The sequence below is a fragment of the Planctomyces sp. SH-PL62 genome, from assembly GCF_001610895.1.
Taxonomy (GTDB): domain Bacteria; phylum Planctomycetota; class Planctomycetia; order Isosphaerales; family Isosphaeraceae; genus Paludisphaera.
This window is the reverse complement of the sequence record NZ_CP011273.1, coordinates 4,205,685-4,263,355: the sequence shown is the minus strand read 5'-3', so window position 1 is coordinate 4,263,355 and position 57,671 is coordinate 4,205,685. Positions and strand designations below refer to the sequence as shown.

Here is a 57,671-nt window from a genome sequence, read left to right as displayed (position 1 = left end):
CGATGCTTCTCGGTCCGAGGCTAGCTGGCGCGGCGTCGTTCGTCCCGCGCACCTGCCCATCAAGGCGAAACGGGTGATCCACCTCTGCATGGCCGGCGGGCCGTCGCAATTCGAGAGCTTGGACTACAAGCCTCGCCTCAAAGAACTCGACGGTCGACCGTTCCCCGAGTCCTTTACCAGGGGGCAGCAACTCGCGCAGCTCCAGAACAAGACCTTGATCGCACGTGGGCCATTCTGTGGTTTTCAGAAGCACGGGGAGTCCGGTCAGGAGATCTCCGACCTCTTCCCCAACATCGCGTCGATCGCGGATAAGATCGCCATCGTCCGCTCGATGACCACCGAGCAGATCAACCACGATCCGGCTCACGCCTTCATGAACAGCGGTTCCATCATCAAGGGCCGCCCCAGCATGGGATCCTGGTTACTCTACGGCTTGGGCTCCGAGACTGACGAACTACCCGGTTTCGTCGTGCTCACGTCGGCCGGGGCCACGGGTCTCCAGCCGGTCTCGGCGCGTCAGTGGTCGGCCGGATTCCTGCCCAGCAAGTTTCAGGGCATCCAGTTCCAGTCCAAAGGGGACGCGGTCCATTACATAAGCAATCCGCCCGGCGTGGATCTGGAAACACAGCGTGGTACGATCGCCGAGATCAACCGCCTCAATGGGATCCTCGCCGGCGATCGTCTCGATCCTGAGATCCAGACGCGAATCGCCCAGTATGAACTTGCCTCTCGAATGCAGGCGAGCGTCCCCGAGCTGACCGACTTCGCCAGCGAACCGCGCTCCGTGCTCGATTCGTACGGTGTGACCAATCCGGGTGACGGAAGCTTCGCTTCGAACTGCCTGATGGCACGCCGACTCGCCGAGCGCGGGGTGCGGATGATCCAACTCTACCATCGCGCCTGGGACCACCACGGCGACATTCAGCGAGGGATGACCCTCGCGGCCAGGGACGTCGATCAACCCTGCGCCGCGCTGGTTAAAGACCTCGAGCAACGTGGACTTCTCGACGACACCCTGGTGATTTGGGGCGGCGAGTTCGGTCGAACTCCCATGGGGCAGGGGACCGGTCGCGACCACCACATCCTCGGTTTTTCCCTCTGGATGGCCGGAGGCGGAGTCAAGGGTGGGATAACTTACGGTGCGACCGACGAACTCGGTTACAAGGCCGTCGAGAACGTGGTCCATGTCCGCGACCTGCACGCAACGATCCTGGCGCTCTTCGGGATCGACCACGCGCGCCTCTCATACAAGTTCCAGGGACTCGACGTCCGTCTGACGGGGGTCGAACCGGCGCGCGTGGTCAGGGAAATCCTCATTTGAATCAAGCTGAAGGCTGCTCAGGAGACGAGGCGGCTGCCGGCTGAGGCTGCAGCTCGCGAAGGAGAGCCCGGATCGGGATGGCGACCCAATCGGGTCGGCGAGCGAGATCGCGTCCGATGTCGTCCACCGTGCGTTCGAGCAGCAAAATGTTCAGCAAGAGGTCGATGTCGTTGCGGCTCTCGGGAAGCAGGCCGGGCTCGTCGATGGCCTCCAGATAAGCTTCAAGGAAATGCCTCGCCGCCCGAGCGACCCAGCGCCTCGCCCACGGTTCCAGGGCTGATCGATCCTCCTCCCGGACCATGCCCGGGGGCCGGGCCTGCTTCCTGCCGAGATCGAATAGAACGCTGGACGCGGCGTAATCGAACGAACGGATCATCGACGCCACGTCGCGGAGCGGCGACCGTTTCACCCGTCGTTCGCCCGATGAGTCGTCGGCGTCGCCCTCGAAATCGTAGACGACCAGTTCGGCCCCGGTATAGAGAATCTGATCCAGTTCGTAATCGCTGTGGATTCGGATCCGCGAGCCGCCGAAGCTGCGATCCGAGACCTGTCGGAACCGAGCCAGTAGTTGCTCGCGTAGGTCCAGCACCTCGGCCGCCTCGGTCCTCGTCGGCTCGGGCAACTTGGCGAGCACGCTTGTAAGGCGCGTGAAGACCTGGTGGGTTAGATTCCGCGTCGATTGGTAGAGAGACCTTTGATACAGCCGACCGAACGACTCGGGACGAAATTCCGGCGTCGTCTTGTCCGATGCCAACGTCCGATGAAGCAGCGCAGTCTTGACGCCGAGGTGCTGGGCGTGGACCTCGAAGCCCGCCATCAACCCTTCGAGAATCGACTCCTCGTTGGTCGTCGGCTCGGGCGACTCGACGTGGGATTCCGACTCGACGCTCCGTCGGTGGAGGTGCGCGGCGACCCGTTCGTAAAACTGACTGAGATGGTTCAACGTCAGCGCCCACGCCGTTCCCTGGTTGGGAACGAACTGGTTCAAAACGGCCATCGTAACCGGCGCGCCGTGAACGCGCCGATACTCGAGGTAGCCCAGCACGGGCGCCACGATGAGCGACGTCTGGCGGGTCGAGAGGAACGAACGCATCTCGAAGTCCGGGTTGATCTCAGAGTCGATGCACCGGAACGTCTTGAGGGTGAGTCGCTCGTCGAAGATCAAGGTCGTGTTGAACCGCTCGCTGCGGATAAGCTGCGTCGGCACCAGAGGTGCCCCACCGAGTTCCAGGTCGGTCAGTCCCATCAGGGGGACCGCAGCGAGTTCTCCGTCGGCGAGCGGCACCGTCATCCCATTTCGAATCGCTCGGACGATCTCCTCGCCGCATGAAGGGACCGTCAGCGCGTCGCAAAGAACTCCGCCATGAGGCTTGAGGGTTTGCGCCAGGAAGGTTCCCGGCCCGGGGTCGAGCAGGTTCGGGACCTGCTCCTCCGAAATCAACATCAAAGGTAGGATGTTCGTCTCCACGTCACCCGATTCCAACGCGGCCCCGACGACGAGCCACTGGACGTCCCCGGTGCCCATTGGATCCGGCACGGAACGGGTCACGTTGACTTCAGTGATCCTCGACATGCCGACCGGCCTACGGCGCTCCAAAAAATTCGGAAGCAGCCGCCCGATCCTCATCGAGTCCATTCGGGCCAGCTCCGTCCGCCAATCCTGCTTGATGGCCAGGACGGGCAGGTCGGAAATCCGCAGCGGCTCCTTATCGGCCGTATTGACCCCCACCTCCGATGGCTTGAGCAGGAACCAGAAGAAACCATACGCGGAGAGCGTCAGACGATAGGGCCGGTCGTCGACCGGCGGCATGAGGGTGTGGCCTGAAAGCTCTTCCAGGGCGAAACCGTGAAACTCACGTAGGTCGAGGTCGACGTACTGCATGAAGCGGGACAGGTTCGCGACGACCAGAATCGACTCATCTTTATATCGTCGTATGAACGCTAAAATTCGTGAGTTCTCCGGCCTGAGGAACTCGATCGTTCCGCGGCCGAACGTCTGGTGTTGCTTGCGAAGCGCGATCAGTCGCTTGACCCACCACAGGAGCGAACTCGGATTCTCCTGCTGGCTCTCGACGTTCACGGCCTCGTAGTGATACTCCGGATCGATGATGACGGGAAAGTAGAGCTTCTGCGGATTGCAGGTCGAGAACCCGGCGTTTCGATCCGGCGACCACTGCATCGGCGTGCGCACGCCGTTCCGGTCTCCGAGATAGATGTTGTCCCCCATGCCGATCTCGTCGCCGTAGTAGAGAACCGGCGTCCCCGGCAGCGAGAACAAGAGCCCGGTCATCAGTTCGATCCGCCTGCGGTCGTTATGAAGCAAGGGGGCGAGGCGATGGCGAATCCCGAGGTTGATGCGGGCCTCGGGATCGTGCGCGTAGGCGCGGTACATCGAGTCGCGTTCCTCGTCGGTCACCATCTCGAGCGTCAGCTCGTCATGGTTCCGAAGGAACATGCACCACTGGGAATTGTCGGGGATCGTGGGCGTCTGCGCCAGGATGTCGAGGATCGGGTATCGATCTTCTTGATGGAGAGCCATGAACAGCCGGGGCATGACGGGAAAGTGGAACGCCATGTGGCATTCGTCGCCGTCGCCGAAATACGCCACGGCGTCCTCGGGCCACTGATTGGCCTCGGCGAGGAACATTCGGGGCGGCGAGGGGAACTTCTCGTCGAGACGGCGACGCAACGCCTTGAGGAAGAGGTGCGTCTCGGGGAGATTCTCGCAGTTGGTGCCTGGACGCTCGTAGAGATAAGGGATGGCGTCGAGACGGAGGCCGTCGATGCCCATGTTGAACCAGAAATCCAGGAGCGGGAACACAGCCTCCCAGACCGCTGGGTTGTCGTAATTGAGATCAGGCTGGTGGGAGTAGAACCTGTGCCAGTAATAAGCGTTGGCGACCGGATCCCAGCTCCAGTTCGATAGCTCGAAATCCTTGAAGATGATCCGGGCTTCAGAGTAAAGCTCGGGCGTATCGCTCCAAACGTAGAAATCGCGTTCAGGACTCCCAGGAGGAGCATTGCGGGCCCTCTGGAACCAGGGGTGCTGGTCCGACGTATGGTTCAAAACCAGTTCGGTTATGACCTTGAGTCCGAGATCGTGGGCCGTTTCCAGGAACTCGCGAAAGTCCGACAGACGCCCGTACTGCTTGTTCACCGATGTGTAGTCGGCGATATCGTAGCCGTCGTCTCGCAAGGGCGACGGATAAAACGGAAGCAGCCATATCGCAGTGATGCCCAGATCGCGAAGATAAGGCAGCTTGAGGGTGAGCCCTCGGAAGTCACCGATGCCATCACCGTTGCTGTCGTAAAAGGCCCGGACGTGGGCCTCGTAGATGATCGCGTCCTTGTACCAGAGACCGTCGTCTGACACCGCCGTGACTCCCATCTCAAGGGGACGCATCGACGCGCCCGCCGAACTTCCTTGGAACAATCCCGATGCAGGCAAGCAGATTCGATGCCAGCCTTATCCCTGACCTTGCAAACCTGAGAGAGATCTAGCCGATCGTCCCTGAGCCGACTGGCATACGGAACGCCGGATGCGGCCGACTACAAAGTTGCAGCTGGCACGCGGCGATCGAGTCGCTTTAAGCCCAGCCCGCCAGTATCCAATGAAGGCCATGGGCATGAGGCGCGCGAAGGCGTCGGCGAGCGAGATGGTTCCCCATCAGGACCGTGGCCTGAGCCGACCGCTTCAAGCCTGGATCACATCCTTGACGACGTTTCCGGCGACGTCCGTCAGTCGGAAGTAGCGTCCCTGGAATTTATAAGTCAGTCGCTCGTGGTCGATGCCGAGAAGCGCCAAGATCGTGGCCTGGAAGTCGTGGATATGAACGGGGTCGGCGACGACGTTGTAGCCGAAATCATCGGTCTCGCCGAACGTGAGGCCGGGCTTCACCCCCCCCCCGGCGGCCCAGGCGGTGAAGCACCGAGGGTGATGGTCTCGCCCGTAATCGGTTGGCGTCAGTTTACCCTGGCTGTAGTTTGTACGACCGAATTCCCCTCCCCAGAGCACGAGGGTGTCCTCGAGCATCCCACGCTGCTTCAGGTCGTGAATGAGCGCGGCGCAGCCCTGGTCGGTTTCCTTCGTCAGCTGCCGGATGCCGGCGGGCAGGCCGCCGTGGTGATCCCAGCCGGGATGGTAGAGTTGGATGAACCGCACCCCGCGCTCGGCGAGTCGGCGAGCCAGGAGACAGTTGGCGGCGAAGGTCCCCGGCTTGCGGGCGTCGGGTCCGTAAAGATCATAGATATGATCGGGTTCATTTGCCACGCCGGCGGCCTCCGGGACGGAGGTCTGCATCCGGTAGGCCATCTCGTACTGGGTGATCCTCGCGGCGACCGCCGGGTCGAGGCTCGATTCGTACTCCTTCTGGTGCAGTTCGCGGAGGCGATCGAGCATCTTGCGACGACCCGCGGCGCTTGTCCCTGGTGGATTCTCCAGATAGAGGACCGGCTCGGCCCCGGATCGGAACTGGACGCCCTGATGGATCGACGGCAGGAAGCCGTTGCCCCAGAGCCGCGAGTAGAGCGGCTGATCGACGGGCCTCTGGCTGATCAGGACGCAGAACGTCGGCAGATTTTCATTCATCGATCCCAGGCCGTAACTCAGCCAGGCGCCCATCGAGGGCCGGCCGGCGATCTGCGAACCGGTCTGGAAGAAGGTGATCGCCGGGTCGTGGTTGATGGCCTCGGTATGGAGCGACCGGATGAAACAGAGGTCGTCGGCGACCTTCGCGGTGTGCGGCAGCAACTCGCTGATCCACGCGCCCGAGTCGCCGTGACGCGAAAACCCGAACAACGAACCGGCGAGCGGCAAGGCCGCCTGGTTCGAGGACATCCCAGTCAGACGTTGACCTTGCCGAACCGATTCGGGGAGATCGCGCCCGTTCATCTGATTCAAAAGCGGCTTGTAGTCGAACAGGTCGAGTTGCGACGGACCTCCGCTCATGAACAAGTAAATGACCCGTTTCGCCTTGGGAGCGAAATGCGGTCCGTCCAGAGCGCCCCGGGCGGCGTCCGGCGAACCGGAGGACGACGGATCGGCCGCGCCCCCCAGAAGGGTCGCGAGCGCCGCCCCACCCAGTCCAAGGCTCGTCCGCGAGAAGAAATGGCGGCGAGTGCTGATCAAGAGGGGGTCGTCTCGATGTTCACGAATCTCGGCCATGACGCCTCCGCTCCCTTCAACGCTTCGTGACGGTCTCGTCGTAATTGAACAGGGCCTGCGCCACGACGGTCAACGACGCGTATTCGACCGGGTCCAGGGCCGGATCGCGAGGGGCGTCGCCGACGGCCAGCAACTTGTGGGCGTCCGCCCGACCCGAGGAGAATTCTTCGTACTGCTCACGATAGAGGGTTTGCAGAAGCGTCGATTCGTCGGCGTCGGGGCGACGACCGGTTAGCACGCGGAACAGGAAGACAACGCGGTCGTGAGGGGTCGGCCCCGCCTCGTGGAACGCGCGCTCCGCCAGGGCGCGAGCGGCCTCGACGAATTGGGGGTCGTTGAGGAGAACGAGCGCCTGGAGGGGAGTGGCCGTAGGCAGCCGCCTGACGGAGCACACCTCGCGATTGGCTGCGTCCAGGGTCAGCATCGCGGGGGGGGGCGACGTCCGCTTCCAGTACGTGTAGAGACTTCGACGGTGGCTCCCCGGGCCGACGTCTCGCACGTAGACCTGGCTCGACTTCTCTTCCCAGAGCCCGTCAGGCTGGAATGGCTTGACCGGCGGTCCTCCTATGGTCCCGACGAGAAGCCCCCCGACTGCCAGGGCGTTATCTCTCATCATCTCGGCGGAGAGTCGCTCGCGAGGACCGCGAGCCAGCAGGAGGTTCTCCGGATCCCGAGCATAAAGTTCGGCGTTCGCGTCCGAGGATTGCCGGTAAGTGGCCGAGGTGACGATCGACCGCCAGGTCCGTTTGACGTTCCATCCCGAATCGACGAGTTCACACGCCAGCCAATCGAGCAATTCCGGATGGGATGGCAGTTGGCCCTGAGAACCGAAATCCTCGGGCGTCGAGACCAGCCCCCGACCAAAGAGAGACTGCCACCAACGGTTGACCGTGACGCGAGCCATGAGCGGATTCCGCGGGTCGGTCGTCCATCGGGCCAGGCCGAGGCGATTACGAGGCTGGCCGGGGGGGAAGGCGAGGAGGCTCTCGGGGGTTGCGGGCGAGACCTGATCACCGGGGGCGTCATAAGCGCCACGTTTCAACACGAACGTCGGCCTCGGCTCGGCCATCTCCTTCATCACCATGATCTCGTCGATCGGATCGACGACGCGGCTGAGCTCCTTCCGAGCCTCCTCGACGGCGGCCAAGGCCGACTTGTATTGATCGTCGACGTTCGCGAGGTAGTAGGCCAGGAGACTGGACCGGTCCTCATTCGCGAGTGAGGCGAGCTCGGCTTTCAGGAGGTCGTCGAGGGATTTCCCGTCATGGAGCTGCGTGGCCTCGACGGGGGTCAGGGCGCGTCCGAAGACTTGGAGTTCGTCGATTTCACCATCCTTGAAACCTCGGTCGCGGAACCTCTGGCCGAGGACGAGGTCGTCGGCGCCGCCGCCGGTGATCGTCTTGGTGAGGTTGTCGCGAACGACGATCAGGGGGGCGGGCCGGCCGTCGACATGGAGCTTGAGTCCGGACGCGCGGCTCGAACCATCATAGGTTAGCACGACGTGGACCCATTGGTTGATGGGTAAGGGATCGCGCGAGGCGACGCCGATGGCGTTGCCGGGCCAGAAGTGGATGAGCGCCGCCGTGAGCCGGCCTTCCTCGATGAGTAGCTGATAGCCGCGGCTGCCGGCGTCGGTCCAGGCCATCGAACGCCGGAGGACGACAGCCCGATCCTTCAGGTCGGGCGTCTTGATCCAAAGTGCGAGCGAGAACGGCTGGAAGCGGTCGAAGTTCCCCATCGGCAACGTCAGGCTGTTCTCGCCGTCGAATCGGATCGCCCGGCCTACGCGGCCCTCGACGACGCTGGGGTTCTCTGCCGCCGAGCCGGATTTGCTCGGGTCGAATCGATTCACTGTCTTGCCCTCCTCGATCGCGTCGAGGGGGAAATCGCCGAGTAGACCGGCTAGAGGGGCCGAAACGACTTCCGATCGTGCAGGATCCCGAAGCCAGGAATCGAACCCGTCCCGGCGCACCTCGGCCAGACGTTCCAACTCGGACTCCGCTGCTCGAATACGCTTCGAAGCCTCGCTGAGGGCCTTCTCGTGGGCCTCGTCGGTCAACCAGAGCGTCGGAGTGGGGACGGCGGGGGTGAAGTGGGAGTAGAGGCCCGATTCGTCGATGTTGTTGAAGAAGCTGAAGAGCGAATAGAAATCCTTCTGCGTGATCGGGTCATACTTATGCGTATGGCACCGGGCGCATTCCAGGGTCAGTCCCAGGAAAGCCGCCCCGTAGGTGATCGTGCGGTCTGCGACGTACTCGGTCCGCCATTCGGCCTCGATCGAGCCCCCCTCGTTCGTTTGGCGATGGTGGCGATTGAAAGCGGTCGCGAGGATCATATCGCGCGAGGGTTCGGGGAGCAGATCTCCGGCAAGCTGCCAGGTGACGAATTGATCGTAGGGCAAATTCGCGTTGAACGCTCGAACGACCCAGTCTCGCCAGGGCCACATGGCGCGATAGACGTCGGCCTGATAACCGAACGTGTCGGCGTAACGGGCCACGTCCAGCCAATCGACGGCCATTCGCTCGCCGAAACGGGGCGAGGCGAGAAGGCGGTCCACGACTCGGCCGTAGGCGTCGGGCTCCTTGTCATTCAGGTAGACGTCGATCTCGTCGAGCGTCGGCGGCAGGCCCGTCAGGTCGAAACTCAGACGTCGGATCAGCCGTTCGCGCGAGGCTTCGGGGGACGGAGTCAGCCCCTCGGATTCGAGACGGGCCAGCACGAACCGATCGATCGGATTCCGCTCCCACTCCTTGAGTACGATGTCGGGCACAGGAGGGCGTACGGGAGGTACGAACGCCCAATGGTCCTTCCACTCCGCGCCTTGTTCGATCCAGCGGGTGAGGATCTCGACCTCGTGCGGGGAGAGATCACGTCCCAGGGCTCGCGGGGGCATCCTTTCCCCCTCATCCTCGCTGGTGATCCTAGCGACGAGTTCGCTCTCGTCCGGGTCCCCGGGGACGATCGCGAAAAGCCCGGTCTTGCTCTCGCCGAAGGCTCCATCCTTGGAGTCGAGACGCAGTCCGGCCTTGCGATTCTTCGGATCCGGGCCGTGACAGTGGAAGCATTTGTCCGACAGGATCGCCCGAACCTGACGCTCGAAGTCGACCTTCTCGCTCGTGGGCGCGGGGGGGGCGGCGACCAGAGAGGCCCGGTCGGTGAGGCCCAGCAAGAAGCTCATCGCGAGTCCGAGTCCCACCCACGTACGTCGTCGCATCGTGCATGCCTCGAATGCGGTGTCCGTCTCTGACGGGGTCCGGCAGGGACGGGTCCTGAAAAGAGCTCCTGTTCAATGTAGCAGCCGCTTCGACGCCACGTAAGGCTGCACAGCCCTCATGAATGACAACGGCCCGCCTCCGCCGAAGGGCGGAAGCGGGCCGGGGGGTTGTTCACGAGTTAGAATCAGCGCAGGCCGTGTCAGTACGAATCGGAGCTAACCGTCTCGCCCTGAGCGCGGGACCCGATCGCCCAGAGGACAGGCCAGCTGACGCTGTTCTTGAGGAAGCGGACCGAGCCGTCGCCGAAGCAGACGTTGGCACCGCCGGGGTGGAAGCTGGAGAGGCCGTTGATGCCGGCCGAGTCGAAGTCGCCGTTGGAGTCGTAGAACTGGCAGTACGGATACTGCGAGTTGGGCGGCACGAGGAGGTTTCCGAGGGCGTGGCCGTAGTTGCCGACATGCCACATACGCCCGTTCCAGCTCCGCTGGCCATTGGTGCCGTAACCACCGGCGGAGCGAGAGATCCAGGCCTGCGAGCACGCTTGGAGGGCGTTCGTCAGGTAGCCGCCGCCGGCCGGCATGTTGGCGGTCGGGGCGTCCATGTTACGATTCGGGACGCCCGGCCAGCCGACGGAGTTCCACTGGACGCCGACGATGTCCTGGATCGAATTCTGCTGGTCGTTGAAGTCGCCGATGCGAAACTCGCCGAAAGCAACCGTGTTCGACGTGCCGTCGGTGATGTCGCGGATGCCAAAGGCCTGGCCACCGACGTTGAACACGCCGTTGGGGCTGTTGATCGGCCACCCGATCCACATGATCGTGGAGCCGGCGCTCGCGAAATAGCTGTTGCCGGGGAAGAAGCCCATGACCACGCCGTTGGCATCCCAGCGATTCTGGGTGATGCGGGGCGGGGGGGTGGACGAAGGGCAGAGGAACGAGGCGATGTTGGTCATCATCCCCGTCGAGTTGGCGACCTCGCGATTGCCGTCTCCGCGAGCGGTGGTCATGAAGTTCAGGGCGTTGTAGACCGACCGCTGCTCGATGTAAGGGAGCAGCATCGAGTGGGCGCTCCACGCCCCCCAGTCATAGCAGCCGTCGTGGGTGACGGGGTCGCAACGGCCGCCGGCGCTGATGGGCGCCGAGTTGCCGCCCAGCGGAAACGAGCCGGAGGTCGACTCGTAGTTGTGCAGCGCCAGGCCGAGCTGCTTCAGGTTGTTGACGCACTGCGAACGGCGGGCCGCCTCGCGGGCCGACTGGACGGCCGGCAAGAGCAGTGCGATGAGAACGGCGATGATGGCGATGACGACCAGCAACTCGATCAGCGTAAAGCCGACGCGCGACGAGCGACGGCCTGAAGACACATGATGCATCAAGCACCCCTCACACGAATGAGATTACGAATGAACAACCGAACGAACACTGCAAGGCGGATTGGTAGCTCGCAAGCAGTCTGTCAGGCGAACTAAACTAAGCTCTTGAGCCGGGACGCTCTCAAGAGGAGCGTCTAGACGAGACGAATCGTCCTGATCCCCCCGCAAGCAGAGGGAACAGGACGACGCGTGGATCGAAATTCAATTCTTCTGGGTCGTGTCCTTGGCGCTGCTGGAGCCCATATCATTCTTGATCGTCGAGGAGCCACGGGCCGGCGCCGTGTCTTTCGCCGGCTCGGCCGCGGCCGGTGCGGGCGGCGGCGGCGGGGCGACCGGCTCCTCTTTCTGGCATCCAACGAAGCAGGCAAACGCCAGACCCATCGCGCACAATAGCGAAGCACGAAGAGAAGTCATGACTCGGGTTCATCCTTTGACTGAAGCGGACTGGTGCAAAACACCGACGTCCTGATCGGCCCACCTGATCGTCTTCCAGATGGGGCGATTCGAGACGCACGGATCCCGGATCGGCACGAAAGTCAGGGTTGATTCCCGGATTTTCAAACAAGAAGGCGCCAAACCTTGCGTCGCCCCAGCCTCATACGTCGCAGATCTGCATGTTTAGGAGAGAGGGGAGACGTCGCGAATTCTCCGAGATCGAACATTATGAAATACCCTTCGCACATCTCCTCGTCAAGGAGATAAGGCGCATTATCTAGACAAGCTGACTCTTCCGAAGAACACCACTCTCACTTCCTCACGCGAGCATCTGTTTCATACAACCAGCCCTCGGCGACCTTAAGTTCTTTTAATTCATCCAATTGTAAACTCGAATGAGGCATTCGCCCGTTATGTCGTCATCGCGATTCGAGCGGTCCCTGCTCCTGGCTTGGCCCTAATCGAGGTAATGTGAGAATCTTTAACTTCGACCACATGCTCCATACGAGAACGCAGCTCCGGCGGTCAGCAGCCCATGTCAGAGCTTTCAGGAATCACTCGATCAGCCCGAATGTGGAAAGGCCAAACGCCTAACCCTGTCGGCAGTCGATTCTCCACCGCCAGACGGAGGAAGATGTTAGCAAACTCGGGAAGACCCACGCAATCACGCATGCGGCACCGTACGCCTATCAGGCTTTCTACCCATGACACCTGAGCCCACCTTGAACGTCGTCACGATCGTCTTCCATGAGCGCACCGGCGACTGGGCCAGGAAGCTCCGGACGAGACTACGTGGACGGGGGGCACGGTTGGTGGAATCGAGGTCCACGACTCAGACTCTCGGTGCCATTTCAGGATCCGCCTGCGCCATCGTGCTCATCGTGGTCGGTCCGGACCCTCTTCCAGCTCTCCGCGACCTGGCCCTGATTACCGAGGGGGGATCATCGACATTGGCGATGCTCGTCGACTCCCAGAACAGGCCCGAGGTGAGACGGCTGGCCCTGGAGTTGGGGGCCGATCAGATGAGCTCCGGGTTCGTCCCCCCGCCGGATGTCGCGGACTGGCTTTCACGGTGGATTGAGCTGGCTGCGGGGAGGATCGCGCGTGAGGGCTGGACTTGGGCACCTGCCGCAGACCCGGCGCGGGCTCCCTCGATCTGGATCGAGGAGTTGGTCTCCGCGTCGTCGCGGGTCGCCCCAGAGGGCACCGCGGGAGAGACGTCGCCCCGCGTCTTCTAGTCGTCGGGCCGTGGTTCGCCTACAATACATGTTCGTCGAATCGCACGCAGGACGCGGAGCGATCGAATATCTGGGGATTCAGCATCGGGGTCGTCGTAATCCGGGGATGACGCGGAATGTTGGGCAAGTCGGAAACCGTGCTGACCGAGAAGGACGTGCTGCTGGCCCTCAAGGGGGTCAAGGATCCCGACCTGGGCCGTGACCTGGTGGACCTGGGGATGATCCGTGACATCCGGATCGGCGACGGGAAAGTCTCGCTGACTGTCAACCTGACGACTCCGGCCTGTCCCCTCAAGGCGAAGATCGAGGCCGACGTCCGCCAGGCGCTCACGAGCCGGCTGCCGGCGGGGCTCGGAATCGAAATCAACATGACCGCCGAGGTTCGCGGGAAGGGGACCACGGAAGCCGGAGACATCCCCGGCGTCAAGAATGTGATCGCGGTCGGATCGGGGAAGGGGGGGGTCGGCAAGTCGACGATGGCGGCGTCGATCGCCCTCGGACTCAAAGCTCATGGAGCTTCGGTCGGGCTGATGGACGCCGACGTCTACGGTCCCTCGATTCCGCATCTCCTCGGGGCCACGGGGAGGCCGATGGCCCGGGGCGAGCAGATCGTCCCGATCGAGGCCGGCGGGCTCAAGCTGATGTCGATGGGCTTCCTCCTCGAACCGGAGCAGGCGGTCGTCATGCGCGGACCGATGCTGCACGGGATCATGCAGCAGTTCCTCCGCAAGGTCGAATGGGGGAAGTTAGACTATCTGGTGATCGATCTTCCTCCCGGTACCGGCGATGTGCCGCTGACACTCTCCCAGACTTTGCCGCTGACCGGCGCGGTCGTCGTCTGCACCCCGCAAGAAGTCGCCCTCCTCGACGCCGTGCGTGCCATCTCCATGTTCCGTCAACTCCGCGTGCCGGTGCTCGGAATGATCGAAAACATGGCGTTCTTCGACGTACTCGCCTACCTTCAGGAACGCGGCGGACCAGAGGCGCGGAAACTCGTCGCCGGGAAGACCTGCTTCGATGAGGCCGGCGACGAACGAGCCTACCTCTTCGGCCAGGGCGGAGCCCGGCGTAAGGCCGAGGCGATGGATGTTCCATTCCTCGGCGAAGTGCCGCTCAACCTCTTCCTCCGCGAAAGCGGTGACGTGGGCCGCATCGAGAACGTGCTACAGGACGGCTCTCCCTCGAAGCCTTACCTGATGGCCCTGGTCGAGCAACTCGCCGCCCAGATCAGCATTCAGAATCTGAAGAATCCCAAGATGCCCAAGCTTGAGATCCTCAACTGAGCCGGTCGCCAAGGACCTGGGATGCTTTGAAACTCGGCAAGCGATTTGCGACCTGGAAAGTATCGCGAAATATCCCGCGGGAAACCGTTAAGGCTTTCCCACTCCTCGAGATCAATGACGGAGCGCCTCCGATGCGAATCAAGACGATGCTGCTGACCGCGACCCTGGCGAGCCTATCGGCCGTTTCGGCGCAGGCCCAGTTTGTGGGGGGAACGGTCGTCACGGGCGGGCCGGGGTACGTGACGTATGGCTCCTCGCCGGTCTTCGCGCCGGGGATCGGCCCAGTCGTCGGCAGTCCTTATACCGTGGTCGCGCCGACTTCGCGGGTGATCGTCGATGGACCGAGGGTCATCTATTCGGCTCCCACGCCCATGATCGTCCCTCGGGCTTACCCGGTCGTCCGGCCGGGTTGGGGACCGAGGTTTTATGGTCCGGTGGGCCCGCGAGGTTGGGGACGAGGCTGGCGAGGGTGGTGACGACGCGCCATCTCCGTCATGAGCGCGATCGAGCCGAGCAATATCGCCCCCAGATCGACCTCCTCGGAATCCATAGTCCATGACTCTCATGCGATTTCCCGTCGTCCTGTCCCTCGTCGCGATCTTCTGGATTCCGAGCGTCGAGGCACAGGACGTCGACCTCGGCGTCATCGATGATCCCTCGCGAGTGGGGATTTCGGCTGATCGATTACCGAGGATTTCCGAGGTCGTCCAGCGGCGCATCGACTACGGCGAGATCGCCGGTGCGGTGACGCTCGTAGCGCGACACGGGCGAGTCGTGCATTTTGAACCTCAAGGGGTCCTGGACGTCGAGTCGAAGGCTCCGATGAGGTGCGACGCCCTGTTTCGCATGGCTTCCACAAGCAAGCCGGTGACGGCCGCGGCGGTGGTCATGCTGATCGAGGAGGGGAAAATCCGCCTCACCGATCCGGCGTCGCGGTTCATTCCAGGGTTCCGGGATCCCAAGGTGGCCGTCGAGCGCGACGGCCGAGTCGAACTGGTCCCGGCCCACCGTGAGATCCAGGTCCTTGATCTTCTGACCCACTCGTCCGGCCTGCTGAGCGGAGGCCCCGGTCAGAAACAGTTTCCCAGCGATTCGACGTTCCCTCGCAAGGGAGATTCGCTGGCCGACTTCGTTCAACGCATCGCGCCGGCTCCGCTCGATTTCGAACCGGGCACCCGATGGGTCTACAGCCCGTTCGGCGGGATCGACACCCTGGCGAGAATCGTCGAAGTGGCTTCGGGCAAGCCCTTCGACGTTTTCCTCCAGGAGCGTCTCTTCGAACCATTGGGGATGAAGGATACATCCTTCTATGCGTCGACCGAGAGCCAGCCGAGGCTCGCCGCGTTCCACGCGCGAAAGGGCGACGAGTTGAAGAAGGGTGGCTATTCCTTTGAATTCGACAGGCCTTATACGTCTGGGGCCGCGGGACTCCTCTCGACGGCCGAGGACTTTTTCCGATTCGGGCAGATGCTCGCGAACGGCGGGGAACTTGATGGCCGTCGCGTCCTGAGTCCACGAGGCGTCGAGATGCTCTCTGCGAATCATGTAGGTGACAAGTTCCAGGGGAGCCTGGGGCGACCTGACGGGATGGGATTCGGGTTCGCCGTCGAGGTCGTCGTCGACCCGATCCAGGCGGCGACGTTCCGCAGCGCGGGGAGTTTCGGATGGGACGGGGCCTTCGGGACCCAGTTCTGGGTCGATCCGAAAGAGGGGATCGTCGCCGTGTTCATGGTTCAGGCGTCAGGCGTCCGGACGATCCAGAACGACTTCGGAACGGCCGTCATGCAGGCCGTCGGGAACCTCGACTCGCCTCGCTGATCAGCGGACGTCCAGGCTCCGCCACAAGTACCAGGACCCGACCGAGCGATAGGGTCGCCAGTGCTCCGTCAGGGCGTGGCAATCCAAGGGCCCGGGAAGCTCGGCGAGACCGTGCCGGTCGCGCAGCGCGACGCGGACGCCAAGGTCTCCAGCCGGGAGGACGTCCGGCCGGTTGAGGGCGAAGATCAGGAACATATGGGCGGTCCAGACGCCGATACCCTTGACCGTGGTCAGGGCGTCGATTATCGCGTCGTCGTTCCATCCCTTGTCGAACTGGTCGACGGGCGTCGCCCCTTCGACGACCGCCGCAGCCAGATTCAGGACGTAGCGAGCCTTGCTCCCGGAGAGGCCGCAGGCTCGCAAGGGGTCCTCTCCCAACTCCAGAAGGCGATGGGGGTCGTAGGGGCGGCCGACCAGTTCGGATATCCGCTCGCTGATCGATGCCGCCGCCTTGGTCGAGATCTGCTGGGAGACGATCGCACCGACGAGGGCGCCGAAGCGATCCTCGCGAGGAGAGAGACTGCAGGGTCCCACACGCCCGATGATTTGTTTGAGGTGCGGGTCGACCTTCTTAAGATGGCGAATCGCCTTCGTCCAGGGGTCGACCGTCGACTTTTGACTCATCGGAGCGGATCCAAGGAACAGAAAGCCGATCGCGCCAAAACTCCGTCCTGCCTCAGCGAGAGGCGATGACCTGGGCGAGAGGACGGACGATGCGCGGGATGACCGAGCGTTCGAGCATCTCCTCGCCGATCTCGCGCTGGCGGCGGAACGACTCCAGGAATGACAACTCGGGACCATTCCCCCAGTACTGGCGGATCGTCAAGTACAGGCTGATCTGATCATCGGCGAACTCGCCCGACCGGACCTGATAGGTGTTCGTGCGGGTCTCGATGGACAGTCGGCACTGGAGCTGGCAGGCCTCGTCGAGCGCCAAGGTCAACGAGGGCTCGAAGTTCACGACCTTCTTCGACCGAGGTGATTCCAGGAGGCCCTCCAAGGCGTTCCCGACGCCCAGAGCCTCGGCGACGACCTCGTCGTGGTTGCCTTCATACGTGAAGTCGAAACCGAACATGACGTCGAGCGCTTCGCAGTCCAGCAGGCTGATCGAGAGGAGCGGCGGGGCAAGATCCAGAACGAGTTCGTGCTGGCGGTAGGCGTCCGCCAGGGACTCCGGATTGGTGCAGCCCGAGGCGAGGCGGCGAGGCTCGATCGCCACCGAGCGATGAGCGTCTTCCTCCTTGTCGCTCTCCAGGATCAGCTCGCCGTTCTCGCGAGACTGGAAATTGCGGAGATCCGGGAAGCCCTTCTTCATCTGCTCAAAAAAGTGGAGGACCGTATCACGGTTACTGGGCAGCTCCATCTCGGTATTCAGATTGACGTTCACGTAGTAATCGTCGGCGTCGCGATTGTAGCGATTCATCCGTCGGGCCTCGTCGTCTTCCTCTTAGAGAACCTTCGTCGACACCGGGCGGCGGAAAGGACCCGTCGCGCGGGAGACAGGCCAGGTCCGGTGTACAGCCATCCCTACGATTCTACCAGATCAGGACCGGCCAGGCTACGAATCGCGGCGTTCATCGGAAATAGGATCCGCCCCAACTCCTTTTTAGGTAATCTCTTGAGTCTTGAAATCCGGCTTCGGGGCCGTTAGACGCGTGCGTGCCCCGTCTCGGGATGTCGAATTCGGACCGGCGGTGTGGCATCGGGATCGCGGGCGGGATCCAGGAAGGCCCGGACGCCGTCCTCCGCGAGCCGTGGGTCGGGGGCGATCACATGGCTGACGCCGTCGCGGCCGGCGGGAAGTCGGGCGACTACCTCGCCGTCTTCGACCGAGACGGGGACGGCCCGCGAGTTCGCGACGACGACCAGCGGTGGGACGTCCGCGCCGGCGGGTTCGGTGCGAACGGCGAGGGTCCAGGGGCGGCCAGGAAACCAGGGCCGCTTCAAGCGATAGGCGACGGTGACTTCAGGGTGGGGTCCCGGCGCGACCGTCTCGGCGGTCGGCTCCGTTCCTGGGGAGAAGACCGTCCCCGCGTCCCCTTCGTCCTGCGCATACACCCGGATGTGCCAGTGGTTCGTTAGGGGAATCTCGAGCTTGTCGCCACCGGTCATCGTCGGAGCCTGCAGGATCCAGGCCCCTGCGAGTTCGTAGGCGTCGCGAGTCACGGAGAAGCGAAGCGCTTCCGCATCGTCAGGCCCCGTCGGCCGATCACCCCGGCGTGCCACGACTCGAACCGAGCGAGCTTCTCCAGGCCATGTCCACCGGAGCTGAATGCGAGCGACGCCCGGCTCTCCCGCAGAAGGGTCGAGACGGATGGCGCGAAGCCACGTAGGATCGGCGAGCCGCGAGAGCCGGACGCCACGACCCATGACGAGGACGCCGTTCCAGGAAATCAACGGCGTGTAGTAAGGAGCGGGCGAGCTCGGAGGGGTGAAATCCTCGGCGCGTCCCGGCCCCATCGCCCCGATCCAATCGCCGGGAATCGCCTCGATCTCAGCCTCGGAAACCTTCTCGCCGGGCCGATTCGGGAGCGGCACGGGCGTACGGCGGAGGCGGATCTTCCCCCGAGCCGGCTCCGTCCACTCGATGAGTACACGGCCCGTGGCCTCGACCGAAAGCCGTGGCGGTCCTGTCGCGGTCAGAGGAGCGCCGGCCGAGGCCGACAGCGTCACCCCAGCGGAAGGAAATCGACGTCCTTCACGCGTACGATAGATCGTAAAAACGGCGTAATAATAGACGCCTCCTTCGATGACGTCGCGATCGACCGCTCCCTGGTGGGAGGCGGGAATGCGGTCCCCGTCCCGAGGGTTCGCGGGGAAGCCGCCTCGTCCCCGGACCACGCGGATCTCGGCCGCACCGGCCGGCGGATCCCAGGCCAGCGCGATCTCGCCGGTGTGTGAGTCGGCCCTGAGATTACCTACATCTGGTAGAAACACGACCGGCCCGGCGGCGACGGCGGCCAGCGACTCGGCCGCCCCTCGCTTGCTCAACACAGCGTAACTGACCGTCGAACCCGGAGCGACGCCCGCGTCCAGGAACTCGGGCGTCGCGGTCTCTCCGATCCGGACGCCGTCTGCCGGATGCTTCGGCAGACCGCCCGGCTTACGGATGACGACGAAGCTCAGCGGGCCGAGCCCATCGGGCTCTGGGGGCGTCCAGGAAAGCTGGACCCGGCTGTCGACGACGAGGGCGTCGAGATTCGAAGGAGCGTCGGGCGGACATCGCCCCACTCCCTCCAGCGCGGCCGGGAGGTCGGCTGCAAGCCCGAGGCTGCGACCGTAGAGCTTTCGCGCCTCGGCCGGTTGCACACGCTCCAGCCGACGCGCCCGCGCCGATAGCGCCTCGGCCTTCTTCAATCGCTCGATGATCCGATTCCGCGCCGTTGCGATCTCCGCCGATCCCGACGCGACGAGACGTCGCCATGAGGCCAGGGCCCTGGCCGCGGCGAACAGTCGTCCCCCGGCCTCGGCCGTCTCGAAAGCCATCCGAAGCTGGTCGATCTCCCGCTCCCGTTCAGAGATCCTCGCCATCCCGTTGCGCGCCCCGACGTGCTGGGGGGCATACTTCTGGACCTCCTCCAGATGTCTCCTCGCCTCGGACAAATCGTGCGTCCGAAAGGCGTGCAGAGCCGCAGCGAAATGCTGGATGAGGGGCTCGCGGAGCGCCCGGCGAAAGCCGCAGGCACATCGTGCGGCATCGACAAGGTTCGACCGGCGGCAGACCGGACAATCCCACTTGAGCGAGGCCCCACAGTGCTTGCAGCGAACCGAGCCGATTCCTCGGGCGGTCGGGCTCAGCTCCGTCACGCCCGCGCAGCTTCGGCAGCGGAGGATCTTGTATACGGGGGCCGTCGGGGTCCGAACGCCAGCGGTCGAGGCCGACGATCGAGACACGGGGAAGTCGACCGCGACGCCGGCCTTGAGGCAAGCGCGGCGGACCAGCTGATGCGCCCGTTCCGGAGGGATCCCTTTCGCTCCCGCCTCATCAATAAGAGCGACGTGCGTCCCGGGATCGATCCGTTCCAGACCTCGGACGACGAAGGATGCCGTTCGCTCGAAGACATCCTCGGCCTCCAGGATCAGGGTCCGGTCGTATCGGGCTCGACCTTTCGCCGTCCCCAGATGGGTCTGGGCGTGTGAGATGATCTCAAGCCAGGCGGTCTTCTCCGCCGTCACCTGCGCTTTCTTCATCCAACGCTGGCGTTCTTCGTCGGCCCGAGAGGCGATCACCGCGAGCGGTGCGTCATGGAAGAGGCCGAGTGCGTCGTACAGGTCGCGGCGTTCGAGATGCTCGAGGGCCATTCGGATCTGACGTCGGGTCGAGGCGTCGAGGACGTCGGCGGGAGGACCTTCGTCCGGCTCGGGCCCCTCGGGGGCCCCCTTCTCCTCGACCAGGAAGGGGATCGGCTTCATGAGGCGGTCGAGCGAGCCGCCGTCGATCCCCAGGCGATCGGCCTCACCCCGGAGAAGATCACGGTCGACATGATGCAGGCCCCCCTTCGCGGCCCGAAGTCGCACCAGTCGATGCAACTCGTCGAGCCTCTCCTCGCGGCGAGCGCTCTCGGCCGCGGCCAGTTCGGCGTCGTAGGCGGCCCGATTCGCGGGGCCGGTCAACAGCGCCGTCCGGAGAGAAGGGATCTCGTCCAGGAAGAGTTGGTTGGCATGCCGCGTCTTGGGGTTGCGAGTCCCCATCGACCAGGCTGGTTGCTTCGCCTTCAGCGCGGCCTCGATCTCGGCGGGAGAGGCTCCCGGATCGACGCCCAGTCGTGCGTAATAATCCGCGATCATGTTTGGAACGATCGTCTCGACTGCGGCCGACGTCGGATCCTCACCGCTCGCGATTCGCCGCCCGGTTATCCGCCGTCCTTCCATTCTCAGGTCACGAAGGGCGGCCGTCCAGTCCCGGCAGGATCGCAGGCCTCAGCCCTTGTTCACGATGTGGGCGCGCTCTACGCTGACCGAGAGTGGATCGCCGCAAGATCCCTGAACCGATCAAACGAGAGCCAGGCGGAGAATCGCAAACCATGACCTCGAAAGTGAAGATCACGACGACCCAGCAGAACGGCCGGATTCACGCCTCCAGCGGCTCGTCCTGGGAGGGTGTCATCGGTTACTCGCGAGCGGTCCGCGTGAGGGATCAAATTCACGTCACAGGCACGGTCGGGGTGGAGGCGGACGGCAAATACTCGCCTTCGCTCGCGGCGCAGGCCCGGCGTGCGTTCGCGATCATCGCCTCGGCGCTGGAGGCGCTCGGCGGCAAGCCCGCGGACGTGGTCCAGACGCGAATCTACCTGACCGACATCTCCAAATGGAAAGAGGTCGGCGAAGTGCACGGTGAATTGTTCGGCGAGATCCGCCCGGCCCTGACCATGGTCCAGGTCGCCGCCCTCATCGACGCCGACGCACAGGTGGAGATCGAAGTCCAGGCCGTGATCCAGACTGAGGATCCCCGCGTCGCTTGATGGCCGAAGGTCGGCCGGGCCCAGGACTCAGCGCGGCCCGGCGGCCGGACCCGGATCCGCCTCGCGCAGCGACTCCGGCACCGGAAGGGCCGAGAGGAAGTAGCAGTACGCGGCGACGCACCGAATCTGGTCGTCGTCGAGGAGGGCCCCCCAGGGGGCCATTCGAGTCCCGCTGACGCCGACCCGGATCACACGAAGGACGTCCTCGGGCTTGTCGCCGTGCTTCCACTTGCCGTCGGTCAGGTCGCCAACCTGCTCGCCGCCGAAACTTGCCGCCATCGGCCCGTTCCCCTTGCCCGCCGCCCCGTGACAGGGGACGCATCGGGACATGAAGACCGAGCGTCCTTCAAGCAGCACCGGGTCGTCGAGCACCGCCTGCGGCGGGGACTCGACGGGCGGCGCGAAGCTGAAGTAGCCGACGGCAGCGGAAGCGATCAACATCGCCAGGCCGATCAAGATCCACTTGCCCGCGGAGAAATCCATCGGGACGGCATCGGGGCGAGGGTTTTCCGGATTTGACAAGGTGAGAGCCAACGACCAAGCCAACGTGTAGGAACGCGATCGATGTCGCACGACAGACGGGATCCACCTTAATCGGTCGCCGCCTCGCGCGGCAACCTGGACCGAACGACCAGCCCCGTACAACCCGACCACTCATTCCTTTTGCTGGGCATTCGCGGTGAGTTCCGGTTTGGGCCGGATCGCCAGGACGACCGCCACCGAGACCAGCGCGATCAGGGCGAACACCCCGAAGATGACCGACAGCGGCATATGCCGGTCGCGGAGCGCCCCGAACCCCCAGTCGGCGAATCCCCCGCAACTGATACTGACGAGGTTCATCACGCCGTAGCCCGTCGCGCGGCGGTCGGGAGGGACGATCTGCGAGAGGATCGGCATGTTGTTGCAGTCGAAGAACCCCCACCCGATCCCATAGAGGATCAGGAAGGCGACCGCCAGTCCCAGGTGCTCCGAGAGCCCCACCCCGAAGAGCGCCGGAAGGAACAGGATCATCCCGACCGCGCTGACGAAGATCCGACCGCGATCGCTCCGCCGCATACCCATGTCAGCCATCCAGCCGCCGAAGACGACGCCGACCAGCGAGGCGATCTGGACCGGCAGCACGGCGTAAACTCCCGCGTTGCCCTGCGTCAGACCGAACCGCTCCTTCAAGATGTCCGGCATCCAGTCTTTCACGACCCAGCCGGCCATCGCGGGGAGCGTGAAATAGATGACCAGGAGCAGAAAGTCGCGATTCCGCGCAAGTTCGCCTAGGGCCGACCCCATGGAAGCCCCCCGATGCTCGCGTTCGCTCTCACGGACCGGGGGATCGCGCAAGACCAGCAGCAGCGGGATCGCGTAGACCACGCCGACCAGGCCGCACGCCTGAAAGGCGAACCGCCACCCCAGGTCCGGGGCGTCGGCGACGTGACCGGCGAACCCTCCCAGGATCAGGCCCGCGTAAATGCCGGTCTGGTGGATGCCCACCGCTCGAGACCTCGTGCTGCCTCGATGGAAGTCGGTGATCAGGGCAAGCGCCGCGGGGATGTAGAACGCCTCGCTGATCCCCATCAAGGCGCGGGTGGCGACCAACCCGTCGTAGGTGGTCACGTAGCCGGTCACCCATGTCACCGCCGACCAGACGAACAGGCTCGACACGATCACGAGCCGACGGCTGTACCGGTCGGCGATGTAACCCCCGATCGGGCTCAACACCGCGTAAACCCACTTGAACGAGCCAAGCATGAACCCCCAGTTCTCGCGACTGGCGATGTCGGGGATGTCGGCCATCATCGACGTCTTCATAGCGGCGAGCATCTGCCGGTCGAGATAGTTCAGCAGGGCCACCGGCGCGAGCATCGCCACCGTCATCCAGGCGATGCGGGGGAGTGAAGGAGACGTATCGGGGAAGTCGGGATCGGATGACGGGGCGGACATGGCTTCACCTGGAGAGGACGGTCGGACTCGGCCGGACGGATCGGCAGCCTCGCAAGGCCGCGCATTATCACGCGGCCTCGCGAGCGATTCCACCCCCCCGCATCATTCATGAGATACGGTTCAGGATTCGTCAGGGGCCGTGAACGAGATGCGCCCGATTCGGTAGCGGCGGAAACCATCCTCGTCCGGCAGAGGCAGGGCGAAGACCGGGGAACCGTCTCTGCGGCCGACGGAGACGAAGACCTCGTACGTCCCGGGTTGGGTCGGGACCGTGAAGACGCCCAGCGGGTCTCGATGCGGCATCGCCACCACTAACTCGGAACGGACCTCGCGAACAGGCGTGGCATCGGCTGGACCGACCTCGAGCGCACGGAAGTCGAACGCGTCGTCGACGTTCACCGAGACGATCCCGCCCTTCTCGTCCTTGAAGGTCAGCGCCACGAACCCGCCGGGATAGCAGGGTGCGACGCCCGCATTCGCCCAGGCCGTCTCGACGACGAACGGAAAGCCGAGGGGCGTCTCACGCGGCCATGACGCCGATCGAAGCTGCAGGCGATAGCCGAGGCGACGGTTGATCTGGTCGATGACCGCCCGATTCTCCTCCAGTTCGATGCGCGGCCACCAGTGGATCGACATGTAGCTCGCATGATAATCCTCGACCGATTTGAGCAGCAGCGAGCCGTCCCCCCAGGCCCCTCGGATCTGTGAACTGCCGTAGTGCTCGTGCTCCAGAATGACGGGGAGCTTGGGCCAGAAGGCCTGGGCCATCTCGGAGTGGTACCAGGAATTCGGAGGCGGCTGGACCATGATGCTGTCGTCGCGAAGGGTCACGCCTCGCGAGAGGGCGTAATCCGTGGCCGGCTGATGCGCGCCAGGCCGTTGCGGGCCGGCGACGTCGTCGCTGATCGCCAGGAGCGTGCGCTTGAAGTGCTTCACATGCAGATCGACGTGCGCCTTGACGACGGCCAGCGTCTGGGCGTCGTCGAGTTGGGCGCCGAATCCGGTGTGGCCCTCACCCCACATCCCGAACGAACCGACGTCGAGAAACGCCACGTCCGGGTTGCCGTCGTATCGCTTCGCCAGGGCGGCGAGGAAGGCGTCGAGCTTCTCCAGGAAGACTGGATCGAGATAGTCCGGCTCCCAGAGCGGACCGTCCTTGGATGGCCCCTCGCCGAAGGTGAAATTCACCCCCTTCGCCCCGGCCTTTTGCACCCAACGCGGCGTTGCGTCCCGCATCCAACTCTCGGTCGAGGTGACCCGGATCGCGATCTTCTTTCCCTTCGCCCCGAACCGCCGGGCGGGGGTATCGAACAACGACCAGTTGAATCGCCCTTCCTCGGGCTCCAGAAACGCCCAGGGGACTCGCAAGTAGATCGTCGAAAGACCCGGGAAATCGTCGAGGGTATCCGAGGCATCGAGCTTCGAACCGTAATTTGCGATGATGTTCGAGTAGAAGTGGAGCGTCCAACCCATATCGGGATTCACCAGGGCGCGGCCGTCGTCGACGGGCGTCACGACGATGCGCTCCGGTTCCTCGTCGAACGCCGAGGTGCGGCAGGGGTCCATCGCGGCGACCAGGAACGCAAGAATCGCGAACGTCGTAAATCGGTTCACGGGAGGCTCCTTGTAGGCGGGACGTGCGGTCGGCCGAATAGACTCGTCGTCATCATCTGGCGGGCGCACGCGAGGGGAGGCCCTCATCATACCACCGCCAGAGCGCGGGTCGACGTGGTCGATTCTGGAGGATGAAGCGTTGATTTGGGACCGCCGGCGATCAAAAAGATATGGTGAAGATCGCCCGGGTCGGCTTGTGCGGGTGGACCTCCTCCGTAGAATCTAGTTGTCTGGCGATTACCAAACCGAACGCCACGCCTCGCCGCCCCCCCCTCACAACCACTCAACCACTCCATGGATGTTACGCCAGCCCGAACGCGGCTGAGGATCTCTCCCACCTTCCTCGCACCGCCGAATCGCGACGCACGGCTCGCGGTCTTCGCCTTCTTCGCCCTCGACGGCATCGGTTTCGGGTCATGGGCGACCTACCTGCCGACCTACAAGGAGCGACTCGGACTGAGCGACGGCCAGCTTGGAATCGCCTTGTTCGCGCTAGTGGTGGGAAGCTTGGCCTCGATGCCGGCGACAGGTCGAGCGTTGGCTTATAGGAGCAGCCGCACGGTCGTCCTGGCCGGCTCGACGGCGTTTTGTTGCACCATCCCTTTGGTGGCCCTGGCGGCGGCGACGCTGGAGAGCATGCCGCTTTTCACACTGGCCGCGCTACTGTTCGGAGCGACGAAGGGGGTGATCGACGTTTCGGCGAACGCCCACGCGATCGCGGTCGAGCGAGAGGGGGGCGTGCCGCTCCTGTCGACCTGCCACGGCGGATGGAGTCTCGGCGTACTGGGCGGTGCGACGCTCGTCGCGATCGGCCTCAAAGCCGGAACACCTCCTCCGATCGTGACGCTTCTCATCGCGGCCGGGTTGCTCGGCCTGGTCGCAACGGCGTCGAGATCGCTGCCGAAGGTCGAACCGCCGGACGTCGCCGCCGGTCCGCCCTCCTCGATGCGCCCCCGAGGGCGGCTAGTCCCGCTCGCGATGCTGGCTTTCCTGGCCCTCTTCTGCGAAGGGGCCATGGGGGACTGGGCGACCATCTTCCTTGTCGACGAGGTCCACGCAACCGGATCAGCGGCGGCCATGGGATTCGCGGCTTATTCGCTGGTGATGATGTGCGGCCGGTTCGCGGGAGACCGGCTGGTCGCCCGTTTCGGCCCGGTCTCTCTCCTCGCCCTGAGCGGGTTGAGCGTGGCGTTCGGCCTGGGATTCACCCTTTTACTACGGAGGTACTCGGCGGCCGTCGCGGGTTTCGCGCTCGTCGGCCTGGGCGTCTCCAACATGGTGCCGCTCCTGTTCCGCTCCGCCGGCCGTGGCCCCGACTCCGGCGCGGCCATCGCCTCGGTCTCGACCGTCGGCTATCTCGGCTTCCTGATCGGCCCGCCGCTCATCGGCGCACTCAGCCAGGCGGCAGGGCTCTCGTTCGCACTCTCCATCGTGGTCGTGTTCGGCCTGACGATCGCCGCGAGTTCGCGGTTCGTCGACCAACGTCCGAGATCGAAATCGTCCGATTCAAACCAACTCTCGAATGAAAGACCGGTTCATGTCCAGCCTGAATCAAACTCCTGAATTCTCCCTCGCCGCCATCGACATCGATGAAACCCTCATTGGTCCTGACAAGAAGATCAGCCCCCAGAACCGAACCGCCATCGCGCGTCTGCAATCGCTCGGCTGCCGCGTCGTGTTGGCCTCGGGGCGTCGGCATGCAAACATGCTTCCTTACTACGCGGAGCTCGGGCTGGATGACTTCGTCGTTTCCTCCCAGGGAGCCCGCGTCCAACACGCGACGACGGGCGACATCGTCCACCGGGCCGAGATCGCCCCGGAGGCTGCGTCGCGGCTCGTCGCTGAAGGACTGAAACGCGGCTTCACCGTGCTTCTCTGGCTCGAGGACCGGGTTTTCGCGCAGGAGCGGACCCAATGGATCGGCGCTTATGAACGGCTCTGCGACGACCCGGTGGCGATCACCGATTTGACCGCCCTCAGCCTTCGAACGGCCGAGAAGGTCGTCTGGATCGACGAGCCAGGCGTCGTCGCAAGCACCGCCAAGGAGATTCGCGGACGTCACGAAGATCAACTCCTGGTGACGATCACCGAGCCTTGGTCGCTGGAGTTCAGCGCCCGCGAAGCGAACAAGCGAGACGGCGTCGCGGCCCTCGCGCGCCGCCTGGGAATCCGCCGCGATGCCGTCCTGGCTTTCGGAGACGGCAACAACGACGTCGAGCTTCTCGCCTGGGCTGGGATGGGCGTGGCCATGCCCCACGGGCGACCGTCCGCACACGCCGCGGCCCGCCTGATCGCCCCCGAGGGAAATCGGGAATCGGCGCTTGCTCGGGGGGTCGAGGAAGTCCTCCGCCGGGCCGAAGAGGCGAAGGTCGCGTGATGGACCCGGCTCCGTCGTGACCGTTAGATTGGAACGGTCACATACGAAGGTCGATCAAAAGGATCGACCGGATCGCGATACGACGGCCTCGGGAGTCGAATCCATGCCTGCTGCTCCTCTCCACATCCTCGCCCTCGTCGCGGCGCTCGGACTGCTCGGCCCGACTTGTGCTCTAGCCGCCGACCCCGGGATCGAGGTCCTCACCCACGTCCGTCTGATCGATGGCGGCGGCGGTCCCCCGATTGAAGACGCGGTGGTGGTCGTCGCCGACGGCCGGATCGTGGCGGCCGGTCCCGGTGGAACCGCGATCCCGGCCGACGCAAAGATCCGCGATTTGCGAGGGAAAACCGTGACGCCCGGGTTCGTCTCGAACCACAGCCACGTCGGCCAGGTCCGAGGCTTGACCAACGGCGCGGCGAACTACAATCGCGAGAACATCGAGGCCGAGCTGCGGCGATACCGAAACTACGGCGTGACGACCGTGACCGCGCTCGGAAATAATGGTCCGCTGTTCGAGGCGATCCGGGCCGAAGCCCACGCGGGGAAGCTCGACGGCGCCGACCTGTTCGGCGTCGATCGGGCGATCGGCGTCCCCGACGGAGCGCCGCCACAGGCGATGACCAAGCTCGGCCCTGATCAGATTTTCCGGCCGAAGAACGCCCAGGAGGCTCGCGCGGCGGTCGACGCGATGGCGGATCGGAAGACCGATCTGGTGAAGATCTGGCTGGACGATTTCGGCGGCGGGGTCCCCGCGAAAATGAGCCCCGAGGTCTATCACGCCGTCATCGAACAGGCCCATTCCCGGGGAATTCGGGTCGCGGCCCACATCCACGATCTGGCCGACGCCAGGACGATCGTCGCCGCCGGGGCCGACATCCTCGCCCACGGCGTCCGCGACCAACCCGTCGATGGCGAACTCGTCGAGGCGCTCAAGGCCCGAGGCGTCTGGTACGTCGCCACGCTCGCTCTCGATGACGCCAGCTTCGCCTGGGCTGATCGGGCCGGCTGGACTCAGACCCCGTTCGCGAGAGACGCCCTCTCGCCCGAACTGACGCATCAGATCGACGATCCGGCCTGGTGCGAGAAGCTCCTCGCGGACCCGAAGCTTGAGGCCTCAAGATCGTCCCTGGCGATGAATCTCCGCAACCTCAAAACGCTCTTCGACGCCGGCGCCCAGATCGGTTTCGGCACCGACAGTGGCGCGACGCCGCTCCGCGTCGGGGGGCTCGCTGAGCACCGCGAGCTCTGGCTCATGGTCGAAGCCGGCCTCACGCCGCTTCAGGCTTTATCCATCGCCACCACCCGCGCGGCCGAAGCCCTCGGCCTTCGCGACCGAGGCCGCATCGCGCCAGGTCTCCGCGCCGACCTCCTCATCTTCGACGCCGATCCCTCGCGAGATATCGAGAATACCCGGACTCTCCGCGAGACCTGGATTCAGGGCCGCGCCTACCCTCGCGAGAACTGACCGCTTGAGTCATCCCCGGATCGATTCGAAGAAGTCGAGCCGATCCAGCCCCGCCTTCAACTCCGCCGCCTGCTCGGGTATCAGCCGCATCGTCGGGAGCCGTGGCGGCCCGACATCGACGCCGAGCAATCCCATGACGGCCTTCGCGGACGCCATGTAACCGAAGCTCGACAGGAGCTTGATCAGCCGGACCGCCCGGAGTTGCTCCAACCGGGCCGTCTTCAGATCGCCCGATTGATAGGCCGCGATCACGCGATGATAAAGCGGAGCGGCGAAATTGTAGCTGCTCCCCACCGCTCCCTCGGCCCCCAGGGCGAGCGCCGCCAGGAGGGCCTCATCCACTCCCCAAAGCACGTCGAATCGGCCGTCGCCGGCGGCAAGACACTCCTGGAATGCCATCAGGTCGATGTTCGTGAATTTGAGGCCCGCCAGCGTCGGCGCCTTCGCGGGGGCGCGTTCGAGGAATTCCGGCATCGAGAGCTGCACGCCGGTCATCGACGGGATGTCGTAGAAATAGAAGGGGAGGGCGGGGGCCGCCCCGGCGATCTCGGCGCAGCAGGCGATAAGGGCGTCGACGTCCCTGGGTTTGAAGTAGCTGGGGGCCAGGGCGGCGATGGCCGTCGCACCCGTCGTCTCGGCGTGCGCGGCCAGCGCCCGGGAGTCGGAGATGCTGTTCGACCCGACGTGCACGACCACCCGGAGGGCCGAGCCGCGTGCGACCGCCCCCCAACGCTCGGCCAGAAGCCTCCGTTCCTCGGTCGTCAACGAACTGCTCTCGCCCGTCGTCCCCCCGATGAAGACCGCGCCGACGCCGTCACGAACCAGATGTTCCGCCTGCGCCTCGACGGCCGGAAGGTTCAGGTTGCCTTGATCATCGAACGGAGTGTGGGTCGCGGCGACGAGGCCGCGCAGCCTGATCGGCATCGTAATCGATCCTCTCGATGTCGTGTCCCCGGCGGACGTCCGCCGAGGGAAGCGTTCGCAAGCCTCATTCTAATCAGATCGCGACCGAGGAGCGTGGGGCGGGTTTGACCGGCGGTGCGAAGGGCCAGTAGGATGAGTCTTCCCGCAGTCCGCCGAGCCCGGGCGAGTCGATCGCCGCCGGCGGCGCGGCCTTGCTGGAGAAGCCGGATGCGGTGGTCGGTCGCCTCGAACCACGATCGCCCGGGGGGATTCCCTCGCGCCTTCGCTCTTTCCTGCCTGCTGGGCTCTCTGGTCGGCTGCTCTGGCCCCGCGGTCGATGAGCCCAAGCCGCCACCGAGCTTCCCGGGCGTCAAGCTGACCATCGGCGCCCTCGGCGATCCGGCGATCCTGACCGGTGTCGCGGCGCAGCGGGGAGAATGGACGGCTTCCCGTAAAGGCGAAATCGTCGTCGCCAGCGACGCGGCTCGTACGGTCGAGGACGCCGGCGACCTTGACGTGCTGATCTTCCCAGGCCAGGATCTCGGCGCCCTGATGGACCGAGAACTGCTGGAAGAAATTCCCAACGCCGTGGTCCTCCCACAGCCCCCCGGCGACGGCCAGACCGACCGCGCGAGCAAGCCGGTCGATCCGGACGGGGACGAGAGCGAGGGCGACTTCCGTTACATGGACATCGCCCCAGTCTACCGGGAGCAGGCGAGCAAGTATGGGACCCAGCGGGTCGCGCTGCCGATCGGCGGCTCGACGCTGGTTCTGGTCACTCGTCGCGACGCGTTCACCGCGGAGACCAACCTCAAGGCCGCCCAGGAGCAAGGGCTGACCCTGGAGGCGCCCGCGACCTGGACCCAACTCGACGGTCTCGCCCGCTTCTTCCAGGGGCGGGACTGGGACGGCGACGGTTCTCCCGATTTCGGCCTGGTCGCCGCTCTTGGGAACGACGCCGAGGGCGTCGCCGACGCGACTTTCCTCGCCCGCGCCGCCAGCCTCGGCCAGCATCGCGACCACTACTCGTTCCTCTTCGACGCCGATGATCTGGCTCCCCGCCTGGAAACGCCGCCGTTCGTGGAGGCCCTGAAGTCCATCGCGAGCTGGAAGGCGTTCGGCCCTCCGGGAGTCGAAACGTTCGACGTTGTCGCCGCACGGGCCGCGTTCCGCGAGGGCAAGACCGCCATGCTGATCGACCGGGCCGAGAAGGCGGGTGAATGGTCGCAGGGCCATCCGATCGCCGTGGCGCCTCTACCGGGGTCCGAGCGCGTCTACGAGCCCTCGCGCAGGGCCTGGGAGGAGGGGGGATCGGTCAATCGGCCCACTTACCTGCCTTACGGCGGCGGCTGGCTCGTCGGCGTGCGTCGCGGGCTGGAACCATCCGAACGAGACGCGGCCTTCAACCTGGCCCTGTACCTCGCGGAAGCCGGGGTCGCCAACCGCATCCTGTCCGAGCGGGCGTTCCCCATGCTCCCCGTCCGCGCGAGCCAGATGGGCCGAGGCCTTCCCGACCCGTCCGCAGCACCCGACGTCGATCCGAGGAGTTGGTCGGGCGCCGTTTCCCGAAGCCTCATGGCAGAGCGTGTGCTGCCGGGGCTTCGCATCCCCGACGCGGCCGGATACCTCGCCGACCTGTCCGAAGGCCGCGCCTCGGCCATGTCCGGGGAGGCCCCCGAGGAGGCCCTTCGCGACATCGCCGCCGCCTGGAAGTCGCGGACGACGACGCTCGGCCCCGCGCGGCAACTCTGGCACTATCGCCGGAGCCTCAATACCCTGGCGACCCTCCCGGAACCTCCCCCGCGCGGCAAGTGAATCGGGCGGACCTCCTCGACGACCAGGCCTTGAGAATCGTCTGCTATGAGCGAACTCGACGCTGATCCGTCCGACGCCTCGCTCGCGACCGCCGACGAGGGTTCGGTGTTCGTCTTCGACGTCCCGGCGTTCGCCCGACGAGGCCTGGAGGTGGAATCATTGATCCACGGTCTCGACGAGCGCTGCCGGCGGCATCGCCGGGCGATCCTGGAGATGGTCCAGATGCGTCTCCGGCAGTGGGCGAAAGGTGCGACCGGTGCCGAAGACTGGCGAGGCGTGTTCCGGGCGTCGATCGAACCTCTTTGGCCTCTCGTCGAAGCCCCGATCCCTCGTTGGGCCGAGTTCCCGGCGTCGCCCCGTCGGCGCCGGGCGATCGCGCGCGACCTCGTCGCGAGCGTCGAGCGGTTCAACGTCCGCTGGACCGACTTCGTCGCGAGGCTCGACCTGCCCCTGATCAACCGAGCGATCCACGATTACAATCGCTTCTACGTGATCGAGAAGGAATGCGTGCTGGGCTCGGCCCGATTGGCCGCGGCGCATTTCCGACCGCTCGACCCGGTGAGCCAGGATACGATCCTGGCCGCCCATCCGCCGCTCCCGGTCCCCGAACCGCTCGTTCCTTGACTGCGGCGGTTCGTCAGACATCGTCCCCACGTCCCCCATACCAGAGCGAGTTTGGCCCATGAGTGATTTCCCGATCGGACGTACGCCCGGGCTCGGCTTTCAAGCGTCGTTCGCCCTCTGGATCGCCGTGGTCGGCTCGACTGCGTCGTCCGCCCAGGACGTCTCCGCGACGAAGGACCGGCCGGACGTTGCACCGGTGGCAGCCGCCCCCGGCGCGGTCTTCGAGGTCGCCTACCCGGAGCAGGTGGCGGACGGTCGGCCGATCACGGCTCGCGTCTATGTGATGCTCGCCGCACCCGGAACCCCCGGCGAGCCTCGGCTCGGCCCCAACTGGTTCCGGCCCCAACCTTTCTTCGCTCGGGACGTTCGCGACTGGAAGCCCGGCGAGTCGATCCGAATCGACGCCCGCGCCCACGGCTTCCCCGACTCCCTCGACAAGCTCGCGCCCGGCGCCTATCGTGCACAGGCCGTCGTGAGGCTGAACCTTGATACGGCCAGAATCGGCTCGGGCGAGGGGAATCTCCACGGCCCGATCGTGGAGTTCACTTCGCCGACGAGCAACGAAGGGCCGATCAAGCTGGTCGTCGATCAGATCGTCGCGCCGCGAGAGTTCAAGGAGACCGACCGGATCAAGTACGCCGAGCTGCCCAGCCCGTTGCTTTCGGCGTTCCTCGGACGGCCGATCAAGCATCGGGCCGCGGTGATCCTTCCGAAGCGGCCCACCGGCGGCAAGTCGCCCGCCGTCTACATCATCACGGGCTTCGGCGGCGACCACCACTCGGCCCCCCGGTACGTCGATTTCCCCGGCATGCACTTCGCCGACGACATGACCCGAATCGTCCTCGACGCCGATTGCGGCACCGGCCACCACGTCTTCGCCGACAGCGCGAACAACGGCCCTCGCGGCCAGGCCTTGATCGAGGAGTTCATCCCCTACCTGGAAGCGACCCACGGCCTGATTCCCGACCCTCGCGCCCGGCTGCTCAACGGCCATTCGTCGGGTGGCTGGAGCAGCCTGTGGCTCCAGACGGCTTACCCGGACTTCTTCGGCGGGACCTGGTCGACGAGCCCCGACCCGGTCGACTTCCACGACTTCCAGAGGATCGACCTGTACGCCGCCGGTGAGAACGTGTTCCGCGACCGACAGGGGGAGCGCCGCCCGATCGCCCGCATGGGGACCAAACCCGTCCTGTTCTATGAAGACTTCTCGCGGATGGAGGATGTGATGGGCTTCGGCGGCCAGCTCGGCTCGTTCGAGGCGGTCTTCAGCTCTAAAGGCGCGGACGGCTCACCTATCAAGCTCTGGGACCGCAAGACCGGCGCGATCGACCCAGCGACGGCCAGGGCGTGGGAGAACTACGACATTCGCCTGGTTCTGGAGCGGAACTGGCCGACCATCGGCCCGAAGCTCGCGGGGAAGATCCACGTGATCACCGGCTCCCTCGACACGTTCTACCTCGAAGGGGCGGTCGAGAAGCTCAAGTCGTCGCTGGAGAAGCTCGGGAGCGACGCGGATGTCGAGATCCTGCCCGACAAGGATCACAGCAACATCCTCGACCGCGCGCTGGCCGATCGAATCGACCGCGGGATGCAGGCGGCCGTCGCCCCCGCGCTCGAGGCGCGTTGAAACCCGTCACACCCGCTCGCCGCTGCATCGTCGGAGCGCGAGCCGTCGCAGGCTGTCGGCCGCGAGGAATCCCAGTAGCGTTCCGAATGTGTTGAGGATCACGTCGTCGACGTCGGTGAATCGTCGTCCCGACTGAAACTGGATCACCTCGATCGCCGTGCTCAGGGCGAGTCCCGCGAGCGCGGCGTGCCGCCAGCGAAACCGCCCACTCCCCAGCGCGACGAACGCCACGCCCAGCGGGGCGAACACGGCGATGTTGCCGACGATGTTGAGCCACAAACCTCGCCCGCCCCGCGGAATGTCCCTGCCGATGCTCTGGAACGGGGTCAGGCTCAGCCGCTCGGCGACCGGCCGATACTGGGGATGCTTGAACGCCAGGGTCACCGCCAGCAGCACGAACAGGTAGGCCACCAGCGCGGCGATGCTCAGCGATCGGATCACGGAGGCGTTCCTTCGGGACGGTGGAGGTGTTTCGATCGTCGATCGAAGTTCGTAGGATGGAGACCATGGTGCCGGACGACCGCGCGGATCGCAATCGGACCTCACGTCCGAAGTCCGCCCGGCGTGGCGAATCGGTGGCCGGAGGGGTCCGACATGCCTGCGCTCGATCGTGAGGAATTCATCGAGCAGGCCTACTTTTTCCGCGCCTTCCGCGAACGGCTAGCCGACGGCGTCCCCTCGCAGGAGATTCTCGATCGCGTCGGCGAGGAGTTGCTCTCGACCACCAAGCTGCCGATGGCGGTCGGCTTCCTCGCCACCGAGAGCAAGGTCTCGGGCCTGATGGCACCGGCCATGCGCCATCTCGGCCATTACTTCACCGAGTTCCAGGCCCACGTCGTCAGCCAGGCCGAGGCCGACTTGAGCCGGTTTCCGATGGAGCAGGCGCTCCTCATCCTGGAACGAGAGGTCGAGTACAAGGCCAAGGGGACGTCGCTCCCAGGCCTGTTCATCTTCCAGTTCGAGTCACTGTCCAGAAACCGGCTGGGCTACACCAGGGGACTCGCCGCGATGGCCGAAGACCCCCTGTACGACGAGGACTGGCGAGACTATATCCGCACCCTCCAGGCCCGGCTCGGCGACGTCGACTTCGCCGACCTGATCTTCGTCCGCTCGTCCTACTTCGTCAACGAACGCCGGAAGCTGAATCCCGACTTCAGCCCCAAGTATCCCCCCCTCTTCGGTGAAAAAGAGGGCAAAATCGCGAGGGCGAACCGCGGCCGCGACCCACTCTACCTCTTCTCAGCCCTCCAGCGCCAGCTCGGTTACCCCGAAGTGCCCCGACCGCGAAGGCCGGACGGCCTGGAAGACCGCCTCATCCAGCTCGAACAGCGGATCGCGCAGCTCGAAAGCCGGTTGAAGTCCGTGGAGAGCGATGGCAATCAGGCGATCGACGTCGGCCAGGTCATGGTCAATCCCGAGGACACGGCCGGCGTCCCCACCGGTTGGGCTGCGAAGCGGCTCGGCTCCTGATCGTCGGAAAGGACGAACCAGAGTGAAAACTACCTGGAAATCGCTGGCGTTTCTCGCCCTGACCAGCCTGGGCCGAGTCGTCGCCGCCCCCCCCGACGAGCCGGCCGCGCGATTCGCCGTCGACCGCGTCGTCCTCGACGCCGACTTCCCGGGCGCCTATCAGGTGGAAGTCGCCGACGTCGATGGAGACGGCCGACCCGACGTGATCGCCCTGGGCGGCGACGTCTGCGCCTGGTACCGCAATCCGTCCTGGGAGAAGCGGGTGATCACGTCTCGGGACGAAGCCCCAGGAGTCATCAGCAGCGCCGCGGCGGACCTCGACGGCGACGGTAAGGCCGAGGTCGCCATCGCCTATGACTTCGAGATGAACCGCCCGAAACGGGGCAAGCTCCTGCTGGCGAAGCCCGGCGTCGGCATCGATGCCCCCTGGAAGCTCCTGCCGATCGACGAGGTCGGCAGCATCCACCGACTACGCTGGGGCGACCTCGACGGTGACGGCAAGCTCGATCTGATCGTGGCCCCGATCTTCGGTCCCGAGGCCGCGCCGCCTGCATACGGCGACCCGGCCAAGCTCTTCGCCTACGTCGCAGTGGACGTCCACGACGCCTCGCGCTGGTCGAAACGACCGCTGACGAACCGGCGGGTCACCCACGCGATCGAGTACCACGCTTCGTTTGCGGACGTCTCTCATCCGGTCGTCCTCGCGGCCGATAACGAGGGCGTCACGCTAATCGGCCCTCCAGGCAAGCCCGCCGCGACGGAACTGGTTCCGGGCGCCCCGGGGGAGTCTCCCCGACGCGGCGCCAGCGAGATCCATCGCGGGCGGATCCGAAATGGTCGCGACTTCCTCGCGACAATCGAACCCTGGCACGGCACCGATGTCGTCGTGTGGCCCCGAAAATCGGCGGATGGTCTTGATTTTGGTCCCCGGACCGTCCTCGACGACACCCTCGCCGACGGCCACGCCCTCTGGGTCGCCGACCTGGACGGCGACGGTCAGGACGAGATCCTCGCCGGACATCGCGGCAAGGACCACGGCGTCCGCCTTTACGACCTCGACGCCGAGACGGACGCCTGGCGCCGCACGATCGTCGACACCGACATCGCAGCTCAGGACCTCCGCGGCGGCGACCTCGACGGCGACGGCCGTCCCGACGTCGTCGCCGTCGGCGGGGCCACGCACAACGTCGTCCTGTATCGCTTTCGTCCTCAGTGAGTGACGATGAGTCTGGTCCTCCGATCGCGGGTGGCCCGACCGCCGGGCGTTCGCTGCGATTCAGGCTGGGGCGGACCTGGATCAAAGTCCTCCACTCTCGCGACCGACACTTCTCGGGGTCGCGAGTTCCTGAAGGATTTCCGGCAGGTCGTCGAGAGAGAACTGGTGCTTGACGGCACCCTCAAGAAACGCGGCCTTGTTCATCCCGTAGACGACGGAGGTAGCCTCGTCCTGGCCCAGGGTCAGGCCGCCGGCTTCAAGGATGGCCCGGCAACCGTCGACTCCGTCACGGCCCATACCGGTCATGATCACGCCGAGGGCCCCTCCCTCATAGACCCTGGCCACCGACTGGAAGAGAACGTCGACCGATGGCCTGTGGCCGCTCACGGAAGGAGCGTCAGGCGAGGAAAGGGACGCGCGAACTCGAGTAGATCGGCCGGTCAGGGTCAGATGGCGGCCTCCGGGGGCGATTAGGACCCGGTTCGGCATGACGAGGTCCCCATCGGCCGCCTCCTTGACTTCCAGCTCCGACGTCCTGTCGAGCCGTTGGGCGAAGACCCCGGTGAACTGCGCGGGCATGTGCTGGACGATCACGATCGGGGGCGACGGCGGCCGGAGGAGCGGGATGATTCGGGCGAGCGCCTGGGGCCCTCCAGTGGAGATCCCGATGGCCACGCAGGCGACATTGTCGGCCGGGGCGGGGAATCGCGGGCGAGGAGGCGATTCGGCGCTCGCCCTCGACGTGAGCTTTCGAGGGCGGAAGACGCGACCGTGGGCGGCGTCGACGATTTTGGTGACGAGAAGGTCGCCCTCCGCCCTCAGTTCGGCCAACTGGTTTCGGGTCGGCTTGGAGTGAAAGTCGACCGCGCCGAGTTCCAGGGCTTTGAGGGTGACGTCGGCCCCCTCCTGCGTCAGGGCGCTCACCATCACCACGGGAACTTCGCGGACGGCCAGGATCGCGGGAAGCGCGTCGAGGCCGGAGACTTCGGGCATCTCGACGTCGAGCGTGACGACGTCGGGCTTGAGCTTCGCCACCTGGGCGACCGCCTCGCGACCGTTACGCGCGACGCCGACGACCTCGATCAGGCCCGACGATCCGAGGACGTCCGTGAGGAGTCGACGCATTAACGCCGAGTCGTCGACGACCAGCGCGCGAACGCGGCGGGCGGCGGGGTCGGGGAGAGGCACTTCAGGCATGACGGATGCGGTCCTCGCTGCCGATCGAATGAAGAGGGCAGGTGCAGATCAAGGCGCGGAACCGGCGAATTTCCGAAGCAGGCCCGTCACCCGGTCGCGGTCGAAGGGCTTCACGACGAAGTCGATCGCCCCGAGTCGGATCGCGTCCAGGACGGACTGCTTCTGGTCGACGGCCGTGATCACCACGACCTTCGCTTCGGGGTCCAGTTCGCGGATCGATCGAAGGGCGTCCAGCCCTCCCATGATCGGCATCACCAGATCCATCGTCACCAGGTCGGGCCGAAGTTCAAGGTATAGAGACACCGCCTCGGCGCCGTCGGCCGCCTCGCCGACGACTTCCCAGCCGGCGTCGCGAGCGACGCCGCCGATCAGCCGTCGCATAAACATTGCGTCATCGACCACCAGGAGCCGCTTCATGAACGATCTCCAGAACTTCGGGAGAGACTCTCCCCCAAGTCTAGCATCAGGAACCTAGATCTCGCGCTCGACGCCCCCCGGCGTCCGGACCTGGACCCGTCCGGTGGCCGGGTCGAAGATGAGATTCCGGCCCCCGTCGCCGCCCAGGTCGCGGGCGAGGATCGGGATTCGCAGGGTGGCGAGGATCGCCTCCACGGCCTCCTGATTCATCCGGCCGATATTCCGGGTCGGCGCGGCTGCCGCCCCCGGCGGACCGACCTGGAACATGCTCGCTCCCCCGGCGAGCTTCGCGACCAGCCTCCCGGCCGCCTTCCCCCGCATCAACTTCTCGAGTTCGGCGATCAGGGCCGGAATCGCCGTGTCCGCATACTTTCCCGGCTGATCGACGACTCCTCGGGAATCGGGAAGGACGATGTGGGCCAACCCGCCCAGCTTCGCCGATCGGTCGTGGAGGACGACCCCCACGCACGAGCCCAGCAGCGTGCGCAGCCGCGACGGCGCCGCGGCGACTCCCCAGCGGCCGATCGCCACCGAGACCATACTGTTTGCGTCCGATTCCTGGGCCACGTGCACCGGCCTCCGATCGGGTCAGGCGGCGTCCCCGCCGGCCAGGGCCGTCGCCAACGCGGCGAGCGAGGGGGCGTCGGGAATGAAGAGCAGGTTCCAATCCAACCGCGCGCCGGCCCCGCCCGTCTCGAAGGTCGTCCTCACGAGCAGGACCTTGTCCAGGTCCAGAGCCTGGTTGATCAGGGCGAACTGGAGCAGGCTCCCGGCGAACTCGTGGAAGAAGACCGGAGGCGTCGGCGCCAGCTCGCCGGCCGTCGTCGTCCCCAGGCTCGACGGCAGGTGAGCGGCCAGGGCGTTGAGGTAGGCGCAGCCGACGATGTTGGCCGTCTCCATCGCCGCCGACCGTTCGACCTCGCCCCATTCCGTCGTCGTGCCGATCGGCTGGCGAAGGAGCAGGTCGACCAGCGCCAGGCCGGCGCGGTCCTCGAAACAGAGGAGGATCGAACCCCCAAGCGGCCCGGTGAGGCCCATCAGGCAGGCGGCGACCAGGCCTTCCGGCGGCCCGAGCGCCTCGGCCGCCGCCGCCAGTTCGACCTGCTCGACCTCGCCGGGCAGGAGCCGGACCGGCTCGCCGATCCATCGAGAGATCGCCTGCGACGCCCCCTCGGCCCCTCGGCCCAGGATCGTCTGGAGCATGCGTTTCTGTACTTCGTTCAGGAGGCTCATGCGCGTCCCCCGGGTCGAGTGGCGGCGTCGACCAGGGCGTCGACGTCCAGGATCAAGGAGACCCGTCCGTCCCCCAGGATACTCGCGCCGGAAAGCCCGGCGACGGGCCGGTAGTTCCGTTCGAGCGATTTGAGGACGACTTCTTGCATGCCGATAAGCTGATCGACGACCAGGCCGATCGTGGTCTCGCCGTTCTGGACGATCACGACGTGGAACGAATGGCCGCCGTCGCCGGGCCGAGGCGCCTCGACCGCCGAGGGATGTCGACCGCCGCCCCAGCGGAACAGGTCGCCGAGCGTCGCCAGCGTCAGGAATCGTCCTCGGATCTCGATCGTCGGCCGCCCCTGGACCGAGGCGATACGGTCCCCTCGAATCTCGACGATTTCGTCGATGTGGTCCAGCGGTAGGGCGTAGACCTCGTCGTAGATCCTGACGAGGAGGCTCGACATGATAGCCAGCGTCAGCGGGAGTCGGATCGTGAAGACGGTCCCCTGACCGGGCGTGGAGCGGACGTCGACGCTTCCATTGAGGTTGCCGATCCGCTCCTTCACGATGTCCATGCCCACGCCGCGACCGGAGATCTCGGAGACGGTCTCGGCGGTGCTGAGGCCCGGATGCCAGATGAACGGGACCAGTTCGCGATCGGTCATCTCAGCGGCCTCGACCCGGCCGACGAGCCCCTTGGAGACGATCTTGCCTCGGATCCGCTCGCAGTCGATCCCCCGGCCGTCGTCGCCGACGGTGATGACCACGCTGTTGCCACGGTGCGAAGCCTGGAGCGAAACCGTCCCCGCGCGAGACTTGCCGGCGACCTCGCGGGCGTCGGGCGGTTCGAGGCCGTGGTCCACCGAGTTGCGGACCATGTGGATGAGCGGGTCGCTCAGCTCGTCGATCATCCTCTTGTCCAGCTCGGTCTTCTCGCCGTCGATTCTTAGCACGACCTCCTTGCCCGAGGCCAGGCACAGGTCGCGGATCACGCGCCGGAATCGCTCGAAAAGCGGGCCGATCGGGACCATCCGGGTCTCCAGGACCCCTTTCTGGAGCCCGTCGGCCACCCGTCCCAGGCTGTGGATGGCGTCGGCCAGGGACTTGAGGCGTTCCCGCCCCTGGCGGAGGCGGTCCAGTTCGCCTCGGATGGCGCGGAAGTCGTCTCGGAGCCGACGGACCTGCCCCGCCCAGCGGTCGACCTCGCCGTCGGCCGCCTTGACGCCCACCCCGCCGAGCGCCCGGTCGAGGCCCCGCATGATCGTGTCCAGCCGCTCCTCCGTCTCGACGGCCAGGCTGCGGGCGTCGGCCCCGCGAAGCGCCTCGTCGAGTCCCTTGGCGACGTCGATGAACCGGGCCTTGTTGATGACCAGCTCGCCGGCCAGATTCATCAAATTGTCGAGCCGATCGCTGTCAACTCGGATCGTCTCGACGATCCTCGCCTTGCGAGCGGGGGGGGCCGGTGCCGGGGCGTCTGGCTGGACGGTCGCGGCCGCGGTCTCCGGTTCGTCCGCGGGTTCCGAGTCGGCGATTTCGGGTGCCGAAACGGGAGCATCCTCCTCTCCAGGTCCCGCCTCGTCGGCCAGCTCGACCAGGACCTGCAGCACGCCGTCCACGTCGGCCAGGGCGCGAAGTTCCTCGAGGTCGCTCACGCCGGCCAGCCAGACGGTGAACGCGGCGAGCGTCTCGAACTCCTCCAGCCGTTCCAACGGCGGATCCGAGGCGGTGATTCGACCCTTCCCCGCGAGCCGTTCGGCGACGAGGCGGGCCTTCATGTCGACGAGTTGCAGATGGGGCTCGAACTCCACGACCACCCGGACGGTCGCCGTCAGATCGGCGTCCGGAGGCTGAGCCGCCGTCGAGGGCGATGCCGGGGCCGGGGGCGGGGCCGCAGCCGGGCGAGGACTCGAGGCGGGTTCGGGAGTCGGGGCAGGAGCCGTCGAAGGGGTCGAGAGGGCGACTTCGACCTCACTCGTGAGGCCGGCGAGGTCGCGATCGCTCCGGTTCTCGCCCCGAAGCTCGCGGTGATAGTCGCGCAGTTCGTCCAGGCATCGGAACGTCAGGTCGAGGACCGGCCGGTCCAGCTCGCGTTTCTTGGTGCGGAGCTGGTCGAAGAGACTTTCCAGGACGTGCGTCAGCCGGTTGACCCCGTCGAAGCCCATGACCACCGAGGCGCCTTTGATGCTGTGGAACATCCGGAAGGCTTCGGCGAGCGCCTTGGCGTCGGCCGGGTCCAGCTCCAGGCGCAGGAGGGCGTCGTTGAGCGCCGCGATATTCTCGTCGGTCTCATCGAGGTAGAAGGGCAGGAGATCGGCCAGGTTGAAATCCGACATCGCTGGGCCTCAGCCCCCCTTCCGATAGAGCCAGGGCTTGACCTTCTCAAGAGAGCCCAGCATCCCTTGAATCCCCTCCGTCGGCCCGATGACTAGGTTTCCCCCCCGGGCCAGGGCCGCGAGGATGACGTCGACCACCTTCCGCTTGCTGGCCGCGTCGAAGTAGATCAAGACGTTCTTGAGGAAAATACAGTCGAAGGGCTCGCCGCCGAGCGGGAAGAGCAGGTTGTGGGATCGAAACGTGACCATCGATCGAATCTCTGGCTTGAGGGTCCAACGTCCCGGGGGGGACTCGTCGAAATAGGTGCGGCGATCGTCCGGGCCGACCCGATGCAGCGCCCGATCGTCGTAGACGCCGGAGCGGGCGGTGGCCAGGACCGAGGCGCTCAGGTCGGTCCCCAGGATCTCGAGGCGCCAGCCGGCCAGTTCCCTGCGACGGGCCGTGAGCTTGAGGGCCATCGAATACGGTTCCTCACCCGTGCTGCACGCGGCCGACCAGAGCCGGAGCGAACGCGGCCGTCGCCTCGCCGACGCCTCCTGGATCGCGCCGCTGAGATACTCGTCGCCGAGCCATTGATAGTGCGATGCATCGCGGAAGAAATACGTCTCGTTCGTCGTCACCACGTCGAGGAACGGCTGCATCTCGGAGGTGCCGGCCGGGGATCGTAGGAAGTCGAAATACTGCGAGTACCCGGCGATCCCGGTAGCCCGAAGTCTCCGCCGAACCCGGTTCGACACCAGCACGCGCTTGTTCTCGCCGATCAGGATCCCGGAAGCCCGGTAGATCAGGTCGCGGAACTTGACGAACTCGGCGTCGGTCAGCTCGACGAGATTCATGGAGGGTGGACACCGTGAAGGTTGAGGCGGCGATGCGGTCATTCGATCGTCAGGCTGGCGCGGGTGCCCTGGAAAATTCGTAGCAGCCCCTCGCGAAGATTCTCATAGCTCTCGTCGTCGATCGACAGCGCGACGTCGAACCCCTCGACGCCCGCCAACTCGTCGATCGGCCTCGAGAGATTCACCGAGAGTCGGTCGCTGCCGAGCCGGCATGCGGCGACGAGGCCGTAATCGCCGTAAAGCTGATCCTTGTACTCGAAGTGGAGGCCGTCCTGTTCCCACTCCTCGAGGGGAAGGCTCGGGTCGGCGTTCCGCGCGAAGATCAGATAGCCGCCCCCCGCGTCGTCCCAGTCGTCGCCCGTGGCGACGCCCGCCGAAACGACCTCGTCGTCGGACTCGCTGAAACTTTGCGTGGCCCGAAAGGAAATTCGCATGGACCCCTCCGGACGCCCGAGGTGGATAGACGCGATAAGATCATTCCTCGGCGGCTCAAACCTTGAACCCGGAGATCACCTGCTTGAGCGAGGCTGCCTGTGCGCCCAGTTCCTCGGCGCTGGCGGAGAGTTCCTCGGAGCTGGAGGCGTTGGTCTCGGTGAGGCTGGAGACGTTCTGAATGGCCGTCTCCACCTCGGCGGACGCCTCGGACTGCTCGCGGGTCGCGCCGGCGATCTTGGCGATGCTGCCGGCCGTCTCCTCGACCCCCTGGACGATCCGCGAGAGCGACTCGCCGGCCTTCTCCGACAGGCTCGCGCCATCGGCCACCCGTCGGGTCGATTCCTTGATGAGAGCGGTGATCTCCTTGGCGGCGGCGCTGGATCGTTCGGCCAGTTTCCGGACTTCGTCGGCCACGACGGCGAATCCCAGCCCGTGCTCGCCGGCGCGGGCGGCCTCGATCGCCGCGTTGAGCGCCAGCAGGTTCGTCTGGCTGGCGATTTCGCTGATGACCTGGATGATGTCGCTGACCTGCTCGCTGGATTTCTTGATCAGGACCATCGCCTCGATCGCTTGCTCGACCGACTCGCCTCCCTGCTTGGCCAGGTGCGACGTCTTGTCGGCCAGGCCGGCGGCCGAGACCGCGTTCTTGTCGATGTCGTTGATGGCCTGCGACAGCTGCTGAACCGAGGCCGACATCTCCTCGACGGTCGCCGCCTGATTCTGGGCCGATTCGCTGAGATAGCTGGCGCTCTCAGCCACCACCCGCGACCCTTCGGCGAACTGGCTCGCCGACTCGACCACCTGGCCGATCACCTCCTTGAGGTCGGCGATCATCCGAGCCAGGGCCCGACCGAGACGGCCCAGGTCGTCGTCGCCCTGGACGTCGATCGTGACGGTGAGGTCGCCTTCCGCCGCCGCTCGCGCGACTTCCATCAGCCGGCCGACCTTCGACTCCAGGTCACGCTTGCTCTGATCGATCTGCGCCTGTCGATCGACCCGCTCCAGGGCGACCGAGACCTGGCGGCCGACGCTCCGAAGCGTCTCCAGGCGGTTCGTCGACGGCTGGACCAGGTCTTTCGTGAAGAAGTCCATCGTCCCGATCACCCGGCCGTCGACCAGGATCGGGAAGCAGACGCCCGACTTGAGGCCGTTCCGCTTGGCCACGGGCGCCCGGGAACAGCCCTGCATCTCTCCAAGGTCGGGGACGAACACGAGGTCGCGGGTCTGCCAGGCCTGGCCGTTGAGCCCTTCCCCCTCGCGAAACCGCGAAACCGAGCTGACCCGGCGGAACTCCTCGTCGACCGAGCCCGAGTCGGCGACCCAGCGCAGTCGGCCGTCGGACGGGTCGACCTCCCAGAACGATCCGTACCACCAGCCGAACGCGTCGCGAACCGTCGACAGAGCCACCTCGGCGGCCTCGGAGACCGTCGCGACACCCCCCAGGGCGGTCAGGAGCCGGACCATCGCCGTCGCGTCGGCCTGAAGTTCCGCCTCCCGATTCGAGCTGCGGACTCGTTCCGTGACGACCTCCCACGTGACCATCGGGAACAAATACCGCCCTCGCTCGTCCTTCATCGGCGTGACCAGCAGCTCGAACAGCTCCGGCCCGACCTCGATGGTCCGCATCCGCGGCAGCTGGCCCCCGTCGGTCAGCAATTTCCGTTGATGCGTGGGGTCTTTATGGAAGACGTCGATCGAAGCCCCGATCATCTGGTCGACTCGCAGCGGCAGATACGCTTCGAGCTTCTCCAGCGTCTTGCGTGCGCACGGGTTCATGTACTGGATCTTCAGGTCGGCGTCGGCGAACATCATGTTGACCGGCGCGTTCTCGACCAGTTGACGCATCCGGGTCAGCTCCGCCTGCTTTCCGAGCTTCGCGATCTTGTCGGAGGCGATCCGGCCGATCGCCCGGAGCACTTCGCGACGCTCGAAGTCGACCGCGGCCTCCCGGCTCGTCAAGAAGTCGATCGTTCCGACGACGCGGCCCTCGACCACGATGGGGATCGCCAGCGCGGTCCGGATCCCGACGCGGGCCGCCATCGTGCAGCGTCCGCAGTCGCGCGCCGCCGACGGGTCCTCCAGGACCGTGACGTCGCGAGCCTGCCAGGCCTGGCCGGCGAGCCCTTCCCCCTCGCGGAATCGGGCCGATCGCGAGTACCGCTCGAACTCCTCCGAGATCCTCCCGGAGTCGAACTCGAAGGCCAGCGTCTTCCCCGTCGAGTCGACCTTCCAGTATGAGGCGTAATCCCAGCCGAGCTGGTCGCGGACGACGTCGAGGACCGCTCGGATCGTCTCGTCGATCGTCTCGGATTCGGCCAGGGCCGTCAGGGTCGCGGTCAAGACGTGGGTGTCGGCCCGAGCCTCGTCCACCCTGGCCGCGTCCCCGGAACGGAGATCGGCGGCTCTGAGCGGGTCGGCCGTCGCCGCCAGGCCGCGGCGCGTCTTCGAAGACGAAGCCCCGGACGACGTCCGCTTCCGGCTCGCCTTGGCCGCCGGGGCGTCCGGCGTCTCGGCGGGCCGCGAATCGGGCGAGGGGAGGGACTCCGCGTGCTGGTCGGTCGATTCGGGCTTCATGGGGTCTGCAACCTCGCCTCACGCGAGACCTGGGGGATCATCCACATCGGACGGACGGAACTCGCCGATCGCGGGCGAATTCACGCCGCCGGCCCAGCGGTCGACGGGACCGCCGGCTCCTCGAACTGAAGAAGGCTCTCGACGTCGAGCATGATCAGGAGTCGTTCCCCGAGCCTCGCCAGGCCCGACACATAGCGGCAGGAGCCGCCGGCCGAGGCCAGGGGAGACGGCTGGATCTGGTCGCGATTGATCCGCATGACCTGGGTCACGGCGTCGACGATGCAGCCGACCGTCTTGCCCTGGACGTTCACGACGATCGTACGCGTCTCCTCGTCGAAATCGCGCGCCGCCTGGCCGAATCGTCTCCGAAGGCTGACCACCGGGATCACCGCGCCCCTCAGGTTGATCAGCCCTTCGATGTGGTCGGGCGCCTGAGGAAGCCGAGTGATCGGCTTCATCAAGATGATCTCCTGGATCCGGGTGATCGCGATGGCGTAATCCTCGTCGCCGAGGCGGAACCCGACGAATTGCAGGATCGGACTCTCGCCTCGCGCAGCCGCCGGCGTCGATGGGGCGTCGTGACTCATGGCGACCTCGGTGCCTCTTCTCGGGATGGCGTATCTAATAGGGATTGTATCACTCGAATCGAATTCGTCCTGTTGCCCGTTTTGAAATCCTTTGACGCCGTCCCGGCCGATCCGGTCGGACCCTCAAGATCGTTGTAGACAGGTGACGTCGGGCCATCGGCATGACCGATCCGCGGAACATCAGAGGCCTTGCGAGGCGTCGCGAGCGATCGCCGCACACTACCACCGGCCCCCGGCGTTCTGTTATCCTACCTATGTTCAACAACCGTACTCGGACCCAGGAAAGATCGTCCGACCGCCGGTGGGTCGAGAGATCGACGCGGCTCAGGCTGGAACGAAGGAGATCCCTCAGGATGCGTTGGGCCCTACTCCTGATCGCCGGCCTCGGCTGGATTCTCACGCCGAGCCAGGCTTCGGCGGACGAGGCGGTCGACTACGTCAAGCAAATCAAGCCGATCCTCTCGGTCCGGTGCTACTCCTGCCACGGAACCCTGAAACAGAAGAGCGAGCTTCGCACGGACTCGGTGAAATCCCTCATCGAGGGAGGCCTCGGCGGGCCGGCGATTGAACCGGGGAAGAGCGACGAGAGCGTGCTGATGGACCTGATCGCCGAGGAAGGGGAGGGGAGGATGCCCCCCCCTGGCGACGGTGAGGCGTTGAGCGGCGAGCAGATCAAGCTGATCAAGACCTGGATCGACCAGGGAGCCGTGGCTCCTCCCGACGACGCCCCCGAGCCCGACCCTCGCGAGCACTGGGCGTTTCGCGCCCCGGTCCGACCGCTCGTCCCATCGACCGAGGCCCCGGGCCGCGCAAACCCCATCGACGCATTCCTCGCTTCAAGCTGGAGTGAGAAGGGTCTGACCCCGGTGGGGCCGGCGCCGAAAAGTCTGCTGCTCCGTCGGGTGTACCTCGACCTGATCGGCCTGCCGCCGACGGCCGAGGAACAGGACGCCTTCCTGAGTGACGAATCGCCCGACGCCTATGAAAAGCTGGTCGATCGCCTGCTCGACGGCAAGGCCCACGCCGAGCGCTGGGGACGGCACTGGATGGACATCTGGCGGTACAGCGATTGGTGGGGGCTCGGCGCCGAGCTGCGCAACAGCCAGAAACACATCTGGCACTGGCGGGACTGGATCCTGGAATCTCTGGAGGCCGACAAGGGCTACGACCAGATGGTCCGCGAGATGATCGCCGCCGACGAGACGACCCCCGAAGACCCGGATCGTCTCCGCGCCACCGGATTCCTCGCCCGCAGCTATTTCAAGTTCAACCGCAACACGTGGCTTGAAGAGGTCGTCGAGCACACCGGGAAAGCCTTCCTGGGCCTGACGTTCGACTGCGCGAAGTGCCACGATCACAAGTTCGACCCGATCAGCCACAACGAGTACTACCAGTTCCGAGCCTTCTTCGAGCCCTACCAGGTCCGGACCGATCAGATTCCCGGCCAGCTGGATTTCGAGAAGGAAGGCATCCCCAGAATCTTCGACTGCAACCTCGACGCGCCGACCTATCGCTTCGAGCGCGGCAACGAAGCCCGGCCCGTGACGAGTCAGCCGATCAAGCCGGGGCTCCCCGCCTTGCTGTCCTGGGCCGACCTGGAGATCAAGCCCGTCTCGCTCCCGCTGGAAGCGTCGCGGCCGGGGCTGCGGCCCTTCGTGCTCGAAGACCATCTGCGGGTCGCGAACGCCAGCCTCGAAGTCGCCCGGACCAACCACGCCAAGGCCCGCGATCACCTGGCCGCGATGGAGGCGGCCGAGGGTCCGGCGACCGCCGGTGGAGTCGGGGCCGCGTCCCCCTCGCGCTTCCGCGACGATTTCTCCACGGCTCGCCCCGACGCGTGGGAGTCGACCGGGGGCCTCTGGGTCCACGAGGGCGGCAAGCTCCGCCAGGACGACCCCGGGCTCGTGCGGTCCGTCCATCGGACGAGGACGACGCACCCCGAGGACTTCCTCGCCTCGCTGCGATTCGTCATCACCGGCGGTGAGCCCTGGCGATCGGTGGGCCTGGCCTTCGACGTCGCCGAGGGGCGTGAGATCCTGGTCTACCTGAGCGCCAACGCCGACGCCCCCAAACTCCAGATCACGGAGCGGCGTAACGGGGTCGACGCCTATCCGGAGGCGGGGAGCCTGGCGCGACCGATCCGGGTCGGTGAGCCCTACGAGTTGACGGTCCGCGTCCAGGGGACCCTGGTGAACGTCGCCGTCAACGGCGAGCACGCCCTGGCCTACCGCCTTTCCGTCGACCGCGCCCCGGGGACGATCGCACTGGTGACCTACGCGGCGAAGGCCGAGTTCACGTCGATGGAGCTGGCCCCCCTCGCTCCCGGAGAGCAGCTAGCCGAAGTCGGCGAACCGGCGTTCCAGGGTGCGACCCCCGTCGAACGCGCCCGGTCTCGGGCGGCCGTCGCGGAGAAGGCCCTGGCGACGGCCCTGGCCTACCCGAAAGCCCTCCAGGCGCGGGCCGCCGCCGATCGCGCCCTCCACCTGTCACCTCCGACAGAGGACGCGAAGTCGCTCGCCGTCGAAGCGGCTCACGCGGAGCGGATGGAAGCTCTGGCCAGGGCCGAGGAAGCCCTCGCCCGCCTCGATCATCAGGTCGACGCGAAGGCGACGAAGGCGGAGGAAGCCCGAAAGAAGCATGAGGAAGCCGCCGCCGCCGTGGCCGCGGCCCGCAAGGCGGTGGACGAGTCGAGCGAGGAGTACACCCCGCTCCGAGGCGCCCGGAAGGCGGTGGAATCGCCGACCGACTCCGATGCGCCGAACGTCCTGACCTTCCCCGCCGCCAGCACCGGCCGTCGCACCGCGCTGGCGAACTGGATGACCGATCGGAAGAATCCGCTGACCGCCCGCGTCGCCGTCAACCACATCTGGGCGCGTCACTTCGGCAAGCCGCTGGTCGCGACCGTCTTCGATTTCGGTCGCAAGGGAGCCCGGCCGACCCACCCCGAGCTGCTCGACCACCTGGCCGTCGAGTTCATGGACGACGGCTGGAGCATGAAACGGCTCCACAGGCGAATCGTCCTCTCTGAAGCCTACCGCCGCAGCTCCTCGGCCGCCGGCGCGGACCCCGCCACCCTGGCCGCCGATCCCGAAAACCGGCTCTACTGGCGAATGAACCCGGTTCGGATGGAGGCCCAGGTCGTCCGAGACAGCCTCTTCCGACTGGCCGGCGAGTTGTCCGACGAATTCGGCGGTCCGTCGATCCCGCACACTGAGGTGATGTCTCCCCGTCGGAGCCTGTACTTCGTCCACTCGCACAACGACCACAACCGCTTTCTCGGGACTTTCGACGACGCCAGCGTCCGGGACTGCTACCGACGAGACGAGAGCATCGTCCCCGTGCAGGCGTTGGCGCTTTGGAACAGCGGACTCTCGCAAAGCCTGGCGACGAAGATCACAGCCCGTCTCGACGCCCGGCTCGGCGAAACGTCCGACGCGAGGTTCGCCGCCGAGGCGTTCCGTTCGATCCTCTGCATTCCGCCCTCCGACGCCGAGCGCTCGGCCTGCGAACAGGCCCTCGCCGATCTGAGAAGGCTGCTGGAGAAGCGAGGCGCGGCCGGCCCCGACCGCCGCGCCCGCGAGATCCTCGTGCAGTCGTTGATCAACCACAACGATTTCATCACCATCCGCTGACCGCGGACGAGGGACCCATGGCCAACTCGAATCATACCGGCGGAAGCCCTTGCCCCGGCGGTCATCGTCGCCGCTTCCTCTCCGACCTGGGGATGGGGTTCACCGGGCTCGCGCTGGGCGCCATGCTCCATCGCGACGGCGTCGCGAGGGCCTCGGACGGGAGCTGGACGCCGCCCGACGGCCGTCCCCACTTCGCGCCCAAGGCCAAGTCGGTCATCTGGCTCTTCATGAACGGCGGCGTCAGCCACATGGAGACCTTCGATCCGAAGCCCGAGCTGAACAAGTACGCCGGGAAGACCATCGCGGAGACGCCTTACCAGGGGACCCAGGACCCCAAGAAGCTCGCGCTGTCCCGCGTCGTGGTCGTGAACGACGCCAACGGTCAGGCGCGCAATCAGCTCTATCCGCTCCAGGTCGGCTTCAAGAAATACGGGCAGAGCGGGATCGAGGTCAGCGACTGGCTGCCCCACATCGGCGGCTGCATCGACGACGTCGCCGTCGTCCGCTCGATGTACACGACCGACAACAACCACGGCGCGCAGACGCAGTTCCACTCGGGCCGGCACATGCTCGACGGCGAATTCCCCAACGTCGGGGCGTGGGCCCACTACGGCCTCGGATCGCTCAACGACAACTTGCCTCAGTACCTGTCGATGGGAGTCCGGGAATACTGGAACAAGAACGACGGCCACTACCTCGGCCCGGCGCACGACGCCATCCCGATCCGGATCGATCCCGCGAACCCGCTCGACTACGGTCGCCCCGACATGGAGATCGGAGACGCCGAGCAGCGCCTCGGCTTCGACCTGGTCGACCGCCTGAATCGGCTCCGTGCCGTCGAGTACCCCGACGACCCGGCCCTCTCGGCCAGGATCAAGGCGTATGAGCTGGCCTACCGGATGCAGGGGGCCCTCCCCGAGGTGATCGACTTCCGGGGCGAGCCCGAGGAGACCCAGCGGCTCTACGGCCTCGATGACCCGCAGACGAAGGACTTCGGCTCGCAGATGCTGGCCTGCCGTCGGCTCGTCGAGCGAGGCGTCCGATTCGTCCAGGTGCAGGACGGCGGCGGCGGGGCGGGGGCCTGGGACGCCCACGGCGGCCTGCGGGCCAATCATTCCAGCAACTGTCGGCGGATCGATAAGCCGATCGCCGGACTCCTGACCGACCTGAAACGCCGCGGGTTGCTCGACGAAACCCTCGTGGTCTTCGGGACCGAATTCGGCAGGACTCCGGGCTCGCAGGGGAGCGACGGCCGCGACCACCACATCTTCGGCTTCTCCGTCTGGATGGCCGGCGGTGGGATCAAGGGGGGCGTGGTCCACGGGGCGACCGACGAGATCGGCTTCCACGCCGAGGAGAACCGCCACTACGTCACCGACGTCCATGCCACGATCCTCCACCTCCTGGGGCTCGACAGTCGTAAATTGGAGATCCCCGGGCGCAAGCGTCTGGAGATCGATCACGGGACGCCGATCCGCGAGATCATGGCCTGATCAGACCGACGAGATGGGGGCCGGCTTGAAGCCAGACGCGAATTTTCACGAAGCGGCGGACGCCGCGAGCCTCGCGACCGACGAGTCTCCCCCCGCGATCGACCGTGACGCCGAAGCGCGCGCGTCGGGGGTTCGTCACGCGGTCCTAATCTGGCTCTGCGTCGCCACGACCATCGCCTACATCGATCGCGGCTGCCTGAGCGTCGCCGAGAAGCTGATCCGCGACGACCTCGGTTTGAGCGAGTCGCAGATGGGCCTGGTGATGAGCGCCTTCTTCCTGGCCTATGCCCTCTTCCAGCTTCCCGCCGCGCGACTGGACCAGGCCTGGGGTTCCCGACGCGCGCTCCCCGCCTTCGCCGCCGTGTGGTCCGTGGCCACCGGGCTCTGCGGCTCCGCGAACGGCGTCGTACTCCTGCTCTCGGCGCGGTTCTCGATGGGGGCGGCGGAAGCGGGCGTCTTCCCCTCCTCGACGGGCGTCCTGAGCCGCTGGTATCCGGTCTCGCGACGCGCCTGGGTCAGCGGCGTGCTGTCCAGCTTCATGGGGGTCGGCGGGGGCCTCGGCGCGGCCCTGACGGGCTTCCTGCTCGTCTACGTCTCCTGGCGTTGGATGTTCATGCTCTACGCCGTTCCGGGCCTGCTCTGGGCGATCGGTTTCGCCTACTGGTTCCGCAACACCCCTCGAGAGCACCCCTCGGTCAACGAGGCCGAACTCACGCTCGTCGCCGAGGGGGCGAAACCGGCGGCTCACCGTCCTCCGGGTCCGATCGCCTGGCGGACGCTCGCGACGAACCGGGCGGTCCTCGGCCTGGCCTCTCAACAATTCTTCCGCGCGGCGGCGGCCATCTTCTACCTGAGCTGGTTTCCGACCTATCTGCGCGAGACCCGGGGCGTCGGGGTCTGGGAGGCGGGGCTGCTCACCAGCCTGCCGCACTGGACGACCATGCTCGGCTGCCTCGCCGGAGGCTGGCTCTCGGATCGCGTCCTGGCGAAGACGGGCAGCCTCCGACTCTCTCGACAGGGGGTTTCCGCCGCGAGCATGTTGATCGCGACCGTCCTGATCGGCCTCGCCTACCCGGTGGCCGACGCGCGAGCCGCCGTGCTCATCCTGAGCATCGGGGCGTTTTTCGCGGCTCTGGCCGGCCCCTGCGCCTACGCCCTGACGATGGACCTGGGTGGGCGCGACACCCCGCAGGTCTTCGGGATCATGAACACGGCCGGGGCCGTCGGGTCGATCCTGTTCCCCATCCTGGTCCCGAAACTCGTCGAGTTCACCGGGTCCTGGGACGCGGTGCTTGCTTTCTTCGCCGCAATCCATATCGTGGCCGGCGCGTGCTGGCTCATCTTCGACGCCGACCGCGACACCCTCTGACATCACGGACCGATCATGCCGCCCTCCCTGGAATCACCGCAGAGCGTCTGCTCGTTCGGCGTGGCCCAAGGCGACGTCACCCCGCCGGTGGGGATCTATCATCGGATGTGGGGGGCAGCCGCCCATGAGCGCTCGACCGGGGTGCACCGGCCGCTCATGGCCGCCGCGGCCGTCATCGCCCCGCCGGGCCGTCCCTCCGAGGGCGTCGTCCTGGTGACGCTCGATCATTGCCTGTTCTGGGATCTCGAATGCCGTCGGCTGCTGGAGGCCGTCGCGGCGAAATCGGGAGTCGATCAGGAACGCCTGCTCGTCGCCTTCTCGCACACGCATGCGGCCGGCCTGATGGACGGCCGCCGCGCCGATCGGCCCGGCGGAGAGTTGATCGCCCCCTATCTGGCCGATCTCGCCGACCGAGTGGCCGCCTTGATCGTCGAGGCCGTCGCCCGCGCGGGACCGGCCACGCTCTGCTATGCGAACGGCCGTTGCGACCTCGCGGCGCATCGCGACCTCTACGACGAGGCGAGCGGTCGATTCGTCTGCGGATACAATCCCGAAGGCCCCGCCGACGACACCGTCGTCGTCGTCCGCGCCACCGACGCCGACGGCCGCACGCTCGCGACGCTGATCAATTACGCCTGCCACCCGACCACCCTGGCGTGGGAGAACACCCTCATCAGCCCCGACTTTCCCGGGGCGATGCGCGAGGTGGTCGAGCAGGCCACCGGCGTCCCCTGCCTGTTCCTCCAGGGGGCTTCGGGAGACCTCGGCCCACGCGAAGGATTCGTCGGCGACCCGGCCGTCGCCGATCGCAACGGCCGCCAGCTCGGCTACGCCGCACTCTCGGCTCTCGAAGGGATGCCGCCGCCTCGGACGCGATTCGAGTTCGCCGGCGCGGTCGAGTCGGGGGCGGTCCTCGGGCCCTGGCGCCACGCACCGCTGGACGCCGATCGCCTCCGCGACCTCGAAGCCTGGGATCTGGAGCGGTGGACCGTCGAACTCCCCTACCGCGCCGACCTCCCGACGGCCGACGCGACCCGGGCGGACCGAGCCCGATGGGCCGACGAGGAACGAGACGCCCTGGGTTGCGGCGATCGGGCCCGCGCGGCCGAGTGTCGGGCGTTCGTCGAGCGAATGGACCGGCAACTCATCCGAATCGGCGAACTCCCCCCCGGCCCCGCCTTCCCGTTCGAGGTCCTGACCTGGAAAACCGGCGGGGCCGTCTGGCTGGCCGTGAAGGGCGAGCATTACCAGCATCTCCAGGTCGAACTTCGACGCCGCGTCCCCGGAGTGCCGATCCTGGTCATGACCCTCGTCAACGGTTGGCAGCCCGGATACCTTCCGACCGCCTCGTCGTACGATCGAGGAATCTACCAGGCCGAAATCGCGGTCGTGGGCGCCGGGTCGTTGGAGACGCTGACCGACGACATCGCCGTCCGCATCTCCGCCTGGTCTCCCGCCTGACGGCCGAGCCTCGCCGACGCCCGAACCTCTCCCCTATTCGCATGCCCAGATCATCGCGTCCCAACCGAGAGCATTCATGGAACTCGCGCAATCCAAGGCCCTGTTCGCCCGCAATCGTCGCCTGATCCCCGGCGGCGTGGTCTCGCTCAACCGCCTGGTCGATCCCGAGATCGCCTTCGTTCGCGGCAGCGGCGCTCGGGTGTGGGACGCCGACGGCAACGAGTATCTGGACTACCACGCCGGGTTCGCCCCCTACCTCCTCGGTCACAGCCATCCCGATGTCCAGGCGGCCGTCGTCCGCTCGATCGATGAGGGCTGGACCCTGATGGGGTCGGGGACCACACCCTGGGAAGGCCGCGCGGCCGAGTTGCTCTGCGAATCGGTCGCCTCGCTGGACCGCGTGCAGCTCACCACCACCGGGTCCGAGGCCACGTATCACGCCCTGAGGCTCTCTCGGGCGTTCACGGGGCGCGATCACCTGGTCGTGATGCAGGGGGGTTACAACGGCTGGCACGACGAGGTCGCCTGCAACGTCATGACCCCGCTCGACAAGCTGGGGCCGCGTTCCGAAGGCGGGGAGAATCCCTTCGTCCCGCTATCCGCGGGGATGCCGTCCAACGTCGCCTCGCGCGTCCACGTCGTCGAATTCAACGACCTGGAGGCCGTCGAAGGCTGCTTTCGGAAGTATGAGGTGGCCTGCCTCGTTACGGAGCCGATCCTCCAGAACATCGGCATCGTGAAGCCCCGCGAGGGCTATCTCCAGGGCCTGCGCGACCTCTGCGACAAATACGGCGTCGTCCTGGTCTTCGACGAGGTGAAGACCGGCTTCCGGCACGCCCTGGGCGGCTATCAGGCGCTGGCCGGGGTCCGGCCGGACCTTTCCACCTTCGGCAAGGCGATCGCCAACGGCTATCCGCTGGGCGCGATCGGCGGCAAGGCCGAGATCATGGACCTGTTCAGCCACCCCGAGGCCGATCGCCGCGTGCTGATCGCGGGGACGTTCAACGGACACCCCGCCCCCGTCGCCGCGGCCATCGCCACGATGGAAATCCTCAAACGCGAAGAGGCTTCACTTTATCCCAGGCTCGAGGCGCTGGGCGCCCGGATGCAGCAAGGGCTCGAAGGCCTGTTCGCCCGCCACGGCGTCACGGCCACCGTCGCTCGCCAGGGGTCGGCCTTCTGCGTCTACTTCATGGACCACGCACCCCGAGACTGGCGCGACCTGGCGTCCAATCACGACATGGAACGCGACCTGCGCTATCGCAAGGCCCTCATCGCTCGGGGCGTCTATCACTTCCCTCTCCCCACCAAGCAGGGGAGCCTCTCCGCCGCGCACTCCGAGGCCGACGTCGACTCCACTTTGGAAGCGACCGAAGCCGTGCTCCGCGAAGGAATCTGAGCCCGCCCCTACGTCTCTCCGGCCCGCCCCGACCTGATTCGATTCGATTCAAAGAGACGGTTCATGAAGATCACGAAGATCGAGACGTTCGTCTGCAACGCGAGGATGCGAAACTGGATCTTCGTCAAGGTCCAGACCGACCAGGACGGCCTCCACGGCTGGGGCGAGGCCACCCTGGAGTGGCACACCCGCGCGGTGGTCGGGGCGATCGAAGACATCTCGCAGCTCCTGATCGGCGAAGACCCGACCCGGGTCGAGCACCTCTGGCAGATGATGTACCGCCAGCATTTCTGGCACGGCAACGGCATCGTCCGCGGGACGGCGATCAGCGGCATCGACCTGGCGCTCTGGGACATCGTCGGCAAGATCCACGGGGTTCCCTGCCACAAGCTCTGGGGGGGCGCCGTCCGCGACCACATCCGGCTCTACTGCCACCTGGGCGGGGGCCGGATGGAGGACTTCTATCAGACCGATCCCGCCGACGCCCGCCGCTTCGGCGACCTGGCCCAGCGCGCCGTTGCGCAGGGCTTCACCGCCTTCAAGTCGATGGCCGTGCCCGAGACCATGCCGCTCGAAGGGCTCCGTCCCTTGAAGTACGCGGAGGCCTGCGTCAAGGCGATGCGCGACGCGGTCGGCGACGACATCGACATCATGGTCGACTGCCACGCCCGCCCCTCGCCGCGGATGGGGCTTCGGTTCGCCAAGGTCCTCGAACCCTACGGCCTCTACTTCTTCGAGGAACCGTGCTGGCCCGAGACGATCGAGGACATCGCGCTCATCCAGCGTTCGGTCTCGACCCCGATCGCGACCGGCGAACGCCTCGTGTCGCAACACGCCTTCCGCGAACTCCTGGAACGTCGGGCCTGCAGCGTCCTCCAGCCCGACATCACCCACTGCGGCGGGCTGTCCGAGGCGCGTCGGATCGCCGCGATGGCCGAGGCCTACCGCGTCGCGCTCGCGCCTCACAACCCACAGGGGCCCGTCAGCACCGCCGCGTCGCTCGAATTCGGCTTCGCCACACCGTCTTACATCATCTGCGAGGCCGTCCTCGACGACGTCCCCTGGCGTTCGGAGGTCGTTCGCGAGGGCTTCACCATCGTGCCCGAGGGACGCATCGTGCTCCCGAACACGCTCCCGGGCCTGGGGATCGAGATCGACGAGGAAGCCATCAAGAAATATCCATTCGAACAGGAAGTCCTGCTCCGGAGCTTCTACCGAGACGGCAGCGTCGGGGACTGGTGAAAACATCGGTCGACGCCCCGGCGACCGCCGCCACGCCTGGCCCCGGCTCGAGGTGTGTGGCGGCGGCTCGGCGGGGGGACGAGGGGGCTGGCGACCCAGAGCGGCTCCATGCCATACTTGAGTCGTCCGACACGTTCCAACTGTCCCCGATCGATCGAGAAGGCCGGCGCGTCGCGCGGCCCGTATGCGAGGCCGAGCATGGAGCCGATCCGCTCCGAGGATCCCGCCGGGGAGCTTTCCGAAGACGACGCGCGCGGCGTCGAACGAGTCGTCCAGCGACTCCGCAAGGCACGCCGGGTCCTGGCGGTCACCGGGGCGGGGATGTCCGCCGATTCCGGGATGCCGACTTATCGCGGGGTCGGCGGCCTCTATCGGTCCGAGCGGCTCACCCCCCACGGGATCGCGATCGAGGAGGTCCTGTCCGGGCCCATGTTCGAGGCCAGGCCCGACCTCACCTGGAACTACCTCAAGGAAATCGAGCGGGCCTGCCGGGGCGCGCGGCCCAATCGCGGCCACGAGGTCCTCGCGGAGATGGACGACTACTTCGATGCGGTCTGGATCCTCACCCAGAACGTCGACGGACTCCACCAGGAGGCCGGCTCGAAGAACGTGCTCGACGTCCACGGCGACCTCCATACGCTCCGATGCACGAACTGCGACCGGCGGTCGCGGGTCGACGACTACGACGGATTCGACGACCTGCCGCGCTGCCCGGCCTGCAAGGGGGTGCTCCGTCCCGACGTCGTCCTGTTCAACGAATCCGTCGATCCGAACAAGATCCGCCGGCTCGAAATCGAGCTGATGAAGGGCTTCGACCTGGTCTTCAGCATCGGCACCAGCAGCCTGTTCGACTACATCGTCGCCCCCCTCCGATTCGCGCAGGCGGCCGGCAAGCCCACGGTCGAGATCAACCCGGACTTCACCGCCATGACGGATCTGGTCGACGTGAAAATCCGCGCGCGGGCGGCGCTGGCGCTCGATCGGATTTGGGACGATCACCTGGCCTGGTGGCCCCACACCTGACCTGACGCCGAGTGATCGCGATCAGGGGACGGGGATGTGGTCGAGGATCTTCAGGAGGATCTCGTCGACGGAGAGCCCCTCCGCGTCGGCCTCATAACTGATC

At 66.1% G+C, this 57,671-nt stretch carries 42 protein-coding genes and 1 pseudogene (2 of these 43 cut by a window edge); 20 read left to right on the top strand and 23 right to left on the bottom strand.

Annotated features, from left to right (window positions below):
• Window positions 1–1,321, top strand: the 3' portion of a protein-coding gene (locus tag VT85_RS16545) for a DUF1501 domain-containing protein (protein ID WP_068417628.1). The gene continues 149 nt to the left of window position 1, outside the view; the window shows 1,321 of its 1,470 coding nt (coding positions 150–1,470); the start codon falls outside the window, past its left edge; its stop codon occupies window positions 1,319–1,321.
• A 1-nt stretch (window position 1,322) separates the two neighbouring features.
• On the opposite strand, the gene treS is transcribed toward VT85_RS16545, so the two are convergent.
• The 5 genes from treS to VT85_RS27725 form a co-directional block, all read right to left on the bottom strand.
• The gene (treS, locus tag VT85_RS16540; RefSeq protein WP_068417625.1) at window positions 1,323–4,724 is read right to left on the bottom strand and encodes a maltose alpha-D-glucosyltransferase; all 3,402 of its coding nucleotides are present in this window, start codon (window positions 4,722–4,724) and stop codon (window positions 1,323–1,325) included.
• A 291-nt stretch (window positions 4,725–5,015) separates the two neighbouring features.
• Window positions 5,016–6,485, bottom strand: coding sequence for a DUF1501 domain-containing protein (locus VT85_RS16535; RefSeq protein WP_068417622.1), 1,470 nt, complete (start codon window positions 6,483–6,485; stop codon window positions 5,016–5,018).
• 16 nt (window positions 6,486–6,501) lie between these two features.
• The gene (locus tag VT85_RS16530) at window positions 6,502–9,699 is read right to left on the bottom strand and encodes a DUF1553 domain-containing protein (RefSeq protein WP_068417619.1); all 3,198 of its coding nucleotides are present in this window, start codon (window positions 9,697–9,699) and stop codon (window positions 6,502–6,504) included.
• A gap of 200 nt (window positions 9,700–9,899) precedes the next feature.
• A complete protein-coding gene (locus VT85_RS16525) occupies window positions 9,900–11,069 on the bottom strand; it encodes a DUF1559 domain-containing protein (protein WP_082858654.1) in 1,170 nt (389 codons plus the stop codon).
• A 201-nt stretch (window positions 11,070–11,270) separates the two neighbouring features.
• The gene (locus VT85_RS27725) at window positions 11,271–11,483 is read right to left on the bottom strand and encodes a hypothetical protein (protein ID WP_156512904.1); all 213 of its coding nucleotides are present in this window, start codon (window positions 11,481–11,483) and stop codon (window positions 11,271–11,273) included.
• A gap of 1,375 nt (window positions 11,484–12,858) precedes the next feature.
• Between VT85_RS27725 and VT85_RS16515 the strand changes: the two genes are divergently transcribed.
• From VT85_RS16515 to VT85_RS16510, 3 genes are all read left to right on the top strand, one after another.
• On the top strand, window positions 12,859–14,025 hold the full coding sequence (locus VT85_RS16515) for an Mrp/NBP35 family ATP-binding protein (RefSeq protein WP_068417611.1): 1,167 nt from the start codon (window positions 12,859–12,861) through the stop codon (window positions 14,023–14,025).
• 131 nt (window positions 14,026–14,156) lie between these two features.
• Complete coding sequence (locus VT85_RS27720) at window positions 14,157–14,501, top strand: hypothetical protein (protein WP_156512903.1); 345 nt, start codon at window positions 14,157–14,159, stop codon at window positions 14,499–14,501.
• 79 nt (window positions 14,502–14,580) lie between these two features.
• Window positions 14,581–15,843: a serine hydrolase domain-containing protein gene (locus tag VT85_RS16510; RefSeq protein ID WP_082858653.1), complete on the top strand. Its 1,263-nt coding sequence runs from the start codon at window positions 14,581–14,583 to the stop codon at window positions 15,841–15,843.
• On the opposite strand, the gene VT85_RS16505 is transcribed toward VT85_RS16510, so the two are convergent.
• The 3 genes from VT85_RS16505 to VT85_RS16495 all read right to left on the bottom strand — a co-directional run bounded on the left by VT85_RS16505 (window position 15,844) and on the right by VT85_RS16495 (window position 20,631).
• Complete coding sequence (locus VT85_RS16505; RefSeq protein ID WP_068417605.1) at window positions 15,844–16,467, bottom strand: DNA-3-methyladenine glycosylase family protein; 624 nt, start codon at window positions 16,465–16,467, stop codon at window positions 15,844–15,846.
• 52 nt (window positions 16,468–16,519) lie between these two features.
• Window positions 16,520–17,266: a hypothetical protein gene (locus VT85_RS16500; RefSeq protein ID WP_068417603.1), complete on the bottom strand. Its 747-nt coding sequence runs from the start codon at window positions 17,264–17,266 to the stop codon at window positions 16,520–16,522.
• 224 nt (window positions 17,267–17,490) lie between these two features.
• On the bottom strand, window positions 17,491–20,631 hold the full coding sequence (locus tag VT85_RS16495) for a fibronectin type III domain-containing protein (RefSeq protein ID WP_068417598.1): 3,141 nt from the start codon (window positions 20,629–20,631) through the stop codon (window positions 17,491–17,493).
• A gap of 176 nt (window positions 20,632–20,807) precedes the next feature.
• Here VT85_RS16495 and VT85_RS16490 point away from each other — a divergent pair, with 176 nt between their 5' ends.
• On the top strand, window positions 20,808–21,305 hold the full coding sequence (locus tag VT85_RS16490) for a RidA family protein (protein ID WP_197490805.1): 498 nt from the start codon (window positions 20,808–20,810) through the stop codon (window positions 21,303–21,305).
• A gap of 27 nt (window positions 21,306–21,332) precedes the next feature.
• On the opposite strand, the gene VT85_RS16485 is transcribed toward VT85_RS16490, so the two are convergent.
• From VT85_RS16485 to VT85_RS16475, 3 genes are all read right to left on the bottom strand, one after another.
• Window positions 21,333–21,788 carry a c-type cytochrome gene (locus VT85_RS16485; protein WP_068417588.1) on the bottom strand — a complete coding sequence of 152 codons (456 nt, stop codon included), beginning with the start codon at window positions 21,786–21,788 and terminating at the stop codon, window positions 21,333–21,335.
• 171 nt (window positions 21,789–21,959) lie between these two features.
• Window positions 21,960–23,240, bottom strand: a complete 1,281-nt coding sequence (locus VT85_RS16480) for an MFS transporter (RefSeq protein ID WP_068417585.1) — start codon at window positions 23,238–23,240, stop codon at window positions 21,960–21,962.
• A 120-nt stretch (window positions 23,241–23,360) separates the two neighbouring features.
• Entirely contained in the window at window positions 23,361–24,854 is a 1,494-nt protein-coding gene (locus VT85_RS16475; protein ID WP_068417582.1) for a DUF4832 domain-containing protein, read from the bottom strand.
• 240 nt (window positions 24,855–25,094) lie between these two features.
• Between VT85_RS16475 and VT85_RS16470 the strand changes: the two are divergent.
• The 3 genes and pseudogenes from VT85_RS16470 to VT85_RS16460 all read left to right on the top strand — a co-directional run.
• Window positions 25,095–26,417: pseudogene (locus VT85_RS16470) on the top strand (MFS transporter); the annotation flags it as partial.
• Window positions 26,392–27,231: a Cof-type HAD-IIB family hydrolase gene (locus VT85_RS16465; RefSeq protein ID WP_068417579.1), complete on the top strand. Its 840-nt coding sequence runs from the start codon at window positions 26,392–26,394 to the stop codon at window positions 27,229–27,231. The pseudogene VT85_RS16470 and the gene VT85_RS16465, both read left to right, overlap by 26 nt.
• Window positions 27,232–27,334: 103 nt before the next feature.
• Window positions 27,335–28,696, top strand: coding sequence for an amidohydrolase family protein (locus VT85_RS16460; protein WP_068417576.1), 1,362 nt, complete (start codon window positions 27,335–27,337; stop codon window positions 28,694–28,696).
• Between the two features lie 9 nt (window positions 28,697–28,705).
• Here the strand turns inward: VT85_RS16460 and VT85_RS16455 are convergent, their stop codons facing one another.
• Entirely contained in the window at window positions 28,706–29,620 is a 915-nt protein-coding gene (locus VT85_RS16455; protein WP_068417571.1) for a dihydrodipicolinate synthase family protein, read from the bottom strand.
• Between the two features lie 207 nt (window positions 29,621–29,827).
• Between VT85_RS16455 and VT85_RS16450 the strand changes: the two genes are divergently transcribed.
• From VT85_RS16450 to VT85_RS16440, 3 genes are read left to right on the top strand one after another with little or no spacing between them, the layout of a single operon-like run.
• Window positions 29,828–31,414: an extracellular solute-binding protein gene (locus VT85_RS16450; protein WP_068417569.1), complete on the top strand. Its 1,587-nt coding sequence runs from the start codon at window positions 29,828–29,830 to the stop codon at window positions 31,412–31,414.
• Between the two features lie 45 nt (window positions 31,415–31,459).
• Window positions 31,460–32,038 carry a hypothetical protein gene (locus VT85_RS16445; protein WP_068417562.1) on the top strand — a complete coding sequence of 193 codons (579 nt, stop codon included), beginning with the start codon at window positions 31,460–31,462 and terminating at the stop codon, window positions 32,036–32,038.
• Window positions 32,039–32,096: 58 nt separating this feature from the next.
• Window positions 32,097–33,665 (top strand): alpha/beta hydrolase-fold protein, encoded by a 1,569-nt coding sequence (locus VT85_RS16440; RefSeq protein ID WP_068417559.1) that lies wholly within the window; start codon window positions 32,097–32,099, stop codon window positions 33,663–33,665.
• 6 nt (window positions 33,666–33,671) lie between these two features.
• Here the strand turns inward: VT85_RS16440 and VT85_RS16435 are convergent, their stop codons facing one another.
• Window positions 33,672–34,106, bottom strand: coding sequence for a VanZ family protein (locus VT85_RS16435; RefSeq protein ID WP_068417554.1), 435 nt, complete (start codon window positions 34,104–34,106; stop codon window positions 33,672–33,674).
• A gap of 153 nt (window positions 34,107–34,259) precedes the next feature.
• Between VT85_RS16435 and VT85_RS16430 the strand changes: the two genes are divergently transcribed.
• Together VT85_RS16430 and VT85_RS16425 are read left to right on the top strand one after the other, a co-directional pair.
• Window positions 34,260–35,135, top strand: coding sequence for a hypothetical protein (locus VT85_RS16430; RefSeq protein ID WP_068417550.1), 876 nt, complete (start codon window positions 34,260–34,262; stop codon window positions 35,133–35,135).
• A 22-nt stretch (window positions 35,136–35,157) separates the two neighbouring features.
• Window positions 35,158–36,351 carry an FG-GAP repeat domain-containing protein gene (locus VT85_RS16425; protein WP_068417547.1) on the top strand — a complete coding sequence of 398 codons (1,194 nt, stop codon included), beginning with the start codon at window positions 35,158–35,160 and terminating at the stop codon, window positions 36,349–36,351.
• A gap of 81 nt (window positions 36,352–36,432) precedes the next feature.
• Here VT85_RS16425 and VT85_RS16420 read toward each other — a convergent pair whose 3' ends face one another.
• From VT85_RS16420 to VT85_RS16380, 9 genes are all read right to left on the bottom strand, one after another.
• Window positions 36,433–37,548, bottom strand: coding sequence for a chemotaxis response regulator protein-glutamate methylesterase (locus VT85_RS16420; RefSeq protein WP_082858648.1), 1,116 nt, complete (start codon window positions 37,546–37,548; stop codon window positions 36,433–36,435).
• Window positions 37,549–37,596: 48 nt separating this feature from the next.
• Complete coding sequence (locus tag VT85_RS16415; protein ID WP_068417539.1) at window positions 37,597–37,965, bottom strand: response regulator; 369 nt, start codon at window positions 37,963–37,965, stop codon at window positions 37,597–37,599.
• Between the two features lie 54 nt (window positions 37,966–38,019).
• Entirely contained in the window at window positions 38,020–38,532 is a 513-nt protein-coding gene (locus tag VT85_RS16410; RefSeq protein ID WP_197490804.1) for a chemotaxis protein CheD, read from the bottom strand.
• Window positions 38,533–38,553: 21 nt separating this feature from the next.
• Window positions 38,554–39,198 (bottom strand): chemotaxis protein CheC, encoded by a 645-nt coding sequence (locus tag VT85_RS16405; protein ID WP_068417537.1) that lies wholly within the window; start codon window positions 39,196–39,198, stop codon window positions 38,554–38,556.
• Window positions 39,195–41,516 (bottom strand): chemotaxis protein CheW, encoded by a 2,322-nt coding sequence (locus VT85_RS16400; RefSeq protein ID WP_068417521.1) that lies wholly within the window; start codon window positions 41,514–41,516, stop codon window positions 39,195–39,197. The genes VT85_RS16405 and VT85_RS16400 overlap by 4 nt, the downstream gene beginning before the upstream one ends.
• Window positions 41,517–41,525: 9 nt before the next feature.
• A complete protein-coding gene (locus VT85_RS16395) occupies window positions 41,526–42,353 on the bottom strand; it encodes a CheR family methyltransferase (RefSeq protein WP_068417516.1) in 828 nt (275 codons plus the stop codon).
• A gap of 38 nt (window positions 42,354–42,391) precedes the next feature.
• Entirely contained in the window at window positions 42,392–42,787 is a 396-nt protein-coding gene (locus VT85_RS16390; protein WP_068417512.1) for an Imm10 family immunity protein, read from the bottom strand.
• Between the two features lie 55 nt (window positions 42,788–42,842).
• Window positions 42,843–45,362 (bottom strand): methyl-accepting chemotaxis protein, encoded by a 2,520-nt coding sequence (locus VT85_RS16385; protein ID WP_197490803.1) that lies wholly within the window; start codon window positions 45,360–45,362, stop codon window positions 42,843–42,845.
• A gap of 80 nt (window positions 45,363–45,442) precedes the next feature.
• Window positions 45,443–45,949 (bottom strand): chemotaxis protein CheW, encoded by a 507-nt coding sequence (locus tag VT85_RS16380; protein WP_068417509.1) that lies wholly within the window; start codon window positions 45,947–45,949, stop codon window positions 45,443–45,445.
• A 353-nt stretch (window positions 45,950–46,302) separates the two neighbouring features.
• Here VT85_RS16380 and VT85_RS16375 point away from each other — a divergent pair, with 353 nt between their 5' ends.
• The 7 genes from VT85_RS16375 to VT85_RS16345 all read left to right on the top strand — a co-directional run bounded on the left by VT85_RS16375 (window position 46,303) and on the right by VT85_RS16345 (window position 57,568).
• The gene (locus VT85_RS16375) at window positions 46,303–49,581 is read left to right on the top strand and encodes a DUF1553 domain-containing protein (RefSeq protein ID WP_068417506.1); all 3,279 of its coding nucleotides are present in this window, start codon (window positions 46,303–46,305) and stop codon (window positions 49,579–49,581) included.
• Window positions 49,582–49,598: 17 nt separating this feature from the next.
• Entirely contained in the window at window positions 49,599–51,074 is a 1,476-nt protein-coding gene (locus VT85_RS16370) for a DUF1501 domain-containing protein (protein ID WP_068417502.1), read from the top strand.
• Window positions 51,075–51,099: 25 nt separating this feature from the next.
• On the top strand, window positions 51,100–52,443 hold the full coding sequence (locus tag VT85_RS16365) for an MFS transporter (RefSeq protein WP_197490801.1): 1,344 nt from the start codon (window positions 51,100–51,102) through the stop codon (window positions 52,441–52,443).
• 15 nt (window positions 52,444–52,458) lie between these two features.
• On the top strand, window positions 52,459–53,904 hold the full coding sequence (locus VT85_RS16360) for a neutral/alkaline non-lysosomal ceramidase N-terminal domain-containing protein (RefSeq protein WP_068417491.1): 1,446 nt from the start codon (window positions 52,459–52,461) through the stop codon (window positions 53,902–53,904).
• Window positions 53,905–53,980: 76 nt separating this feature from the next.
• On the top strand, window positions 53,981–55,303 hold the full coding sequence (locus tag VT85_RS16355) for an aspartate aminotransferase family protein (RefSeq protein WP_068417488.1): 1,323 nt from the start codon (window positions 53,981–53,983) through the stop codon (window positions 55,301–55,303).
• A 63-nt stretch (window positions 55,304–55,366) separates the two neighbouring features.
• A complete protein-coding gene (gene dgoD / locus VT85_RS16350) occupies window positions 55,367–56,545 on the top strand; it encodes a galactonate dehydratase (protein ID WP_068417485.1) in 1,179 nt (392 codons plus the stop codon).
• Window positions 56,546–56,743: 198 nt separating this feature from the next.
• A complete protein-coding gene (locus VT85_RS16345; protein ID WP_068417482.1) occupies window positions 56,744–57,568 on the top strand; it encodes an SIR2 family NAD-dependent protein deacylase in 825 nt (274 codons plus the stop codon).
• Window positions 57,569–57,589: 21 nt separating this feature from the next.
• On the opposite strand, the gene VT85_RS16340 is transcribed toward VT85_RS16345, so the two are convergent.
• Window positions 57,590–57,671, bottom strand: the end of a protein-coding gene (locus VT85_RS16340; protein WP_068417480.1) for an AAA family ATPase. 929 nt of this gene lie beyond the right edge of the window; 82 of the gene's 1,011 nt are visible here — the last part of the coding sequence; its start codon lies off the right edge, out of view — the gene reads right to left on this strand; the stop codon is at window positions 57,590–57,592.

Bases quoted from the DNA above. Each gene is read 5' to 3' on its own strand.
- treS (WP_068417625.1), bottom strand. From the start codon at position 4,724: ATGCGTCCCCTTGAGATGGGAGTCACGGCGGTGTCAGACGACGGTCTC.
- VT85_RS16535 (WP_068417622.1), bottom strand. From the start codon at position 6,485: ATGGCCGAGATTCGTGAACATCGAGACGACCCCCTCTTGATCAGCACT.
- VT85_RS16530 (WP_068417619.1), bottom strand. From the start codon at position 9,699: ATGCGACGACGTACGTGGGTGGGACTCGGACTCGCGATGAGCTTCTTG.
- VT85_RS16525 (WP_082858654.1), bottom strand. From the start codon at position 11,069: ATGCATCATGTGTCTTCAGGCCGTCGCTCGTCGCGCGTCGGCTTTACG.
- VT85_RS27725 (WP_156512904.1), bottom strand. From the start codon at position 11,483: ATGACTTCTCTTCGTGCTTCGCTATTGTGCGCGATGGGTCTGGCGTTT.
- VT85_RS16515 (WP_068417611.1), top strand. From the start codon at position 12,859: ATGTTGGGCAAGTCGGAAACCGTGCTGACCGAGAAGGACGTGCTGCTG.
- VT85_RS27720 (WP_156512903.1), top strand. From the start codon at position 14,157: ATGCGAATCAAGACGATGCTGCTGACCGCGACCCTGGCGAGCCTATCG.
- VT85_RS16510 (WP_082858653.1), top strand. From the start codon at position 14,581: ATGACTCTCATGCGATTTCCCGTCGTCCTGTCCCTCGTCGCGATCTTC.
- VT85_RS16505 (WP_068417605.1), bottom strand. From the start codon at position 16,467: ATGAGTCAAAAGTCGACGGTCGACCCCTGGACGAAGGCGATTCGCCAT.
- VT85_RS16500 (WP_068417603.1), bottom strand. From the start codon at position 17,266: ATGAATCGCTACAATCGCGACGCCGACGATTACTACGTGAACGTCAAT.
- VT85_RS16495 (WP_068417598.1), bottom strand. From the start codon at position 20,631: ATGATCGCGGATTATTACGCACGACTGGGCGTCGATCCGGGAGCCTCT.
- VT85_RS16485 (WP_068417588.1), bottom strand. From the start codon at position 21,788: ATGGATTTCTCCGCGGGCAAGTGGATCTTGATCGGCCTGGCGATGTTG.
- VT85_RS16480 (WP_068417585.1), bottom strand. From the start codon at position 23,240: ATGTCCGCCCCGTCATCCGATCCCGACTTCCCCGATACGTCTCCTTCA.
- VT85_RS16465 (WP_068417579.1), top strand. From the start codon at position 26,392: ATGTCCAGCCTGAATCAAACTCCTGAATTCTCCCTCGCCGCCATCGAC.
- VT85_RS16460 (WP_068417576.1), top strand. From the start codon at position 27,335: ATGCCTGCTGCTCCTCTCCACATCCTCGCCCTCGTCGCGGCGCTCGGA.
- VT85_RS16455 (WP_068417571.1), bottom strand. From the start codon at position 29,620: ATGCCGATCAGGCTGCGCGGCCTCGTCGCCGCGACCCACACTCCGTTC.
- VT85_RS16450 (WP_068417569.1), top strand. From the start codon at position 29,828: ATGCGGTGGTCGGTCGCCTCGAACCACGATCGCCCGGGGGGATTCCCT.
- VT85_RS16445 (WP_068417562.1), top strand. From the start codon at position 31,460: ATGAGCGAACTCGACGCTGATCCGTCCGACGCCTCGCTCGCGACCGCC.
- VT85_RS16440 (WP_068417559.1), top strand. From the start codon at position 32,097: ATGAGTGATTTCCCGATCGGACGTACGCCCGGGCTCGGCTTTCAAGCG.
- VT85_RS16430 (WP_068417550.1), top strand. From the start codon at position 34,260: ATGCCTGCGCTCGATCGTGAGGAATTCATCGAGCAGGCCTACTTTTTC.
- VT85_RS16420 (WP_082858648.1), bottom strand. From the start codon at position 37,548: ATGCCTGAAGTGCCTCTCCCCGACCCCGCCGCCCGCCGCGTTCGCGCG.
- VT85_RS16415 (WP_068417539.1), bottom strand. From the start codon at position 37,965: ATGAAGCGGCTCCTGGTGGTCGATGACGCAATGTTTATGCGACGGCTG.
- VT85_RS16405 (WP_068417537.1), bottom strand. From the start codon at position 39,198: ATGAGCCTCCTGAACGAAGTACAGAAACGCATGCTCCAGACGATCCTG.
- VT85_RS16400 (WP_068417521.1), bottom strand. From the start codon at position 41,516: ATGTCGGATTTCAACCTGGCCGATCTCCTGCCCTTCTACCTCGATGAG.
- VT85_RS16395 (WP_068417516.1), bottom strand. From the start codon at position 42,353: ATGAATCTCGTCGAGCTGACCGACGCCGAGTTCGTCAAGTTCCGCGAC.
- VT85_RS16390 (WP_068417512.1), bottom strand. From the start codon at position 42,787: ATGCGAATTTCCTTTCGGGCCACGCAAAGTTTCAGCGAGTCCGACGAC.
- VT85_RS16385 (WP_197490803.1), bottom strand. From the start codon at position 45,362: ATGAAGCCCGAATCGACCGACCAGCACGCGGAGTCCCTCCCCTCGCCC.
- VT85_RS16380 (WP_068417509.1), bottom strand. From the start codon at position 45,949: ATGAGTCACGACGCCCCATCGACGCCGGCGGCTGCGCGAGGCGAGAGT.
- VT85_RS16375 (WP_068417506.1), top strand. From the start codon at position 46,303: ATGCGTTGGGCCCTACTCCTGATCGCCGGCCTCGGCTGGATTCTCACG.
- VT85_RS16370 (WP_068417502.1), top strand. From the start codon at position 49,599: ATGGCCAACTCGAATCATACCGGCGGAAGCCCTTGCCCCGGCGGTCAT.
- VT85_RS16360 (WP_068417491.1), top strand. From the start codon at position 52,459: ATGCCGCCCTCCCTGGAATCACCGCAGAGCGTCTGCTCGTTCGGCGTG.
- VT85_RS16355 (WP_068417488.1), top strand. From the start codon at position 53,981: ATGGAACTCGCGCAATCCAAGGCCCTGTTCGCCCGCAATCGTCGCCTG.
- dgoD (WP_068417485.1), top strand. From the start codon at position 55,367: ATGAAGATCACGAAGATCGAGACGTTCGTCTGCAACGCGAGGATGCGA.
- VT85_RS16345 (WP_068417482.1), top strand. From the start codon at position 56,744: ATGGAGCCGATCCGCTCCGAGGATCCCGCCGGGGAGCTTTCCGAAGAC.